The sequence below is a fragment of the Kitasatospora sp. NPDC001603 genome (genome assembly GCF_040298365.1).
Taxonomy (GTDB): Bacteria; Actinomycetota; Actinomycetes; order Streptomycetales; family Streptomycetaceae; genus Kitasatospora.
Window position 1 is genome coordinate 7,937 of the sequence record NZ_JBEPAA010000042.1, and the last position, 56,776, is coordinate 64,712.

52 protein-coding genes and 6 tRNA genes (1 of these 58 only partly in view) are annotated in these 56,776 nt (G+C 72.7%); 43 read left to right on the forward strand and 15 right to left on the reverse strand.

What is annotated here, in order from left to right; genetic code table 11:
* Positions 1–25: 25 nt before the first annotated feature.
* The 4 genes from ABT263_RS24565 to ABT263_RS24580 form a co-directional block, all read right to left on the reverse strand.
* A tRNA-Val gene (locus ABT263_RS24565) sits at positions 26–97 on the reverse strand.
* A 41-nt stretch (positions 98–138) separates the two neighbouring features.
* Positions 139–210: transfer RNA gene (locus ABT263_RS24570), tRNA-Val, on the reverse strand.
* 34 nt (positions 211–244) lie between these two features.
* Positions 245–318: transfer RNA gene (locus tag ABT263_RS24575), tRNA-Cys, on the reverse strand.
* Positions 319–358: 40 nt separating this feature from the next.
* A tRNA-Gly gene (locus ABT263_RS24580) sits at positions 359–431 on the reverse strand.
* 317 nt (positions 432–748) lie between these two features.
* Between ABT263_RS24580 and ABT263_RS24585 the strand changes: the two genes are divergently transcribed.
* The 3 genes from ABT263_RS24585 to ABT263_RS24595 all read left to right on the forward strand — a co-directional run bounded on the left by ABT263_RS24585 (position 749) and on the right by ABT263_RS24595 (position 3,623).
* Positions 749–1,798 (forward strand): chorismate-binding protein, encoded by a 1,050-nt coding sequence (locus ABT263_RS24585; RefSeq protein ID WP_352293252.1) that lies wholly within the window; start codon positions 749–751, stop codon positions 1,796–1,798.
* Positions 1,799–1,874: 76 nt separating this feature from the next.
* Positions 1,875–2,705: an aminotransferase class IV gene (locus ABT263_RS24590; RefSeq protein WP_352293254.1), complete on the forward strand. Its 831-nt coding sequence runs from the start codon at positions 1,875–1,877 to the stop codon at positions 2,703–2,705.
* Between the two features lie 78 nt (positions 2,706–2,783).
* A complete protein-coding gene (locus tag ABT263_RS24595; protein ID WP_329486843.1) occupies positions 2,784–3,623 on the forward strand; it encodes a GNAT family N-acetyltransferase in 840 nt (279 codons plus the stop codon).
* A 7-nt stretch (positions 3,624–3,630) separates the two neighbouring features.
* Here the strand turns inward: ABT263_RS24595 and ABT263_RS24600 are convergent, their stop codons facing one another.
* Complete coding sequence (locus ABT263_RS24600; protein ID WP_329486842.1) at positions 3,631–4,131, reverse strand: DsbA family protein; 501 nt, start codon at positions 4,129–4,131, stop codon at positions 3,631–3,633.
* Between the two features lie 119 nt (positions 4,132–4,250).
* Between ABT263_RS24600 and ABT263_RS24605 the strand changes: the two genes are divergently transcribed.
* Positions 4,251–4,742, forward strand: coding sequence for a hypothetical protein (locus tag ABT263_RS24605; RefSeq protein ID WP_352293256.1), 492 nt, complete (start codon positions 4,251–4,253; stop codon positions 4,740–4,742).
* Between the two features lie 36 nt (positions 4,743–4,778).
* On the opposite strand, the gene ABT263_RS24610 is transcribed toward ABT263_RS24605, so the two are convergent.
* Together ABT263_RS24610 and ABT263_RS24615 are read right to left on the reverse strand one after the other, a co-directional pair.
* The gene (locus ABT263_RS24610) at positions 4,779–5,348 is read right to left on the reverse strand and encodes a CGNR zinc finger domain-containing protein (RefSeq protein ID WP_352293258.1); all 570 of its coding nucleotides are present in this window, start codon (positions 5,346–5,348) and stop codon (positions 4,779–4,781) included.
* A gap of 406 nt (positions 5,349–5,754) precedes the next feature.
* Positions 5,755–6,168 carry an SsgA family sporulation/cell division regulator gene (locus ABT263_RS24615; protein ID WP_030056266.1) on the reverse strand — a complete coding sequence of 138 codons (414 nt, stop codon included), beginning with the start codon at positions 6,166–6,168 and terminating at the stop codon, positions 5,755–5,757.
* Between the two features lie 194 nt (positions 6,169–6,362).
* On the opposite strand from ABT263_RS24615, the gene ABT263_RS24620 reads away from it, so the two are divergent.
* The 3 genes from ABT263_RS24620 (at position 6,363) to ABT263_RS24630 (ending at position 7,351) form a co-directional block, all read left to right on the forward strand.
* A complete protein-coding gene (locus tag ABT263_RS24620) occupies positions 6,363–6,887 on the forward strand; it encodes a TIGR02611 family protein (protein ID WP_352293260.1) in 525 nt (174 codons plus the stop codon).
* A 111-nt stretch (positions 6,888–6,998) separates the two neighbouring features.
* Positions 6,999–7,070 (forward strand) — tRNA-Val (locus tag ABT263_RS24625).
* 209 nt (positions 7,071–7,279) lie between these two features.
* Positions 7,280–7,351, forward strand: a tRNA-Val gene (locus tag ABT263_RS24630).
* 109 nt (positions 7,352–7,460) lie between these two features.
* On the opposite strand, the gene ABT263_RS24635 is transcribed toward ABT263_RS24630, so the two are convergent.
* On the reverse strand, positions 7,461–8,228 hold the full coding sequence (locus tag ABT263_RS24635; RefSeq protein ID WP_352293261.1) for a 3'-5' exonuclease: 768 nt from the start codon (positions 8,226–8,228) through the stop codon (positions 7,461–7,463).
* Positions 8,229–8,379: 151 nt separating this feature from the next.
* Between ABT263_RS24635 and ABT263_RS24640 the strand changes: the two genes are divergently transcribed.
* The 4 genes from ABT263_RS24640 to ABT263_RS24655 all read left to right on the forward strand — a co-directional run bounded on the left by ABT263_RS24640 (position 8,380) and on the right by ABT263_RS24655 (position 12,852).
* The gene (locus tag ABT263_RS24640; RefSeq protein ID WP_352293264.1) at positions 8,380–8,934 is read left to right on the forward strand and encodes a DUF4365 domain-containing protein; all 555 of its coding nucleotides are present in this window, start codon (positions 8,380–8,382) and stop codon (positions 8,932–8,934) included.
* Between the two features lie 31 nt (positions 8,935–8,965).
* On the forward strand, positions 8,966–10,138 hold the full coding sequence (locus ABT263_RS24645; protein WP_352293266.1) for a hypothetical protein: 1,173 nt from the start codon (positions 8,966–8,968) through the stop codon (positions 10,136–10,138).
* Positions 10,139–10,225: 87 nt separating this feature from the next.
* Positions 10,226–12,205, forward strand: coding sequence for a threonine--tRNA ligase (gene thrS / locus ABT263_RS24650; RefSeq protein WP_352293269.1), 1,980 nt, complete (start codon positions 10,226–10,228; stop codon positions 12,203–12,205).
* A gap of 86 nt (positions 12,206–12,291) precedes the next feature.
* The gene (locus ABT263_RS24655; protein WP_329486834.1) at positions 12,292–12,852 is read left to right on the forward strand and encodes an HIT family protein; all 561 of its coding nucleotides are present in this window, start codon (positions 12,292–12,294) and stop codon (positions 12,850–12,852) included.
* 92 nt (positions 12,853–12,944) lie between these two features.
* Here the strand turns inward: ABT263_RS24655 and ABT263_RS24660 are convergent, their stop codons facing one another.
* Positions 12,945–14,591, reverse strand: coding sequence for an AbeC-like domain-containing protein (locus tag ABT263_RS24660; RefSeq protein WP_352293271.1), 1,647 nt, complete (start codon positions 14,589–14,591; stop codon positions 12,945–12,947).
* A gap of 184 nt (positions 14,592–14,775) precedes the next feature.
* On the opposite strand from ABT263_RS24660, the gene ABT263_RS24665 reads away from it, so the two are divergent.
* A complete protein-coding gene (locus ABT263_RS24665) occupies positions 14,776–15,210 on the forward strand; it encodes a thiol-disulfide oxidoreductase DCC family protein (protein ID WP_329486831.1) in 435 nt (144 codons plus the stop codon).
* A 13-nt stretch (positions 15,211–15,223) separates the two neighbouring features.
* Here the strand turns inward: ABT263_RS24665 and ABT263_RS24670 are convergent, their stop codons facing one another.
* A complete protein-coding gene (locus ABT263_RS24670) occupies positions 15,224–17,272 on the reverse strand; it encodes an elongation factor G-like protein EF-G2 (protein WP_352293273.1) in 2,049 nt (682 codons plus the stop codon).
* Between the two features lie 278 nt (positions 17,273–17,550).
* On the opposite strand from ABT263_RS24670, the gene pgsA reads away from it, so the two are divergent.
* From pgsA to ABT263_RS24750, 16 genes are all read left to right on the forward strand, one after another.
* Positions 17,551–18,198 (forward strand): phosphatidylinositol phosphate synthase, encoded by a 648-nt coding sequence (pgsA, locus tag ABT263_RS24675; RefSeq protein WP_352293275.1) that lies wholly within the window; start codon positions 17,551–17,553, stop codon positions 18,196–18,198.
* Positions 18,198–19,193, forward strand: a complete 996-nt coding sequence (locus ABT263_RS24680; RefSeq protein ID WP_352293277.1) for a phosphatidylinositol mannoside acyltransferase — start codon at positions 18,198–18,200, stop codon at positions 19,191–19,193. The genes pgsA and ABT263_RS24680 overlap by 1 nt, the downstream gene beginning before the upstream one ends.
* Positions 19,194–19,233: 40 nt before the next feature.
* Positions 19,234–20,418, forward strand: a complete 1,185-nt coding sequence (locus ABT263_RS24685) for a glycosyltransferase family 4 protein (protein WP_329486826.1) — start codon at positions 19,234–19,236, stop codon at positions 20,416–20,418.
* 96 nt (positions 20,419–20,514) lie between these two features.
* The gene (locus ABT263_RS24690) at positions 20,515–20,889 is read left to right on the forward strand and encodes a 5-carboxymethyl-2-hydroxymuconate Delta-isomerase (RefSeq protein WP_352293279.1); all 375 of its coding nucleotides are present in this window, start codon (positions 20,515–20,517) and stop codon (positions 20,887–20,889) included.
* Between the two features lie 28 nt (positions 20,890–20,917).
* Positions 20,918–21,463 (forward strand): LemA family protein, encoded by a 546-nt coding sequence (locus ABT263_RS24695; RefSeq protein WP_329486823.1) that lies wholly within the window; start codon positions 20,918–20,920, stop codon positions 21,461–21,463.
* A gap of 155 nt (positions 21,464–21,618) precedes the next feature.
* The gene (gene pdxS / locus ABT263_RS24700) at positions 21,619–22,530 is read left to right on the forward strand and encodes a pyridoxal 5'-phosphate synthase lyase subunit PdxS (RefSeq protein WP_329486822.1); all 912 of its coding nucleotides are present in this window, start codon (positions 21,619–21,621) and stop codon (positions 22,528–22,530) included.
* A 96-nt stretch (positions 22,531–22,626) separates the two neighbouring features.
* Positions 22,627–23,250 (forward strand): pyridoxal 5'-phosphate synthase glutaminase subunit PdxT, encoded by a 624-nt coding sequence (gene pdxT, locus ABT263_RS24705; protein ID WP_329486821.1) that lies wholly within the window; start codon positions 22,627–22,629, stop codon positions 23,248–23,250.
* A 99-nt stretch (positions 23,251–23,349) separates the two neighbouring features.
* Positions 23,350–24,108 (forward strand): YebC/PmpR family DNA-binding transcriptional regulator, encoded by a 759-nt coding sequence (locus ABT263_RS24710; RefSeq protein WP_329486820.1) that lies wholly within the window; start codon positions 23,350–23,352, stop codon positions 24,106–24,108.
* A gap of 130 nt (positions 24,109–24,238) precedes the next feature.
* Positions 24,239–24,832 carry a crossover junction endodeoxyribonuclease RuvC gene (gene ruvC, locus ABT263_RS24715; protein ID WP_329486819.1) on the forward strand — a complete coding sequence of 198 codons (594 nt, stop codon included), beginning with the start codon at positions 24,239–24,241 and terminating at the stop codon, positions 24,830–24,832.
* Positions 24,829–25,440: a Holliday junction branch migration protein RuvA gene (ruvA, locus tag ABT263_RS24720; protein ID WP_329486818.1), complete on the forward strand. Its 612-nt coding sequence runs from the start codon at positions 24,829–24,831 to the stop codon at positions 25,438–25,440. The genes ruvC and ruvA overlap by 4 nt, the downstream gene beginning before the upstream one ends.
* Positions 25,441–25,509: 69 nt before the next feature.
* Positions 25,510–26,586: a Holliday junction branch migration DNA helicase RuvB gene (gene ruvB, locus ABT263_RS24725; protein WP_329486817.1), complete on the forward strand. Its 1,077-nt coding sequence runs from the start codon at positions 25,510–25,512 to the stop codon at positions 26,584–26,586.
* Positions 26,587–26,832: 246 nt separating this feature from the next.
* On the forward strand, positions 26,833–27,240 hold the full coding sequence (yajC, locus tag ABT263_RS24730) for a preprotein translocase subunit YajC (RefSeq protein ID WP_329486816.1): 408 nt from the start codon (positions 26,833–26,835) through the stop codon (positions 27,238–27,240).
* A 152-nt stretch (positions 27,241–27,392) separates the two neighbouring features.
* Positions 27,393–29,195: a protein translocase subunit SecD gene (gene secD / locus ABT263_RS24735; protein ID WP_502885854.1), complete on the forward strand. Its 1,803-nt coding sequence runs from the start codon at positions 27,393–27,395 to the stop codon at positions 29,193–29,195.
* Positions 29,196–29,199: 4 nt separating this feature from the next.
* Entirely contained in the window at positions 29,200–30,312 is a 1,113-nt protein-coding gene (secF, locus tag ABT263_RS24740; RefSeq protein WP_352293281.1) for a protein translocase subunit SecF, read from the forward strand.
* Positions 30,313–30,339: 27 nt separating this feature from the next.
* Positions 30,340–30,891, forward strand: a complete 552-nt coding sequence (locus ABT263_RS24745) for an adenine phosphoribosyltransferase (RefSeq protein WP_352293283.1) — start codon at positions 30,340–30,342, stop codon at positions 30,889–30,891.
* 139 nt (positions 30,892–31,030) lie between these two features.
* Positions 31,031–33,511 (forward strand): RelA/SpoT family protein, encoded by a 2,481-nt coding sequence (locus ABT263_RS24750; protein ID WP_380386243.1) that lies wholly within the window; start codon positions 31,031–31,033, stop codon positions 33,509–33,511.
* Positions 33,512–33,577: 66 nt separating this feature from the next.
* Here the strand turns inward: ABT263_RS24750 and ABT263_RS24755 are convergent, their stop codons facing one another.
* Together ABT263_RS24755 and ABT263_RS24760 are read right to left on the reverse strand one after the other, a co-directional pair.
* A complete protein-coding gene (locus ABT263_RS24755) occupies positions 33,578–34,807 on the reverse strand; it encodes a DUF349 domain-containing protein (protein WP_352293285.1) in 1,230 nt (409 codons plus the stop codon).
* A gap of 262 nt (positions 34,808–35,069) precedes the next feature.
* Positions 35,070–35,906, reverse strand: coding sequence for a peptidylprolyl isomerase (locus tag ABT263_RS24760; RefSeq protein ID WP_352293287.1), 837 nt, complete (start codon positions 35,904–35,906; stop codon positions 35,070–35,072).
* 290 nt (positions 35,907–36,196) lie between these two features.
* Between ABT263_RS24760 and ABT263_RS24765 the strand changes: the two genes are divergently transcribed.
* From ABT263_RS24765 to ABT263_RS24780, 4 genes are all read left to right on the forward strand, one after another.
* On the forward strand, positions 36,197–36,904 hold the full coding sequence (locus ABT263_RS24765; RefSeq protein WP_329486810.1) for an MBL fold metallo-hydrolase: 708 nt from the start codon (positions 36,197–36,199) through the stop codon (positions 36,902–36,904).
* A gap of 11 nt (positions 36,905–36,915) precedes the next feature.
* Positions 36,916–38,178 carry a histidine--tRNA ligase gene (gene hisS / locus ABT263_RS24770; RefSeq protein ID WP_329486809.1) on the forward strand — a complete coding sequence of 421 codons (1,263 nt, stop codon included), beginning with the start codon at positions 36,916–36,918 and terminating at the stop codon, positions 38,176–38,178.
* The gene (aspS, locus tag ABT263_RS24775) at positions 38,175–39,980 is read left to right on the forward strand and encodes an aspartate--tRNA ligase (protein ID WP_352293289.1); all 1,806 of its coding nucleotides are present in this window, start codon (positions 38,175–38,177) and stop codon (positions 39,978–39,980) included. The genes hisS and aspS overlap by 4 nt, the downstream gene beginning before the upstream one ends.
* Before the next feature lie 91 nt (positions 39,981–40,071).
* The gene (locus ABT263_RS24780; RefSeq protein WP_329486807.1) at positions 40,072–40,578 is read left to right on the forward strand and encodes a GNAT family N-acetyltransferase; all 507 of its coding nucleotides are present in this window, start codon (positions 40,072–40,074) and stop codon (positions 40,576–40,578) included.
* A 46-nt stretch (positions 40,579–40,624) separates the two neighbouring features.
* Here ABT263_RS24780 and ABT263_RS24785 read toward each other — a convergent pair whose 3' ends face one another.
* Entirely contained in the window at positions 40,625–41,551 is a 927-nt protein-coding gene (locus tag ABT263_RS24785) for a LysR family transcriptional regulator (RefSeq protein WP_352293291.1), read from the reverse strand.
* Between the two features lie 290 nt (positions 41,552–41,841).
* Between ABT263_RS24785 and ppk2 the strand changes: the two genes are divergently transcribed.
* The 3 genes from ppk2 (at position 41,842) to rpsD (ending at position 44,948) form a co-directional block, all read left to right on the forward strand.
* Positions 41,842–42,597, forward strand: coding sequence for a polyphosphate kinase 2 (ppk2, locus tag ABT263_RS24790; RefSeq protein WP_380386276.1), 756 nt, complete (start codon positions 41,842–41,844; stop codon positions 42,595–42,597).
* 69 nt (positions 42,598–42,666) lie between these two features.
* Entirely contained in the window at positions 42,667–44,016 is a 1,350-nt protein-coding gene (locus ABT263_RS24795) for a replication-associated recombination protein A (RefSeq protein WP_329486804.1), read from the forward strand.
* 317 nt (positions 44,017–44,333) lie between these two features.
* Positions 44,334–44,948, forward strand: coding sequence for a 30S ribosomal protein S4 (rpsD, locus tag ABT263_RS24800; protein WP_063346792.1), 615 nt, complete (start codon positions 44,334–44,336; stop codon positions 44,946–44,948).
* Between the two features lie 94 nt (positions 44,949–45,042).
* Here rpsD and ABT263_RS24805 read toward each other — a convergent pair whose 3' ends face one another.
* Positions 45,043–45,366, reverse strand: a complete 324-nt coding sequence (locus tag ABT263_RS24805; protein ID WP_329486803.1) for a tetratricopeptide repeat protein — start codon at positions 45,364–45,366, stop codon at positions 45,043–45,045.
* Between the two features lie 71 nt (positions 45,367–45,437).
* Complete coding sequence (locus ABT263_RS24810; protein ID WP_352293296.1) at positions 45,438–47,591, reverse strand: ATP-binding protein; 2,154 nt, start codon at positions 47,589–47,591, stop codon at positions 45,438–45,440.
* Positions 47,592–47,909: 318 nt separating this feature from the next.
* Between ABT263_RS24810 and ABT263_RS24815 the strand changes: the two genes are divergently transcribed.
* The 8 genes from ABT263_RS24815 to aroC all read left to right on the forward strand — a co-directional run.
* Positions 47,910–48,386, forward strand: coding sequence for a DUF948 domain-containing protein (locus ABT263_RS24815; RefSeq protein WP_329486801.1), 477 nt, complete (start codon positions 47,910–47,912; stop codon positions 48,384–48,386).
* A 4-nt stretch (positions 48,387–48,390) separates the two neighbouring features.
* Positions 48,391–48,828, forward strand: coding sequence for a DUF6167 family protein (locus ABT263_RS24820; RefSeq protein WP_352293298.1), 438 nt, complete (start codon positions 48,391–48,393; stop codon positions 48,826–48,828).
* Complete coding sequence (gene alaS, locus ABT263_RS24825; protein WP_352293300.1) at positions 48,828–51,497, forward strand: alanine--tRNA ligase; 2,670 nt, start codon at positions 48,828–48,830, stop codon at positions 51,495–51,497. The genes ABT263_RS24820 and alaS overlap by 1 nt, the downstream gene beginning before the upstream one ends.
* Entirely contained in the window at positions 51,497–51,979 is a 483-nt protein-coding gene (gene ruvX, locus ABT263_RS24830; RefSeq protein WP_329486798.1) for a Holliday junction resolvase RuvX, read from the forward strand. Before alaS ends, ruvX begins: the two co-directional genes overlap by 1 nt.
* Positions 51,980–52,070: 91 nt before the next feature.
* Entirely contained in the window at positions 52,071–53,327 is a 1,257-nt protein-coding gene (mltG, locus tag ABT263_RS24835) for an endolytic transglycosylase MltG (protein WP_352293302.1), read from the forward strand.
* A 151-nt stretch (positions 53,328–53,478) separates the two neighbouring features.
* Complete coding sequence (mltG, locus tag ABT263_RS24840; RefSeq protein WP_352293304.1) at positions 53,479–55,491, forward strand: endolytic transglycosylase MltG; 2,013 nt, start codon at positions 53,479–53,481, stop codon at positions 55,489–55,491.
* Between the two features lie 34 nt (positions 55,492–55,525).
* On the forward strand, positions 55,526–56,356 hold the full coding sequence (locus ABT263_RS24845) for a shikimate dehydrogenase (protein WP_352293306.1): 831 nt from the start codon (positions 55,526–55,528) through the stop codon (positions 56,354–56,356).
* Positions 56,357–56,749: 393 nt separating this feature from the next.
* Positions 56,750–56,776 carry the start of a chorismate synthase gene (gene aroC / locus ABT263_RS24850; protein WP_329486794.1) on the forward strand. 1,158 nt of this gene lie beyond the right edge of the window, so only the first 27 of its 1,185 coding nucleotides appear in the window; the start codon lies at positions 56,750–56,752; its stop codon lies off the right edge, out of view.

The window sequence follows — 56,776 nt, forward strand, 5'->3', positions numbered from 1 at the left end:
GCAGCAGACCCCGAAGGATCCGACGTGCGCGATACTGGGATTGAACCAGTGACCCCTACCGTGTCAAGGTAGTGCTCTCCCGCTGAGCTAATCGCGCCTGGTGTGGCGGTCCTGCAGCAGACCCCGAAGGATCCGACGTGCGCGATACTGGGATTGAACCAGTGACCCCTACCGTGTCAAGGTAGTGCTCTCCCGCTGAGCTAATCGCGCGGGGAGGTCGCCCGGTCGAACCGGTCGTACCTCTTGGAGGTGGAGACGGGATTTGAACCCGTGTAGACGGCTTTGCAGGCCGTTGCCTCGCCTCTCGGCCACTCCACCAGGCAACACTCGAAGAACGATCTTACACTGTTCTCCATCGAGCGGACGACGAGATTCGAACTCGCGACCCTCACCTTGGCAAGGTGATGCTCTACCAACTGAGCCACGTCCGCCTGTCTCCCGGGGGCCTCACCGCTTTTGTGCGGCTGCGCTCCCTGGCGACGTGTTGAACTCTAGCGGATTCCCGGGCCAGCTAAAAATCCGTTCCCGCAGCGTGCCGCGGGGGTGCCCCCGGGGTGCCGCCCCGTCAGCCGTTCCGGGTGGCCACCGCCCCCACCTGCGGCGCACCCGACGGTCAGCCGCCGGCCACCCGGCGCACACCCGCGCGACGCCCGCACCTGCTCACGCCCCCTGCGGCGGCCCGACCCCCGCCCGCGCCCCCGACCTACACTTCAGGCACCGCAGCCCCACCAGCCCGCGCAGGAGAACCGTGTCCGGCCAGCCCGTCCCCCACAGCCCGCTCGCCCGCTTCGGCGGCCGCCTCGCCACCGGGCTGCGCGACGTCACCTCGGACCCGGCCGCCCTCGACTCCGCCGGCTTCTGGGCCGTCGTCCACGACTTCGAGGGCCGCCTCACCTGCGCCCGCTTCGACGACGTCCGCCCCGCCCCCGCGCCCCCGTCCGGCGCGGGCTGGCTCGGCCCGGCCGCCGACAGCTGGCACAGCTCCCTGGACCGCGCCGCCTACGAGGCCGGCGTCCGCCGCATCCGCGACCACATCGCGGCCGGCGAGGTCTACCAGGCCAACCTCTGCCGCGTCCTCTCCGCGCCGCTGCCGGACCGGGACCGCAGCGACGTCGACGCCCTCACCGGTCTGCTCGCACGCGGGAACCCCGCCCCCTACGCGGGCACCGTCCGGTTGCCCGGACACGGCGTCGAGATCGCGACCGCCTCGCCCGAGCTCTACCTGCGCCGCGACGGCCGCACCGTCTCCTCCGGCCCGATCAAGGGCACCGGCCGCACCGAGGCCGACCTGCTGGAGAAGGACCACGCCGAGAACGTGATGATCGTCGACCTGGTCCGCAACGACCTCGGCCGGGTGTGCGAGACCGGCACCGTCACCGTCCCCGACCTCTGCGTCGTCGAGAAGCACCCCGGCCTCGTCCACCTGGTCTCCACCGTCCAGGGCACCCTGCGCCCGGAGGCCGGCTGGCCCGAACTCCTCGGCGCGACCTTCCCGCCCGGCTCCGTCACCGGCGCCCCCAAGTCCAGCGCGCTGCGGATCATCGACGCCCTGGAGACCGCCCCGCGCGGCCCCTACTGCGGAGCCGTCGGCTGGGTCGACGCCGACCGCGGCGAGAGCGAACTCGCCGTCGGCATCCGCACGTTCTGGATCGACCGGACCGACCCCGGCGCACCCGTGCTGCGCTTCGGCACCGGCGCGGGCATCACCTGGGGCTCCGACCCGGCGCGCGAGTGGGCGGAAACCGAACTGAAGGCCGCCCGCCTGGTCGCGATAGCGTCGGGCACCGCAACCGACTGAAGCGGGACGCACACCCCCGGGCCACCACCGACCCAGGCTCACCGCACCGCGCAACCGCCTTGAGGAGCAGCCCTCGATGCAGCACCCCACCAAGAGCTGGGTCAACGGGTCACTCGTCGACTCCGCCGACGCAGCCCTGTCCGTCCTCGACCACGGCCTCACCACCGGCGACGGCGTCTTCGAGACGATGAAGGCCGTCGACGGCCGGGCCTTCGCCGTCACCCGCCACCTCGACCGGCTCACCCGCTCCGCCCGCGGCCTCGGCCTGCCCGACCCCGACCACGACCTGGTCCGCGAAGCCTGCGCCCAGGTGCTGGCCGCCAACCCGATGCCCCTGGGCCGCCTGCGCCTCACCTACACCGGCGGCATCGCCCCGCTCGGCTCGGAGCGCGGCCAGGACGCCCCCACCCTGGTCGTCTCCCTCGGCACCGCCGCCCGCCGCCCCGACACCACCGCCGCCGCCACCGTCCCGTGGCGCCGCAACGAGCACAGCGCCGTCGCCGGCCTCAAGACCACCTCCTACGCCGAGAACGTCGTCGCGCTCGCCGCCGCCCACCGCGTCCAGGCCTCCGAAGCCCTGTTCGCCAACACCGCCGGGCAGCTCTGCGAGGGCACCGGCTCCAACGTCTTCGTCGTCCTCGGCGGCCGCCTGCTCACCCCCACCCTCGCCTCCGGCTGCCTGGCCGGCATCACCCGGCAGCTCGTCGTCGACTGGTGCGGCGCCGAGGAGACGGACCTGCCGCTGGACGTGCTCCGGGAGGCCGACGAGATCTTCCTGACCTCCACCCTGCGCGACGTCCAGGCCGTCACCCGGATCGACGACCGTGAACTCGCCGGACCGGGCCCCGTCACCACCAAGGCCCTGGCCGTCTTCACCGAGCGCAGCGGCGACGACCTCGACCCCTGAGCCCCACCACACCGGCCCCGGACTCCTCGCGGCCCCCCGGCGGATAGAACACCCGGGCGGCGGGGAAGGGACCACGACATGACCACCACGCTGCGCCCCGAGGGGCCGGAGTCACCCGCCGCCGGCGGCCGCACCAGACGCTGGCAGATCTGCGCCAACGGCCGCCCGGTCGGCGCGCTGCGCACCACCGCCATTCGCCGCGGCAATCAACTCTGGGGTGAGATATCGGAGTTGGAGGTGCACGAGGGGCGCGGCCGGGGGCGCGGCACCTTCGGTGCGCTCGCGGCCGAGGAGGTGCTCCGCGGCTGGGGCTGCACCCGGGTCGACGCCGACGTCCCGGAGGCGGCGCCGGCCGCGCGCGGCCTCGCCGTCGCCCTCGGCTACACCGAGCGGATGCGGAACATGGCCAAGCGGCTCGCCGCCCCGCCCGCGCTCCCGGCCGGCGTCGCCGCGCGCCGGATCGACGCCGAGGCCTTCCCCGGGTGGCTGGCCGACGCCAAGGAGGGGTATCTGTCCGACCTGGTCTCCTCCGGCCTCGGCGCCGAGCAGGCCCGCGCCAAGTCGGACGCCGACCACCAGTCCCTGCTGCCGCAGGGCGCCGACAGCCCCGGCGTGGCCCTGCGCCGGCTCTACGGGGACGCGCCGGACCCGCTGGGCTCGCTCTGGCTTGCCCTGCGGGTCCGGGACCTGCCCGACGGCGCCCCGCTCGCCTGGGTGATGGTCGTCGAGGTGGCCGAGGCCCACCGGGGCGCCGGCCACGGCCGCTCGCTGATGCTGCTCGCCGAACGCGAGTGCCTGGCCGCCGGTGTGAGGGACCTCGGGCTCAACGTGTTCACCGGGAACGCGGTCGCGATCCGGCTCTACGAGTCGCTCGGCTACCGGGTCACCAACCGGGTCTACGGCAAGCCGCTGACCTGACTTGGCGTCAGGACGCCTTCGCCGCCTCGATGACGGCGACGATCCGGTCCCGCAGGCCGTCCTGGCTCTGCCCGCCGTCCAGCCGCTTCCCGCCGATCACATACGTCGGGGTGCCCCGCACCCCGATCGCCTTCCCCTCGGCCTGGTCGGCGTCCACGATCAGCGTGTGCCGGCCGTCGACCAGCGCCGTGTCGACCTCCTCGGCATCCACTCCCACGGCGCGGGCCACCTCCAGCAGCACCTCCTCGCCGCGAGCCGCCAGGTCGTCGACCCGCTCCAGCAGGGCCTCCACGTACGGCCACCCCAGGCCCTGGGCGAACGCCTCCTCGGCGGCCTGCGCCGCGGCGTACGCGTGCTTGTGCTTCTCCAGCGGGAAGTGGCGCAACTCGACGACGAGCGCGTCACCGTACTGCTCGCGCAGCGCCCGGACGTCGTCCAGGGCGGTGCGGCAGTCCGGGCACTGGAGCTCGCACCAGAACTCGAGACGGGGGAGGGAACCTTCGATCATGCCCCCAGTGTTCCACTAGTGGGCACCGCGCCGTCCCGGCGGTGTGCCCGGGCGCCGGCCGGAAGCGACGGGAGGTCCGACCCGATGACGAGGACAACTGGACGTGACGGAGTGCCGCCGTGCTGACGGCGGCGGTCTCCTTCGTGCTCACCGCCGCGGGCGTGGCCGTCGCGGGCCTGCGCGCCTACCGCCGGCGCTACCTCTCCGCGACCCGCTGGTTCGCCGTGGCGCTGCTGCCGGCCGGCCTCTACCTGACCGGCCTCTTCCCGGTGGCGCGCACGATCGGCAGCGAGCTCGCCGACTGGGCGACCAAGCTGGTGTTCGACCCCCGGGTCTGGACGGGCATCGCGCTGCTCGCGGTGTCGGCCGCCCTGCTGGTCACCACCCGCTGGGCGGGCCGCCGCCGCGCGGTGGACGCCACCGGCTCCGCGCCGCCCGCCGCCGGGCCCGCCCCGGGACGGGCCGCCGTCACCGGTGCACCGGCCGGCCGGGCCTCCGCCGCCCCGAAGGCCGCCGCTCCCAGGAGCACCGCGCCGAAGGCAGGCAAGCGGGACGACGGCCTCGGCGACTTCGCCGACATCGAGGAGATCCTGCGCCGCCGCGGCATCTGAACGCGGCGGTCACGGCGAGCGGGGGCCGGTGAGCGCTCAGGCGGAGGGCACGGCCTCCGCCGAGCGCTGGCGCGCCCGGTAGGCGGCGACGTGCAGCCGGTTCCCGCAGGTCCGGCTGTCGCAGTAGCGCCGGGACCGGTTACGGGAGAGGTCGACGAAGACGCGGGCGCAGTCCGGCGCCTCGCAGCGGCGCAGCCGCTCGCGCTCGCCCGCCGTGAGGATGAACGCCAGGGCCATGCCCAGCTCGGCCGCCAGGTGGTCGTGCAGCGCGGCGTGCGGGGCGAAGTAGTGGATGTGCCAGCCGTGGTGGTCGTGGTTGGTGAGCCGGGGCGTGGTGCCGGCGGCCGCGACCAGCGCGTTGACCAGCTCGGCGGCCTCCGCCGTGGACTCGGTGCCGAACACCTCCCGCAGCCGGGTGCGCAGCTCCTGCACCTTGCGCAGGTCGTCCTCGGTCAGCGAGTCGATCTCGCTGATCTCCTGGCGGACCACGAAGGCGTCCAGCGCGGCCACGTCGGGCAGCAGCTCGCTGCCGCACACCTCGGGCGCCGTGTTGAGCAGCTCGACGAGGATGCTCAGCGCGCACTCGGTGTCATGGGTGATCAGCACGTGGGGGCTCCTCGCGCGGAGGGGGCCGTCGGCACCCCGCGTCTACGGTCAGTCTCAGACCTTACCGGGCCCCGCAGCGGCGGGCCGCCGCTTCGGTCGAAGGCGTGTACGGATTGCGACGGGGCGTGCGGGCGGCCGTGTCGCGGACCCGCGAAGTCCGATCGCCCACCGCCGGGAAACAGCGGCGCCCGGCAGCGAGGCCGGCCACCCGTACGGATGGCCGGCTCCAGTGCCGGGCGCCTGCGGTGCTGCAGTCCGCCCCGGTGGGGGCGGACCGTTTCACCGGCCCCGAGTCCGCGTCGTGCGCGGCTGAGTCGTGCTGCCGTGCCCCCGAGTAGGACGGCAGCGGTGACAGCAGGGGGTTACGGCCCCGCCGACGGCGGGGCGTGACCGCCTCCGGTCGGGGTCAGCTTTCGGCGAGGATGTGGGACAGCTCCCGGTCGAGGTCGAAGTGACGGTGTTCGGTGCCGGGCGGCACGGCGGCGTCCGTGCGCTTGAGAAACGACTCAAGCGCTCGGGCCGGGGCCTCCAGCAGGGCTTCTCCTTCCGGAGAGCTCAGCGCGATGCAGACCACCCCTTGCCCGTGACTGCGCGAGGGCCAGACCCGGACGTCGCCGGTGCCGGTGGGTCGATGCAGCCCCTCCGCAAGGAGATCTCGGGCGAACACCCACTCCACCGTCTCGTCGGCGCCGGTGTGGAACGTGGCGTGCACGGCATAGGGGTCGGCGGTGTCGTAGCGCAGGCCCGCGGGGACGGGCAGTGAGGACTCGCTGGACACGATGAGGCGCAGGTGCAGCTCGCAGCTGACCGTGGTGTTCATAAGCGCCATGGCCTTTCGCTCAGTGTGCGCTCGGGGAATCGCACGTCGGCGAACGGACCATCCCACCTCCACGACCGATGTAAACCCCTCTGTCCCGATTCGGGGCCGAGTCGTACCCCTTACGGCGCATTGCGGAATCGGCACGGAGTGCCCGCCGGGGCATTACCGGGCCACTTCTCGGTTAGTTTCCTGGCATGACTGTGCGAAGCGACAAGGCGCGCGGGAACGCGGGCGGGAACACGAGAACGGGTGATGCGGTCGTGCCGGACGACTCGGGGGTACCCACGCCGGACGGGGACGGGGACGGGGACGGGGCGCAGGACGCGGCGGGCGCCGACGGCGGCCGGCCGCTGGGCTCGCGCGCGCCGCACTTCATCCGGCGGTCCAGGCCGCTGCACCTGAGCTGGCAGGTGGCCGTCTTCCTGGTCGGCCTGGCGGTGGTGGTGGCCGGGGTGATCATGCTGCCGCTGCCCGGCCCCGGCTGGGTGGTCATCTTCCTGGGGATGGGCGTCTGGGCCACCGAGTTCGTCTGGGCCCAGCTGGCCCTGCGCTGGACCCGCCGCAAGGTGGCCGAGGCGGCGCAGAAGGCGATGGACCCGAGGGTCCGCCGCCGCAACATCACACTCACCGCGATCGGCCTGGCGGTGATCGCCGGGATCGGCGCCTGGTACCTCTGGAAGTACGGGCTCACCATGCCCTGGAAGATCAACCGGCACTGACCCGGCCGCGGCGACCGGTGGCGGCCCGTTCGGGTGACGGGTCGGGGCGGGGGCCCGGGGCGGGCGTGTTCGGAGCACCCCGGGGGATGCGGTAATGTTTTCCCTGCACCCGGGCGATTAGCTCAGCGGGAGAGCACTTCGTTCACACCGAAGGGGTCACTGGTTCGATCCCAGTATCGCCCACCGGAATGCATTGTGATATGTGAGGCCCAGTCGATTATCGGCTGGGCCTCACATGTATTTCCGCAATCCCGTGAACTGCCGCCGGAGAATCGGACTGAGGCGCAGTCACCTTCCGCGCGGAGCGCGAGTTCTGCCGATGCGCCGGCCGCCCGGGCTGGTGCGAGTTGTACGACACCCCCCGAATGGTGCTACTGTTCTTCTCGTTGCCCGGGCGATTAGCTCAGCGGGAGAGCACTTCGTTCACACCGAAGGGGTCACTGGTTCGATCCCAGTATCGCCCACCGGACAGCACGCAGGCCCCGATCGGATACCGATCGGGGCCTGTTGCGTTCGTGGACCGAGCGACCGGGCGACCGATCCGGCGGGCGCCGGCCGTCGCATCCGGTCCGGCTACGCCGCGACCTCGCAGCTGTGCTCCGCCGACAGCCGCCGTCCGCACCCGCAGCGGGCCGGGCGCAACGGCCAGGAGAAGTCCACCCGCTCCGGCGTCCCCGAGCGGTCGAACCAGTTCTGCAGCCCCCGGGCCTGCGCGGCGTGCCAGACCGCCTGCCGCAGGTGCAGCTCGGCCGCCGACAGCCCGCCCAGTGCCGCCGGGTAGCGCGCGCCGATCGTCCGGACCAGCCCCAGGGCCGCCGTCGCGTCGGCCGCCGCGTCGTGCGCCCCGGTCAGCTCCACCCCGTAGTGCGCGCACAGGTCGGTCAGCGTGCGCCGGCCCTTGCGGTAGCGGTCCACGTGCTTGTCCAGCACCCGGGGATCGAGCACCAGCAGCCCGTCCGGGCCGAGGGCGTCCGCCAGCGCGGTGGCCCGGTGGCGGCGCAACTCCCGGTCCAGCAGCGTCAGATCGTACGGCGCGTTCATCACCACCACGGGGTGCCCCGCGCGGCTCTGCTCGGCGAGGGCACGGGCGATCTCCGCCACCACCGTCTGCGCCGGGCGGCCGTGCGCGCGCACCCGCTCGTCGCCGATGCCGTGGATCGCCCGGGCGCCGTCGGGTATCGGCACGCCCGGATCGGCCAGCCAGGAAGTGGTCCGCGGTGCCGCGCCCGGGCTGAGTTGGACGACCAGGGCGGCCGAGACGATCCGGTCGGTCTCGACGTCCACGCCGGTGGTCTCGGTGTCGAAGGAGGCGAGCGGACCGGTGTACCAGTGCTGCTGCATGACTGCCCCTCAGGTACTGCGATTCCCGCCCGGGTGATACCCGCTCCTGACGCCCCTTCAACCGTTTGGCCCTGTCCGGGCCGGGCACCCTGCGATCAGACGACCCGTTCGAATCCGGACGGGCCACCGGGCCGGGGGAGGCTACGGGGCGATGACGCTGACAGAGCCGCAGCCCGGCGGGGCGGCGGCCGTCCTGCGGGGCGATCTGGCCGTGACGGCCTGCATGGAGACACTGCAGGTCGGCTATCTGCACGCGGTGGCGGCGGCGGCCGGCTGCTCGCTGTCCCAGCCCTTCCCCGACAACGGCATCGACTGGCAGGTCAGCCACGGCTCGCGCGCCCACGCGGTGGACGACGAGGTCACCGTCAAGATCCAGCTGAAGGCCACCGCACAGACCGCACCCGATCCGCGCGGACCCTTCTTCAGCTTCACCCTGGACAACGACCACCTGCGCAAGCTCGCGCGGGAGCGGGTCGCGGTGCCCCGGATCCTGGTCGTGATGCTGCTGCCGCGCCGGGTCGACCGCTGGCTCTCGGCCGGCCCGGACGCGCTGGAGCTGCGGCACTGCTGCTACTGGGTCAACCTGGCCGGACACCCGGTCACCGGGCAGCGGCGGACCAACGTCCGGGTGCCCACCGCGAAGGTGTTCGACGACCGGGCACTGTGCGACATCATGGCGCGGGTCGGCGCGGGCGGCAGCCCGTGACGGCCCGGCCCCGGCGGGGAGGAGCAGGACCATGACGCTGCCACACGGGCCGCAGGAGGTCTCCCGGGCGCTGCCCGACCCGGCGGCCGTCGACCCGGCGGTGCTCACCACGCTGCTCGCCCGGCACGGCTGGGTCCGGCGCGGCGGCCCCTCGGCCCGGTACGGCCGCTGGACGCCCCCGGGCGACTCCGACCCGGGCACCAGCCTGCTGGTCCCGGCCGGGGAGGGCTTCGACGACGCCGTCGAGCTGCTCGCCGACGCCGTCACCGCGCTGTCGCGCTCCCGCAGCCCGTCCGCCCGCTCGATCCTGCTCGCCCTGGCGGTGCCGGGGGACGAGCTGCAGTGGCGGCGCGAACTCCCCGGGCCGGCCGGCACCGCGCCCTGGGACGGCGCCGAGCGGCTCCAGCGGGCGGCCCGGGCGATGCTGGCGGCCGGCGCCAAGGCCGGGCGGACCAGGGCCGCCTACTTCGGCGCCCGGCTGGACACCTGGGCCGGGGACTTCCTGGAGCAGGTCCTGGTGGTCGGCGGCGGTCCGGCGGCGGACGGCGCCGCCGGACTCACCGCGTACACCCCGGCGCCCGAGGGGCGGGCGGTGGTCACCACCCTGGTCCGCGCCCTGGAGGCGCTGCGGGACGCCGTGGACTACCGGCGGGTCAGCGGCGGCCCGGAGGCCTTCGAGAACGCGGTGCAGGCGGGCGTCAGCCGGGAGCTGGTGCAGTCCGTCGAGGACCTGGTGCGCGGCGCCACGGCGGCCCAGCTGTCCGTCGCCTGGTCGGCCGCCGCCGGCCCGCCCGGCGGTTTCGGCGACCGGCGGATCGCCCTGGAGTTCTCCCCCGGGGACCTGCCCGCGCTGGAGGAGGCGGCCGCCCTGCTGGAGCGGATCGAACCGGCGGTCGCCGTCACCGTGGTCGGCCTGGTCGTCCGGCTCAAGCGCGCCGACCCCGCCGGACCGGGCACCGTCCGGCTGAAGGTGCTCGGCGGCGCGGAGGTCAGCGAGGTCCGGGTGCGGCTCGCCGACCCCGCCTACCGGGTGGCCGTCGAGGCCCACCTGGCCGGGGCTCCGGTGCGGGTCAGCGGCCGGCTGGAGCGCCGCGGCGGGTTCCGGCGGCTCACCCACCCGGGAGCGCTGGAGCCGTGCGGTCTGGAGGAGGCCGAGCGGGAGCGGCTGCTGAAGACCCTGGGAGAAGGGGGAGCGGGGGCGTAGGTGCACGGCGGGGGTGGTGCTCTCGGTACCATCGTCACGCGCAGCGCCGTGTTGCGTCCTATGAATCCAGCACGTCAGGAGAGACCGGTGACGGACGTCCGGGTAATCATCAACCGCGAACCCGATCGGGAAGAGCGCGTGGTGACCACGGGCACTACGGCCGCCGAGCTCTTCGCCGACGACCGCTCGATCATCGCCGCCCGCATCGCCGGCCAGCTCAAGGACCTCGCGTACGCCGTGCAGGACGGCGACGAGGTCGAGCCGGTCGAGATCGGCAGCAAGGACGGCCTGGACATCCTGCGCCATTCCACCGCGCACGTCATGGCCCAGGCCGTGCAGCAGCTCTTCCCGGAGGCGAAGCTCGGCATCGGCCCGCCGGTCAAGGACGGCTTCTACTACGACTTCGACGTCGAGAAGCCGTTCCACCCCGATGACCTCAAGGCCATCGAGAAGAAGATGCAGGAGATCATCAAGAAGGGCCAGAAGTTCTCCCGCCGGGTGGTCACCGACGAGGCCGCCGCCGAGGAGCTGGCCGCCGAGCCGTACAAGCTGGAGCTGATCGGCCTCAAGGGCTCCGCCGCCACCGCCGGCGAGGGCGCCGACGTCGAGGTCGGCGCGGGCGAGCTGACCATCTACGACAACCTGGACGCCAAGAGCGGCGACCTCTGCTGGGGCGACCTCTGCCGCGGTCCGCACCTGCCGTCCACCCGGCACATCCCGGCCTTCAAGCTGATGCGCAACGCCGCCGCCTACTGGCGCGGCAGCGAGAAGAACCCGATGCTGCAGCGCATCTACGGCACCGCCTGGCCGACCAAGGACGAGCTGAAGGCGCACCTCGACTTCCTGGTCGAGGCCGAGAAGCGCGACCACCGCAAGCTCGGCAACGAGCTCGACCTCTTCTCCATCCCCGAGGAGATCGGCTCCGGCCTCGCCGTCTTCCACCCCAGGGGCGGCATCATCCGCCGCGCCATGGAGGACTACTCGCGCCGCCGGCACGAGGAGGAGGGCTACGAGTTCGTCTACACCCCGCACGCCACCAAGGGGAAGCTCTTCGAGAAGAGCGGCCACCTGGACTGGTACGCGGACGGTATGTACCCGCCCATGCAGCTCGACGAGGGCGTGGACTACTACCTGAAGCCCATGAACTGCCCGATGCACAACCTGATCTTCGACGCGCGCGGCCGCTCGTACCGTGAACTGCCGCTGCGCCTCTTCGAGTTCGGCACGGTATACCGGTACGAGAAGTCCGGCGTGGTGCACGGCCTGACCCGCGCCCGCGGCTTCACCCAGGACGACGCGCACATCTACTGCACCCGTGAGCAGATGGCGGAGGAGCTCGACTCCACGCTGACCTTCGTGCTCAACCTGCTGCGGGACTACGGTCTGACCGACTTCTACCTGGAGCTCTCCACCAAGGACCCGGTCAAGTTCGTCGGTTCGGACGAGGCCTGGGAGGAGGCCACCGCCGTGCTCGCGAACGTGGCCGAGAAGCAGGGCCTGCCGCTGGTCCCGGACCCGGGCGGCGCGGCCTTCTACGGCCCGAAGATCTCCGTCCAGGCGAAGGACGCGATCGGCCGGACCTGGCAGATGTCGACCATCCAGCTCGACTTCAACCTGCCCGAGCGCTTCGACCTGGAGTACACGGCGGCGGACGGCTCGCGTCAGCGGCCGGTCATGATCCACCGTGCGCTGTTCGGCTCGATCGAGCGGTTCTTCGCGGTGCTGCTGGAGCACTACGCCGGCGCCATGCCGCCGTGGCTGGCCCCGGTCACCGTGACCGGCATCCCGATCACCGACGAGCACGTGCCGTACCTGCTGGAGGTCGCGGCCGAGCTGAAGAAGCGCGGCATCCGGGTCGAGGTCGACACCTCGGACGACCGGATGCAGAAGAAGATCCGGAACGCGCAGAAGAGCAAGGTGCCGTTCATGCTGATCGCGGGCAACGACGACGTCGAGGCGGGCGCGGTGTCGTTCCGCTACCGCAACGGCGAGCAGAAGAACGGCGTGCCGCTCGCCGAGGCGGTCGCCGAGATCGTCGACGCGGTGGAGCGTCGCGTCCAGGTGTGACCTCCCGCCCCGCGTCAGCGGGGTTCGCGGGGCAGTCTCCACACGGAGTCTGCCCCGCACTGCTTTGCAAGCCACGCCGGGCGAATATGCTGATCAGCATGACGACTGAGCCGGAACTGCAGCGGGGCGTCGGCGAGCCGGACGGCTTCCGCCGCCTGTGGACCCCCCATCGGATGGCCTACATCCAGGGCGAGAACAAGCCCACCGGTCCGGCTCCGGACGACGGTTGTCCGTTCTGCTCGATCCCGTCGCTGAGCGACGAGGAAGGGCTGGTCGTCGCGCGCGGGAACTCCGTGTTCGCGGTGCTCAACCTGTACCCGTACAACGGCGGGCACCTGATGGTGGTCCCGTACCGGCACGTCGCGGACTACACCGAGCTGGACGACGCGGAGACGGCCGAGCTGGCCGTGTTCACCAAGAAGGCGATGGCGGCGCTGCGGGCGGCCTCGGGCGCGCACGGGTTCAACATCGGGATGAACCAGGGCGCGGCGGCGGGCGCCGGGATCGCGGCGCACCTGCACCAGCACGTGGTGCCGCGCTGGGGCGGGGACACCAACTTCATGCCGGTGGTCGGCCACACCAAGGTGCTGCCGCAGCTGCTGGCGGACACCCGCAAGATGCTGGCCGAGGCCTGGCCGCAGGGCTGAACCGCGGGGCTGAACCGCGGGGCCGGACCACAGGGGAAAGGGGCCCACCGGAGAACCGGTGGGCCCCTTTCCCCTGCTCTGCGTCGGGCCGCTCAGCCCGCGTCGTACTGGTCGACCTTGTAGGGCCGGGTGCCCTGCGCCTCGGACTTGATGATCGAGGCGCGGTTCTTGAAGAAGCGCTCGGTGTCGAGGTCGTGCTCCTCCAGGAACTCCAGCACGGCCGCGTGGACGGCGGTGAGCACCGGGGTGGCGGCGTTGAGCGCGTTGTCGGTCATCGACCGGGTGTTCCAGGGCGGTGCGGCCCAGACGTGGCGCAGGCCGAACGGCTCGGGCAGGCCGAGGCCGCCGCCGAGCCAGGCGAGCAGGCCGGGGCTGCGGTGGAGGGGGGCGCGGACGGCCTGCCGGACCACTTCGTCGTTGTCGATCAGCGGGAGCTTGACCGTCCGCTCCTCCCAGAACTTCAGGCTCTTCGGGACGGACTTCTCCTTGTCCTTGGGCTTGTCGGAGAAGACGCCGTTGACCGGGCCGAGCGCGTAACCGGCCACGCTGACGTTCATGGTGTGCGCGAGCAGGACGACGGTGACGGTGAAGGTGAGCACCAGCTTGCCGTCGTGGGTGACGAACTGGGTGGCGAGGTAGTGCCGGGGGCCGCCGGGGAAGGTCTGCTTGTCCGCTATGGCCTGGACGGCGAAGTCGCGCATCCGGTCGCCGTCCATGTCGGCGTTGCCGGGGCGGCCGATCTCGTCGGCGCCCTCGCCGACCTCGAAGACAACCCACTGCTTGACGGCGACGTTGGGAATGCCGCTGTTGGCGACCTCGCTGATGCCGAGGCCCTTGAGGTGCCCGGCGATCTTGCGGACGAGGTCCCAGGGGTGGAACGCGCGGAAGTCGGCGTGGCCCTCGGCCGGGCGCAGGGCGTCGACCATCTTCCACTCGCCCCAGCGCCGGCCGGCGCCGAGGATCCCCTTGGGACCGGCGTAGTGCTGGATGTTGGTGTCCTGCTCGGCTTCGAGCCGGCCGAGCTTGGCGCGCAGGTCGGCGGCCTTCTTGTCCAGGTCGTCGCGCGGGACGGCCATGGGGACGGTCGCGGCCACGGCGTTGCCCTCGACGAGGTCGCGCCAGCGGTTGCGCAGGTCGACGGCGGTGCCGACGACGATGCGCTTGGCGAGGTACCAGCCGACGACCGGTGCGAGCATCACGATGCGCAGGTAGACGCCCAACAGGCCGCCGGCGGGCGGCTTGAGGGCGAGCAGCACGCCGACGGCGGCCGCCACGAGGAGGACCACCGCGCCGACGACGCCGGCGTTCCTGGGGCTGTCCCGCTTGAGCCAGGCGCGGAGCTGGAAGGCGCCGAGCCAGACCAGGGCGCCGGGCAGGAAGAGCAGACCGGTGACGAGGGTGACGGTGGTGAGCCGGCGGTCCCGGGCGGCGCGCAGGTCCTCGGCGGCCAGGCAGTGCTCGACGATCTGCCGGGTGTCGATGCCGAAGGACGGGACCAGGGGCTTGCGGTCGCCGCCGAGGGTGCGTCCGATCACGGCGCGGCTGAAGGCCTCGCCGAGGTTGGGGCGGAAGAGGGCGAAGCGGCCCTTCTTCTCGGTGGCGTTGGCGACGGTCTCGACGAAGCCGCGGACCTCGCCGTCGCGGTAGGCGGCCGAGGAGAGCGCCTGGGTGACGGCGGTCTGCGGGCCGGTGTCGGTCCGGGGTATCTGCGCACCCGGGGTCATGTCGAGTGTCGTCACGGTGGCTTCCCCTCCTCCCCTTGTCAGCGGCAGGGTACCGCGCCGCGGTACCGGCGCGCGGATGATCGTCTGAAGTGCCGTCACGTTCGGGCCAGTACGCGCTCGTGGGGCATGATGCCCACCTTTGCGCCGGGCGATACCCGTGTGCGGGGGGTGGACGGGCGCAATGGTGCACGATGGGCGCATGGGCCGTACGGAGGGAGCCGTGATGAAGGATCCGGTGCTGGTTTTCGACGGGGACTGCGCGTTCTGCACGACGTGTGCCGGCTGGGCGGAGCGGTACCTGCGCCAGACCCTGGCGTCGGGCGGCTGGGAGGCGGAGCCGTTCCAGTTCGCGGATCTCGCCGGGCTGGACGCGCTGGCCGGAGGGCGCGGCGAGGTGTCCTGGGAGCGGGCCGGGCGCGAGGTGCTCTGGGTGACGCCGGCCGGCCGGGTGTACGGCGGTGCGCAGGCGGTGGCGCGGCTGCTGATGCGGTCGGGCGGGGTCTGGGCGTACCTGGGCGGGGTGCTGGCGCTGGCGCCGGTGCGGCCGCTCGCGGACGTGCTGTACCGCTGGGTGGCGAAGAACCGGCACCGGATGCCGGGCGGGACGCCCGCCTGCGCGCTGCCGAAGCGCTGACGCTCCGGGACCGTCAGGCGGTGTGCTTGGCCGCGAGGGCGGCGGGCATGGGTTCGTGGCGCAGGTGGGCGCGGGAGAACTCGGCGGTGCCGTGGGTGAGGGAGCGCAGGTCGACGGGGTAGCGGGCGAGTTCGAGCTCGGGGACCTCGGCGCGGAGCAGGGTGAGGCCCGGGCCGCCGGTCTCGGTGCCGAGGACCCGGCCGCGGCGGGCGGAGAGGTCGCCGAGGACGGCGCCGAGGTAGTCGTCGGGCAGCAGGACGCTGACCGCGGAGACCGGTTCGAGCAGTCGGATGACGGCGTGTTCCGCGGCGTCGCGCAGGGCGAGGGCGGCGGCGTTCTGGAAGGCGGAGTCGGAGGAGTCGACGGAGTGGGCCTTGCCGTCGGTGAGGGTGACCCGGATGTCGACGAGCGGGTACCCGGCGCCGACGCCCTTGGCGAGCTGGGCGCGGACGCCCTTCTCCACCGAGGGGATGAAGTGCTTGGGCACGGCGCCGCCGACGACGTGTTCCCGGAACTCGAAGCCGGCGCCGGCCGGCAGCGGTTCGACCTCCAGCGCGCAGATCGCGTACTGGCCGTGCCCGCCGGACTGCTTGACCAGTCGGCCGTGGCCGGCGGCGGCGGTGCCGAAGGTCTCGCGCAGGGCGACCTTGGGTTCGACGGTGTCGACGTGGACGCCGTGCCGGCCGCGGAGCCGGTCGAGGACGACCTCGGCGTGGGCCTCGCCGGTGCACCAGAGGACCAGCTGGTGGGTGTCGGGGTTCTGTTCCAGGCGCAGCGCCGGGTCTTCGGCGGTGAGCCGGGCGAGGGCCTGGGAGAGCCGGTCGTCGTCGCCCTTGCTGTGCGCCTCGATGGCGATCGGCAGGAGTGGTTCGGGCAGCGGCCAGCCGTCGAGCTTCACGGGGTGGCCGGGTTCGTGGACGGTGTCGCCGGGGCGGGCGGTGCTGACCTTGGCGGCGCAGACGAGGTCTCCGGCGACGGCGTGCGGGACGGGCCGCTGGAGCTTGCCGAACGGGCTGGTGAGGCCGGTGACGCGTTCGTCGCCGGTCTGGTCCTCGGGGTGGTCGGGGCCGGTGAGGTGGATGTGGGTGTCGGGGCGCAGGGTGCCGGCGTAGATCCGCAGCAGGCTGATCCGGCCGACGTAGGCGTCGGCGGTGACGCGGACGACCTGGGCGGCGAGGGGGGCGTCGGGGTCGCAGTCCGGGCCGGGGCGGGTGCGTTCGGTGGGGTCGGGGAACGCGGTGGTGATGAGGTCGAGGAGTTCGGCCGAGCCGAGGCCGCGGTCGGTGGTGGGCAGGGCGGGGTGCAGGGCGCAGGCGAGGACTTCGCGGCGCAGACCGGCTTCGAGGGCGTCGGTGTCGAGCGGTTCGCCGGCGAGGTAGCGCTCCATGAGGGTGTCGTCCTGGCCGGAGATGGCTTCGACGAGGCTCTCGCGGGCGGGGCCGGTGTCGGGCAGCGGTTCGGCCTCGCCGTAGGTGCGGCCGGTGAGCAGGTCGACGGTGCCGGCGGGGTGGCCGTCGTGGTGGACGGGGAGGAAGAGCGGGCGAAGGGTGTCCGGGCCGAGCCCGAAGGCGTCGTGGCAGGCGGTGAGGATGTCGTCGAAGTCGCTGCGGGCGATGTCGAACTTGGCGACGGCGATGGCGCGGGGGATGCCTTCGGCGGCGCACTCGCGCCAGAGGGCGCGGGTGGGGGTGGTGACCGGGTCGGTGGCCGAGACGACGAAGACGGCGCCGTCGGCGGCGTGCAGGGCGGCCCGCAGGTCGGCGGTGAAGTCGGGGTGGCCCGGCGGGTCGATCAGGTTGACCTTGACGCCGTTCCATTCGAGGGGGAGCAGCGAGAGCTGGACGGAGCGCTGCTGCTGGTGCTCGATGTCCTCGTGGTCGGAGACGGTGTTGCCGTCGGTGACGCGGCCGGCCCGGCCGAGGGCGCCGGCGGTGAGGGCGAGGGATTCGGCGAGGGTGGTCTTGCCCACGCCGCTGCAGCCGATGAGGACGACGTTGCGCAGCAGTCCGGGGTCGGTGACGCTGGGCGCCTGGCCGGATCGTGCGGTGCTGCGGTCGGGCATCGGGGTCTCCTCCCGTCGCGCCGAGGCTGACGTGAAAAGTCTAGGGGCGGTGTTCGCGGGGGCGCGTGTTCTGGGGGTCCGCGGTGACCGGGTGTGTGCGGCCGTGCGCCGGGGGTCGCGGGTGGGCGGGCGGTGGGGGCGGGCGGGCGGTGCGGTGCGCGGAGGGGCGTCGTGGGCGTGACTACGATGGGTGCGCCGGGTGGGCTGATCCGTCCGGCCGTCTGCCGCGTACTCCGCCGCAGGCGGGTACCAGGGAGATCGGAGCGGTTCGGAAGGCCATGCTCAACAAATACGCGCGTGCCTTCTTCACACGTGTCCTGACCCCGTTCGCCGCGTTCCTGATCCGGCTGGGGGTGAGCCCGGACGCCGTGACGCTGATCGGTACCGCCGGTTCGGTCGCCGGGGCGCTGGTGTTCTTCCCGCGTGGGGAGTTCTTCTGGGGCACCATCACGATCACGCTGTTCATCTTCTCGGACCTGGTGGACGGGAACATGGCGCGGCAGCTGGGCCGGTCGACCAAGTGGGGTGCCTTCCTGGACTCCACGCTGGACCGGGTCGCGGACGCCGCGATCTTCGGCGGGCTGGCGATGTGGTACGCGGGCGGGGGCGACAACGATCTGCTCTGTGCCGTGGCGATCTTCTGCCTGGCCAGCGGCCTGGTGGTGTCGTACACCAAGGCGCGGGCGGAGAGCCAGGGGCTGCCGTGTGATGTGTCGGGGCTGGTGGAGCGGGCCGAGCGGCTGGTGATCAGTCTGGTCGCGGCCGGCGTCGCGGGTCTGCACACCTTCGGGGTGCCCTATGTGGAGTGGCTGTTGCCGGTGGCGCTGTGGCTGGTGGCCGCGGGCAGCCTGGTCACGGTGTTCCAGCGGATGCTGACGGTGCGCCGCGAGGCGTTCGAGGCCGACCGAGCGGCGGCCGGGAGCTGATGGGGGGCGGGCCTTCGGTGAAGGACCGACTGGTGTACTCGGCCTACGCGTCGGGCTGGGCGGTGCTGCGGCACCTGCCGGAGCCGGTGGCGCGGGGCCTGTTCGACCGGATCGCCGACTTCGCCTGGCGCAGGCGCGGCAAGCGGGTGCTCCAGCTGGAGGCGAACCTGCGGCGGGTCCGGCCGGGGCTGGACGAGGCCGGGCTGCGGGAGTTGTCGCGGGCCGGGATGCGGTCGTACATGCGGTACTGGATGGAGTCCTTCCGGCTGCCGGTGTGGAGCCGGCAGCGGGTGGCCCGCGATGTGCAGGTGGCCGGCTTCGAGCAGCTGCGGGAGGCGATGGAGTCCGGCCGCGGCGCGGTGGTCGCGCTGCCGCACATGGGGAACTGGGACCTCGCGGGCGCCTGGGTGGCGCTGGAGGGGTACCCGTTCACCACGGTCGCGGAGCGGCTGAAGCCCGAGAAGCTGTTCGACCGCTTTGTGGCGTTCCGGGAGAGCCTGGGCATGGAGGTGCTCGCGTTGACCGGCGGCGGGGTGAACGTCGTCGGTACGCTGGCCCGCCGGCTGCGGGAGGGGAAGCTGGTCTGCCTGGTCGGCGACCGGGACCTCTCGGAGGCCGGGATCGAGGTGTCCTTCTTCGGGGAGGCGACCAGGATGCCGGCCGGTCCGGCGGCGCTCTGCCAGCGGACCGGGGCGGCGCTGCTGCCGGTCTCGCTCTGGTACGACGGCCCGCTGCTGCGGGCGCGGATCCACCCCGAGATCGTTCCGCCGCCGGAGGGGGACCGCAAGGAGAAGACCCAGGCGATGGTGCAGGCCATGGCCGACGTCTGGGAGCAGGGGATCCGCGAGCACCCCGAGGACTGGCACATGCTGCAGCGGTTCTGGCTGGCGGACCTGCCGGTCCGCGCGGCGGTGGAGGAGCCGGCGCGGCCGGCCGGCGCCGCCCGCCCCGCTCCGGCCGCCGGCGAGCCCGCCGCCGAGGCCTCCGGGCCCTGACCCGCCGCACCCGCCGCACCTACAGGATCACGAGGAACCAGTGAAGATCGGCATCGTCTGCCCGTACGACTGGGACGTTCCCGGCGGGGTGCAGTTCCACATCCGGGACCTGGCCGAGCACCTGATCGGCCTCGGCCACGAGGTGTCGGTGCTGGCGCCCGCGGAGGACGACGAGGCGCTGCCGCCGTACGTGGTCTCGGCGGGGCGGGCGGTGGCGGTGCCGTACAACGGCTCGGTCGCGCGGCTGAGCTTCGGCATCCTCTCGGCGGCCAGGGTCCGGCGGTGGCTGAACGAGGGCCGGTTCGACATCCTGCACGTGCACGAGCCGGCCTCGCCGAGCCTATCGATGCTGGCCGCGTGGTCGGCGTCGGGGCCGATGGTCGGCACCTTCCACACGTCCAATCCGCGGTCGCGGGCGATGATCGCGGCCTCGCCGATCCTGCAGCCCGGCCTGGAGAAGATGCGGGCGCGGATCGCGGTGAGCGAGTACGCCCGGCGGACCCTGGTGGAGCACCTGGGCGGGGACGCGGTGGTGATCCCCAACGGGGTGGACGTCGGCTTCTTCGCGGAGGCGGAGCCGGACGCGCGCTGGACGGGTGGGGCGGCGTCCGGCGAGCCCGGCACGATCGGTTTCATCGGCCGGATCAACGAGCCGCGCAAGGGCCTGCCGACGCTGCTGGCGGCCCTGCCGCGGATCCTGGCCGAGCGGCCGGGGGTGCGGCTGCTGGTGGCCGGCAAGGGCGACGAGGAGGAGGCGGTCGCCGGCCTGGCGCCGGAGGTCCGCGCGCAGGTGGAGTTCCTCGGCATGGTGAGCGACCGGGACAAGGCCCGGCTGCTGCGCAGCGTCGACCTGTACGTGGCGCCGAACACCGGTGGCGAGAGCTTCGGGATCATCCTGGTGGAGGCGATGTCGGCGGGCGCCCCGGTGCTGGCGAGCGACCTGGACGCGTTCAAGCAGGTGCTGGACGGCGGAGACGCGGGGGAGCTGTTCCCGGTGGAGGACGCGGACGCGCTGGCCGCGGCGGCACTGCGGCTGCTGGGGGACCCGGGCCGGCTGGAGGAGCTGCGCAAGGCGGCGTCCCGGCACGTGCGGCGGTTCGACTGGTCGACGGTCGGTGCGGACATCCTGGCGGTGTACGAGACGGTGACGGCCGGCGCGGTGGCGGTGGTCGGCGAGGACGAGCGCGGCGGCCGGCGCGGGCGGTTCGGGCTGGCCCGGGACTGACCCGGGCGTCCGGGGGCCGGTCGGCCGGGAATCGGCGGGGGCCGTCCGGGGTTGGGCTGCCTGAACCACCGATCATCGTGACCCTGGAGGCACCGGATGCCGCAGATCTCCGTCGACTACTCCCCGAGCCTGTCCGGCGCCTTCGACCGGCGTGCGCTGGGCCTGGCGATCAACCGGCTGGTGGTGAAGACCATCGACGCGAGCCCGGAGGCGTGCAAGACGGTCTTCCGCGAGGTGCGGGACTTCGTGGTGGGCGTCGAGGACGGCGAGGGCGCGGGCGACGCCCAGGTGTACGTCGAGTTCCAGATCTTCCCGGGCCGTACCCCGGAGGCGAAGGCGGCGCTCAGCGACGCCGTGCTGGCGCTGCTGGCGGAGCGGATCGCGCCGGCGCCGGGCACCCGGCTGTTCACCGCGGTGAACGTCGAGGACATCGACCGCGCCAGCTACCGGAGTGCCACCGCCGGGGGCTGACGCCGGGCACCCGGTAGCGTAGCGCCCCGTGACTACCTGGATCTGGGCCGCCGTGGCCGTGGTGCTGTTCGGCATGTACCTGAGTTGGACGGCCGGCCGACTGGACCGGCTGCACGCCCGGATCGACGCCGCGCGGGCGGCGCTGGACGCGCAGCTGGTCCGGCGGGCCTCGGTCGCGATCGAGCTGGCGGCCTCCTCGCTGCTGGACCCGGCGGCCTCGCTGCTGCTGCTGGACGCGGCGCACGCGGCCCGGCAGGCCGACGACGAGCAGCGCGAGGTGGCGGAGAGCCAGTTGAGCATGGCGCTGCGGGCGGTGTTCGCCGAGCCGGAGCAGGTCGCGGTGCTGGTGGCCGAGCCGGGCGGCGAGGAGGCGGTCAAGGAGCTGACGGCCGCGGTGCGCCGGGTGCCGATGGCGCGGCGGTTCCACAACGACGCGGTGCGTGCGGCCCGGGCGGTGCGCGAACACCGGCTGGTGCGCTACTTCCGGCTGGCGGGCAAGGCACCGTTCCCGATGGCCTTCGAGATGGACGACGCCCCGCCGTCGGCGCTGACCCCGGAGGGTGCTCCGGCCTGAGGAGCGGGCGTCTCACAGGCCGGACCGGGTGTGCCCGGATCCGGCCTGTTTGTCGTATCCCGTCGGCCAGCCTGGACTTGATGGCGCATGGAAAGACCATTTCTTCCGCCTACCATAGGGCGATAGCACTGGTTCATCTTCGAGTGAGGTCTCACGTGTCCACCACCCCCACCACCGCAGACCAGCCGCAGATCGGTACCGCCCGGGTCAAGCGCGGCATGGCCGAGCAGCTCAAGGGCGGTGTGATCATGGACGTGGTCAACGCCGAGCAGGCCAAGATCGCCGAGGACGCCGGCGCTGTCGCCGTCATGGCGCTGGAGCGGGTGCCCGCCGACATCCGCAAGGACGGCGGCGTCGCGCGCATGTCGGACCCGAACATGATCGAGGAGATCATCGCCGCGGTCTCGATCCCGGTCATGGCGAAGTCCCGGATCGGCCACTTCGTCGAGGCCCAGGTCCTGCAGTCGCTCGGCGTGGACTACATCGACGAGTCCGAGGTGCTGACCCCGGCCGACGAGGTGAACCACTCGGACAAGTGGGCGTTCACCACGCCGTTCGTCTGCGGTGCCACCAACCTGGGCGAGGCCCTGCGCCGGATCGCCGAGGGTGCGGCCATGATCCGCTCCAAGGGCGAGGCCGGCACCGGCAACGTCGTCGAGGCGGTCCGCCACCTGCGCCAGATCAAGAACGAGATCGCCCGGCTGCGCGGCTACGACAACAACGAGCTGTTCGCCGCCGCCAAGGAGCTGCGCGCTCCGTACGAGCTGGTCAAGGAGGTCGCCGAGCTCGGCAAGCTGCCGGTCGTGCTGTTCTCCGCCGGTGGTGTGGCCACCCCGGCCGACGCCGCGCTGATGCGCCAGCTCGGTGCCGAGGGCGTCTTCGTCGGCTCCGGCATCTTCAAGTCGGGCGACCCGGCCAAGCGTGCCGCCGCGATCGTCAAGGCCACCACCTTCTTCGACGACCCGAAGATCATCGCGGACGCCTCCCGCAACCTGGGCGAGGCCATGGTCGGCATCAACTGCGACACCCTGCCCGAGAGCGAGCGCTACGCCAACCGCGGCTGGTAGTCGGCCCCGCGCCCAGCGCCGGCCCGCCGCAGCGCCTCGGCGCGCGGCGGGCCGCGCCACGTACACACGACGTAACGATCGAAGAGGTTTGAGACCGTGAGCACTCCAGTCATCGGCGTCCTCGCCCTGCAGGGCGATGTCCGCGAGCACCTGGTCGCGCTGGCCGAGGCCGACGCGCTCGCCCGCCCGGTGCGCCGTGCCGAGGAGCTGGCCGAGGTCGACGCGCTGGTGATCCCCGGCGGGGAGTCCACCACCATGTCCAAGCTGGCCCTGCTGTTCGGCGTGATGGACCCGCTGCGCGAGCGGGTCGCCGGGGGCATGCCGGTCTACGGCACCTGCGCGGGCATGATCATGCTGGCCGACAAGATCCTGGACGGCCGCGACGACCAGGAGACCGTGGGCGGCATCGACATGACCGTGCGCCGCAACGCCTTCGGCCGCCAGAACGAGTCCTTCGAGTCCGGCATCGCCTTCCGCGGCCTGGACGACGCCCCGGTGCACGGCGTGTTCATCCGCGCCCCCTGGGTCGAGGCCGTCGGCGCGGGCGTCGAGGTGCTGGCCGAGCTGCCGGCCGCCGACGGTCCGGAGAGCCGCGTCGTCGCCGTCCGCCAGGGCAACCTGCTGGCGACCTCCTTCCACCCCGAGCTCACCGGGGACCACCGGGTGCACGGCTACTTCGTGCGGATGGTCGAGGAGCACCTGGCGGCGGCCGCCCGGTAACGCTTCGCCGCCGCACGCGGACCGTGTGCACCCCACCGGTGGCGGCACCGGTAAGATCCCTCCTGTTCATTTCCCTTTGGCGACGTAAAGGAGCTGGCGATGTCCGGCCACTCTAAGTGGGCTACCACCAAGCACAAGAAGGCCGTGATCGACGCCAAGCGCGGCAAGCTCTTCGCCAAGATGATCAAGAACATCGAGGTGGCGGCGCGCACCGGCGGCGGCGACCCGGCCGGCAACCCCACGCTGTACGACGCCATCCAGAAGGCGAAGAAGAGCTCCGTCCCGATCGACAACATCAACCGCGCCGTCAAGCGCGGCTCGGGCGCGGAGGCCGGCGGGGCCGACTACTCGACGATCATGTACGAGGGCTACGGCCCGAACGGTGTCGCCGTCCTCATCGAGTGCCTCACCGACAACCGCAACCGCGCCGCCTCCGACGTGCGCGTGGCGATGACCCGCAACGGCGGTTCGATGGCCGACCCGGGCTCGGTCTCGTACCTGTTCAACCGCAAGGGCGTCGTGATCGTCCCCAAGGCCGACGGCGTCGACGAGGACAAGCTGTTCGAGGTCGTCCTCGACCAGGAGCCCGAGGAGATCAACGACCTCGGCGAGTCCTTCGAGATCGTCTCCGAGGCCTCGAAGATGGTCGCCGTCCGGACCGCGCTGGTGGACGCCGGCGTCGACTACGACTCGGCCGAGGCCAACTTCCTCCCGAGCATGCAGGTCGAGCTGGACGTCGACGGCGCCCGCAAGATCCTGAAGCTGATCGACGCCCTGGAGGACAGCGACGACGTGCAGAACGTCTTCGCCAACTTCGACATCAGCGACGAGGTCGGTGCGCAGCTCGACGCCGAGTGATCGTTCCCACTCCCCGGCCCGGTGGTCCCACGACCACCGGGCCGGTGTCGTCGGTGGGACTGTCCGACCCTGGCGGTAGCCTTCGCAGGTCGCCACGGCGAGCGGCGCGTTTCGGAGAGGCGGGGTCGAGGTGCGGGTACTGGGCGTGGACCCGGGGCTGACCAGGTGCGGGATCGGGGTGGTCGACGGCGCGCCGGGCCGGCCGCTGAGGATGGTCGGCGTCGGGGTGGTGCGCACGCCCGCCGAGGCGGACATCGGGCCCCGGCTGCTGCTGGTCGAGCAGGGCATCGAGAGCTGGCTCGACGAGCACCGGCCCGACCTGGTCGCGGTCGAGCGGGTCTTCGCCCAGCACAACGTCCGCACCGTGATGGGCACCGCGCAGGCCAGCGCGGTCGCGATGCTCTGCGCCACCCGGCGCGGCATCCCCGTCACCCTGCACACCCCCAGCGAGGTGAAGGCCGCCGTCACCGGCTCCGGCCGGGCCGACAAGGCCCAGGTCACCGCCATGGTGCAGCGGCTGCTGCGGCTGGACGCCCCGCCCAAGCCGGCCGACGCCGCCGACGCGCTGGCGCTGGCCATCTGCCACATCTGGCGCGGCGGCGCGAGCGACCGGATCGCCGCGGCGCTCGCCAAGGCGGCGCCCGCCAGGACCGCACCCGGGGCGGCCGCGCCCGCCGCCCGGGCCCCGTACTCCGCACGATCCCCCCGAGGAGCCGCTCGATGATCGCCTTCGTCCAAGGGCCGGTGGCCGCCGTCAGCGGCGGCACCGTCGTCGTCGAGGTCGGCGGCGTCGGCATGGCCGTCCAGTGCACCCCGGCGACCGCGGCCGGCCTGCGTCTCGGGGAGCCGGCCCGGCTCGCCACCTCGCTGGTCGTCCGGGAGGACTCGCTCACGCTGTACGGCTTCGCCGACGACGACGAGCGGGCCGTCTTCGAGATCCTCCAGGCCGCGCCCGGTGTCGGGCCGCGCCTGGCCCAGGCCATGCTCGGCGTGCACAGCCCGGACGAGCTGCGCGCCGCCGTCGCCGCCGGGAACGAGAAGGCGCTGATCGCCGTCCCCGGTATCGGCAAGGCGAAGGCCGCCAAGCTGCTCTTGGAGTACAAGGACAAGCTGGGCGCCCCGCACGGCAGCGTCCCGGCCCAGAAGCCGATCGCCGCGGGGCCCGCGCCGTGGAGCGAGCAGCTGCACGCCGCCCTGGTAGGCCTCGGCTACGCGCCGCGCGAGGCGGACGAGGCGGTCACCGCCGTCGCCCCCGAGGCCGAGGCGCAGGCCGTCACCGATGTGGGCGCGCTGCTCAGGGCCGCGCTGCGGACCCTCAACCGGACGCGCTGACGCCGCGTCGGCCGCCACCCTCCACCAAACCGACCATCTGTCACCTTGTCGACATTGGAGCCCGCACCGATGAGCCCGTACGACTCCGACCCGGCCGACCGGCTGGTGACGGCCGCCGCCGACGGCGAGGACCAGGCGGTCGAGGCGGCGCTGCGCCCCAAGCAGCTGGACGAGTTCATCGGCCAGGAGCGGGTGCGCGAGCAGCTGTCCCTGGTGCTGCAGGCCGCCCGGCAGCGCGGTACCGCGCCGGACCACGTGCTGCTCAGCGGTCCGCCCGGGCTCGGCAAGACCACCCTTTCCATGATCATCGCGGCCGAGCTGGGCGCCCCGATCCGGATCACCTCCGGCCCGGCCATCCAGCACGCCGGCGACCTGGCCGCGATCCTCTCCTCGCTCTCCGAGGGCGAGGTGCTCTTCCTGGACGAGATCCACCGGATGTCCCGGCCGGCGGAGGAGATGCTCTACATGGCGATGGAGGACTTCCGGGTCGACGTGATCGTCGGCAAGGGCCCGGGCGCCACCGCCATCCCGCTGGAGCTGCCGCCGTTCACGCTGGTCGGCGCGACCACCCGGGCCGGGCTGCTGCCGCCGCCGCTGCGCGACCGGTTCGGCTTCACCGGCCACATGGAGTTCTACGCGCCCGCCGAGCTGGAGCGGGTGGTGCACCGCTCGGCCGCCCTGCTGGACGTCGAGATCGACCCGGCCGGCGCCGCCGAGATCGCCGGCCGCTCCCGGGGCACCCCGCGGATCGCCAACCGGCTGCTGCGCCGGGTCCGCGACTTCGCGCAGGTCCGGCACGACGGGGTGGTCACCCCGGAGATCGCCGCCCGGGCGCTGGACGTCTACGAGGTGGACGCCCGCGGTCTGGACCGGCTGGACCGCGCGGTGCTGGACGCGCTGCTGCGGCTGTTCGGCGGCGGACCGGTCGGCCTGTCGACCCTGGCGGTCGCGGTGGGTGAGGAGTCCGAGACGGTCGAGGAGGTCGCCGAGCCGTTCCTGGTCCGCGAGGGCCTGCTGGCCCGGACCCCGCGCGGCCGGATCGCCACCGCCGCCGCCTGGCAGCACCTCGGCCTGACCCCGCCGGTTCAGACCACCAGGGGCGCGGTACCGGCCCAGTCGGAACTTTTCCCGGCGGACGAGGGCTGAACGGGTGACACCGGGGCGATCGGGGCGCGCGGACGCCTGAGCAGGTCCGCGCGGAGAAGCCGGGGGAGAAGTCCGGGGAATCTGTGCAGGCGCAGGCTCGCCACTTTCGGCGGCAGGATGCGATGCTTGGCGTTGTCCGATCAGTTCGGGGTCGCCTAGACTCCGCCGGACCGCCCCTCTCACCTGACGGGCCGACCATTACCACACAGGCCGCCGGCCGGCGGCCCGTAAAGGACCCTGGCTGCAGTGAACCTCATCATCCTTCTCCTCCCGATCATCGCGATCGTGCTCATGTTCCGGTCGCAGAAGAAGCGCCAGCAGCAGCAGGCGAGCATGCAGACCGCGCTGGAGCCCGGGGCGGGAGTGCGCACCATCGGCGGCCTGTACGCCCAGGTGAAGGCGGTCAACGAGGAGACCGTCGAGCTGGAGATCGCGCCCGGCGTGGTCACCCACTTCACCAAGAGCGCGGTGGCGGCGGTCCTGGACCCGCAGGAGTACGACGCGATCATCAACGGTCGCCCCGCCGTGGACGAGCTGTCCGAGCCGGAGGCCGAGGACGCCGACGTCGAGCCGGTCGAGGACAAGCCGCTGACGCTCACCAAGGACAGCGCCGACAAGGGCGACGTCGAGGGCGCTGGTCCCGCGACCAAGTAGTACGGCCGGGCACCCGCCCGGCCGCGCGGCGCAGTCAGTAGTGCCGCGAGCCCACAGGATCTCAGGGCCGCAGATCCGCCATGCCCCCGTCCGCCACGAGCCGGACGGGGGTCCGGTAGGGGAGGTGGCATGGACAGGGAGAAACGAGCAAGGTGGCAACACCCAAGTCGCGCCCGCGCGACGGTTACCCGGGGCGGGCTCTGGCCCTCATCCTGGTGGTCACCGTCGGACTGGTCGCCCTCATGTTCGGGACGGGCCACACCAAGCCCCGCCTGGGTATCGACCTCGCCGGCGGTACCAGCATCACCTTGAGCGCGAAGTCGACCGACCCCAAGGCGATCAACAAGTCCAACATGGACATCGCCACCGGGATCATCGAGCAGCGGGTCAACGGGATGGGCGTCTCCGAGGCGGAGGTCCAGACCCAGGGCGACCGGAACATCATCGTCAACATCCCCAAGGGTGGTGACAAGCAGAGCGCGGTCGACCAGGTCGGCACCACCGCGCAGCTCTACTTCCGCCCCGTCCTCGCCCTCGCCCCGAGCGGTGTCCAGGCCCCGGCCCCGAGCGCGTCCCCCTCGGCGAGCGGCAGCGCCGCCCCGAGCGCGACCCCCTCGGCCACCGGCACGCCCGCCGCGTCCGCCGGCGCCCCCAGCGCCAGTGCGACCAAGCAGGGCCGCGCCGTCGGTGAGGCGCTCGCCGCGGACGCCACCCCGACCCCGGCCGCCACCGGCAGCGCGAGCACCGCTCCGAGCGCGCCCGCCGCCGCGACCCCGAGCGCTCCCGCGCCCACCGCGCCGGTCAACCCGGACCTCTCCGCCGCGATGACCACGGGCACCGTGCCGCCGGAGCTGGCCGCCGAGTTCGCCGCCGTCGACTGCTCCAAGCCCGAGCAGCGCAAGAACCTGCAGAAGTCCGAGGGTCAGCCGACCGTCGCCTGCACCCAGAAGGACGAGCGCGGGATCTTCTACAAGCTCGCCCTCGGCCCGGTCGCGGTGAAGGGCGCCGACGTCTCCAAGGCGCAGGCCACCATCGACACCCAGCAGGGTGCCGGCTGGCAGGTCGCGCTGCAGTTCAACGGCCGGGGCACCGACGCCTTCACCGACGTCACCGGCAAGCTCGCCGCCCAGCCGGACCCGACCAACCAGTTCGCCATCGTGCTGGACGGGCAGGTCGTCTCCCACCCGTACGTGCGCAACGCCATCCCCGGCGGCTCGGCCGTGATCTCCGGCAGCTTCAGCCAGGCGGAGGCGCAGAACCTCGCCAACGTGCTGAGCTTCGGCGCGCTGCCGCTGGAGTTCACCACGGACGACGTCACCACCGTCTCGCCGCAGCTCGGCGGCGACCAGCTGAAGGCGGGCCTGGTCGCCGGCCTCATCGGCATGGTGCTGGTGGTCCTCTACTCGCTGGTCTACTACCGCGGCCTCGGCCTGGTTTCGATCGCGGGTCTGATCGTCTCGGCGATCCTGACCTACTCGATCATGAGCCTGCTCGGCGCGGGGATCGGCTTCGCGCTGAACCTGCCGGCCGTCTGCGGCGCGATCGTCGCGATCGGTATCACCGCCGACTCCTTCATCGTCTACTTCGAGCGCATCCGCGACGAGGTCCGCGAGGGCGCCCCGCTGCGCCCGGCGGTCCAGCGGGCCTGGCCGCGCGCCCGGCGCACCATCCTGGTGTCGGACTTCGTGTCCTTCCTCTGCGCCGCGGTGCTCTACCTGGTCTCGGTCGGCAAGGTGCAGGGCTTCGCGTTCACGCTGGGCCTGACCACCGCGCTCGACGTCGTGGTGATCTTCCTGTTCACCAAGCCGCTGATCACCCTGCTGGCCCGCCGGAAGTTCTTCTCCGACGGTCACCCGTGGTCGGGCCTGGACCCGAAGCGCCTGGGCGCCCGCCCGCCGCTGCGCAGCACCCGTCGTCGCAGCTCCTCCTCCTCTGCCGCCGTGAAGGAGGCCTGACACCGTGTCGCGCTTCTCCAATCTGGGTCACCGGCTCTACCAGGGCGAGGTCAGCTTCGACTTCGTCGGCCGCCGCAAGCTCTGGTACAGCATCTCCGGCGTGATCGTGCTGGTCGCCGCAGTCGGCCTGGCCATGGGCCTGAAACTCGGCATCGAGTTCAAGGGCGGCTCGGTCTACACCGTCGCCAAGCCGGGGCTGACCATCTCGCAGACGCAGGACGTGGTGGACAAGATCGTCCACTCGCACCCGCTGGTGCAGTCCGTGGACGACGGCAAGAAGATCCGCATCCAGGTCAGCTCCGAGGACCAGATCTCCTCGGCGGTCTTCACCGACAAGCTGTCCAAGGAGCTCAGCGTCCCGATCGCGGAGATCGACACCCAGGTGATCGGCCCCAGCTGGGGTGAGCAGATCTCCAGCAAGGCCCTCACCGGCCTGATCATCTTCATGGTCCTGGTGACGGTCTACCTGGCGATCGCCTTCGAGTGGCGGATGGCGGTGGCCGCCCTGGTCGCCCTCATCCACGACCTCCTGATCACCATCGGGGTGTACGCCCTGGTGGGCTTCGAGGTCACCCCCGGTACGGTGATCGGCTTCCTGACGATCCTCGGGTACTCGCTCTACGACACGGTCGTCGTCTTCGACACCGTGAAGGAGAACGCGAAGGGGCTCACCAAGCAGAACAAGATCACCTACAGCGAGGCGGCCAACGCGGGCCTCAACCAGACCCTGGTCCGCTCGCTGAACACCACGGTGGTCGCCCTGCTCCCGGTGGCGGCGCTGCTGTTCATCGGTGGCGGCCTCCTGGGCGCCGGCACGCTGAACGACATCTCGCTGGCCCTGTTCATCGGTCTCGCCGCCGGTGCCTACTCCTCGATCTGCGTCGCCACCCCGCTACTCGCGCAGCTCAAGGAGGAGCAGCCGGAGATGAAGGCGCTGGCCAAGCGGGTCGCCCAGCGGCGGGCCGCGGAGGCCAGGAACGCCGCCGCGGAGGCGCGCGGCGAGGCCCCGGAGGGCGAGGAGATCGCCGACGGCGACCTGCCGGCGGGTATGGTCGGTCAGCGCGGCCGGGCGGCCGGCACCTCGCGTGCCAAGGGCCGTCCGTCCACCAAGCGCTGACGCCCGACCGACCGTGAGGACTCTTCCGTGACCACCGCCGACACCGCCCTGGCCGAGCTGCTGAACAGCCGGATCCGGGACGTTCCGGACTACCCGAAGCCCGGTGTGCTGTTCAAGGACATCGCACCGCTGCTCGCCGACGCCGAGGCCTTCGCGGCCCTCACCCGGGCGCTGGCGGAGCGGGCGGCGGCCCTCGGTGCGACCAAGGTGGTGGGCCTGGAGGCGCGCGGCTTCGTGCTGGCGGCCCCGGCGGCCTTCGCGGCCGGCCTCGGCTTCGTGCCGATCCGCAAGGAGGGCAAGCTGCCCGGCGAGGTGTTCCGGCGCTCGTACGAGCTGGAGTACGGCTCGGCGACGCTGGAGGTGCAGTGCGACGCCTTCGCACCCGGTGAGCGGGTGCTGGTGGTGGACGACGTGCTGGCCACCGGCGGGACGATCGGTGCCTCGCTGGACCTGGTCAAGGAGGCCGGCGCCGAGCTGGTGGGCGTCGTGGTGCTGATGGAGCTGGGCTTCCTGGACGGCCGGGAGCGGCTGGCCGGGCACCTGGCCGGCGCGCCGCTGGAGACGCTGGTCACGGTCTGAGGGAAGCGTCCGACGAACGGACGGAGGGCGGCGGTCGGATCATCCGACCGCCGCCCTCCGCGTGTCCGGGGCCGACCGGCTGAACACGGGAGCGCCGGGCTCGGTACCATGAAGGTTCATCCCCTCCCGGTTGTGCGTGATGGTGCGAGCCGCACGAGGGGCCGGCCCGGTGCCCCGAGGAGTGTCCTTGCCCGACGAGGTTGTGCCCACGGCCGAAGCGGCCGCCCCCGAAAACCGTCCCACGCCCTCGGGGGCCACCCCGGCACGCCCGGCGCCGACCTCCTCCCGCCCGGTGGCTCCCGCGAGCCGTCCGTCCTCCTCCGGGGGCATGCGCGCCCGGCTGGCCCGCCTCGGCGGCCAGCGCTCCAGCGTGCTCAACCCCGTCCTGGAGCCGCTGTTCCGCTCGATCCGGGCCAACGACCCCAAGGCCGACCCGGTCCTGCTGCGGGACATCGAGAAGGCGTACGCCGTCGCGGAGAAGTGGCACCGCGGGCAGAAGCGCAAGAGCGGCGACCCGTACATCACCCACCCGCTGGCGGTGGCGACCATCCTGGCCGAGCTGGGCATGGACGCGGCGACCCTGATGGCCGGCCTGCTGCACGACACCGTCGAGGACACCGACTACGGCCTGGAGACCCTGCGCAAGGACTTCGGCGACTCGGTGGCCCTGCTGGTCGACGGCGTCACCAAGCTGGACCGGGTGAAGTTCGGCGAGGCCGCGCAGGCCGAGACCGTCCGCAAGATGGTCGTCGCGATGGCCAAGGACCCGCGCGTCCTGGTGATCAAGCTCGCCGACCGGCTGCACAACATGCGCACCATGCGCTACCTCAAGCGGGAGAAGCAGGAGAAGAAGGCCCGCGAGACGCTGGAGATCTACGCCCCGCTGGCGCACCGGCTGGGCATGAACACCATCAAGTGGGAGCTGGAGGACCTCGCCTTCGCGATCCTCTACCCCAAGATGTACGACGAGATCGTGCGCCTGGTCGCCGAACGCGCCCCCAAGCGGGACGAGTACCTCGCCACCGTCATCGACCAGGTCCAGGGCGACCTGCGCGGTGCCCGGATCACCGCGTCCGTCACCGGCCGGCCGAAGCACTACTACTCGGTCTACCAGAAGATGATCGTCCGGGGCCGGGACTTCGCCGAGATCTACGACCTGGTGGGCATCCGGGTCCTGGTCGACACCGTCCGCGACTGCTACGCGGCGCTGGGCACCATCCACGCGCGGTGGAACCCGGTGCCGGGGCGGTTCAAGGACTACATCGCGATGCCCAAGTTCAACATGTACCAGTCGCTGCACACCACGGTGATCGGTCCCGGGGGCAAGCCGGTCGAGCTGCAGATCCGCACCTTCGACATGCACCGCCGGGCCGAGTACGGCATCGCCGCGCACTGGAAGTACAAGCAGCGCGCGGTGGCCGGCGCCTCCAAGGTCCGCACCGACACCCCCACCCAGACCCGCAAGGACGACAAGGCCGGCGCCGTCAACGAGATGGCCTGGCTGCGGCAGCTGCTGGACTGGCAGAAGGAGACCGAGGACCCGAGCGAGTTCCTGGAGTCGCTGCGCTTCGACCTCTCCAACAACGAGGTCTTCGTCTTCACGCCCAAGGGCGACGTGATAGCGCTGCCGGCCGGCGCGACCCCGGTGGACTTCGCCTTCGCCGTCCACACCGAGGTCGGGTACCGCTGCATAGGGGCGCGGGTCAACGGGCGGCTGGTGCCGCTGGAGTCGACCCTGGAGAACGGCGACAGCGTCGAGGTCTTCACCTCCAAGGCGGAGAACGCCGGCCCCTCCCGGGACTGGCTGGGCTTCGTCAAGTCCCCGCGCGCCCGCAACAAGATCCGCGCCTGGTTCTCCAAGGAGCGCCGCGAGGAGGCGATCGAGCACGGCAAGGAGGCCATCGCCCGGGCGATGCGCAAGCAGGGCCTGCCGATCCAGCGGATCCTGACCGGCGACTCGCTGGTCACCCTGGCCCACGAGATGCGCTACCCGGACATCTCCTCGCTGTACGCGGCGATCGGCGAGGGCCACGTCGCCGCGCAGAACATCGTGCAGAAGCTGGTGCAGGCGCTCGGCGGCGAGGAGGGTGCCACCGAGGACCTGGCCGAGACGGCCACGCCGACGCACGACAACCGCCGGGCGGTGCGCCGCCGGGCCAAGGGCGATCCGGGCGTCATCGTCAAGGGCGTCGAGGACGTCTGGGTCAAGCTGTCGCGCTGCTGCACCCCGGTGCCGGGCGACCCGATCGTCGGCTTCGTCACCCGCGGCAACGGCGTCTCGGTGCACCGCGCCGACTGCGTCAACGTGGAGGCGCTCAGCCAGCAGCCCGAGCGGATGATCGAGGTCGAGTGGGCGGCCACCCAGTCGTCCGTCTTCCTGGTGGCCATCCAGGTCGAGGCGCTGGACCGCTCCCGGCTGCTCTCGGACGTCACCCGGGTCCTCTCCGACCAGCACGTCAACATCCTGTCGGCGGCGGTGCAGACCTCCCGCGACCGGGTGGCGATGAGCCGCTTCACCTTCGAGATGGGCGACCCGAAGCACCTCGGCCACGTCCTGAAGGCGGTCCGCGGCGTGGAGGGCGTCTACGACGTCTACCGGGTCACCTCGGCCCGCAAGTAGCGGGTACGGCGAAGGGCCCCACCGCCTCGGCGGTGGGGCCCTTCGTCAGGTCCGGAGGGCGGCGGATCAGCCGCTGAACTCCTCCTGGCTGCGGTGCGCCTGCTCCAGCAGGGTCCGCACACCCGCCAGCTCGGACTCCAGCTTGGCGACCTTGCTCGCGTTGCCGGCGGCACGGGCCTTGTCCAGGTCGGCCTGGATCTTCTCGGCCTTGGCCTCGAAGAGGCCGACCATGCCGGCGGCGCGGGCCTTGGCCTCCGGGTTCGAGCGCTTCCACTCGCTGTCCTCGGCCTCGCGGATCGCCCGCTCGACGGTGTTCAGCCGGGCGTCCAGCTTCGGGCGGGCGTCGCGCGGCACGTGCCCGATCGCCTCCCAGCGCTCGTTGACGTCCCGCAGGGCGGCCTTGGCGGCCTTCAGGTCGGTGATCGGCAGGATCGCCTCGGCCTCGGCCGCCAGCGCCTCCTTGAGCTTCTGGTTGCCGACCTGCTCGGCGTCGCGCTCGCTGAACACCGCGGACCGGGCCTGGAAGAAGACGTCCTGGGCGCCGCGGAAGCGCGCCCACAGCTCGTCCTCGATGTCCCGCTGGGCGCGCCCGGCGGCCTTCCAGCGCGCCATCAGGTCGCGGTAGCTGGCCGCGGTCTCGCCCCACTCGGTGGAGGAGGAGAGCGCCTCGGCCTCGCTGACCAGCCGCTCCTTGGTGGCCCGGGCCTGGTCGCGCTCGGCGTCCAGGGTCGCGAAGTGGGCCTTGCGGTGCTTCGAGAAGACCGAGCGGGCGTGCGAGAACCGGTGCCACAGCTCGTCGTCGCTCTTGCGGTCCAGCCGGGGCAGGCCCTTCCAGGTGTCCACCAGCGCGCGCAGCCGGTCCCCGGCCTCCCGCCACTGGGTGGACTCGGCGAGCCGCTCGGCCTCGGCGACCAGCTCCTCCTTGGCCGTACGGGTCTCGTCCTGGGCCTTGGCGCGGGCCGCCTTGCGCTCCTCGCGGCGGCTCTCGATATCACCGGCGAGCGCGTCCAGCCGCTTGGCCAGCGCGTCCAGGTCGCCGACCGCGTGCCCCTCGGTCACCTGCGCGCGCAGGTGGTCCAGCGCGGTCTGGGCGTCCTTGGCGGCCAGGTCGGTGGTGCGCACCCGCTTCTCCAGCAGGCCGATCTCCACCTCGATGCCCTGGTACTTGCGCTCGAAGTAGGCGAGAGCCTCCTCGGGCGAGCCGGCCTGCCAGGAACCCACGACGCGTTCGCCGTCGGCCGTCCTGACGTAGACCGTGCCCTGCTCGTCGACACGGCCCCACGGGTCGCTGCTCATAGCGCGTCCTCCACATGACGTCGCGCCCGCGCCGGAGCGGGACGCGTACGTCGTCCACAGTTGATGTGCGGCGGACCGATGGGCCCGCCGTCCCGTCCGCCGTGCTTTGCTGCCGAGGGTGACGGCCGGCGGGTCTGGGCACCCTACACAACGCCAACATAGGCGACCAGGACCGGTGCTGTCCGCATCCGGGCCGGGCGATTTCGGGCCGGGACCGCGCCGGGGCGCCGCGCGGGCGTCCGCGGGGCGGCCCCGGTGCCGGTCAACCCTTCGCGGCGGTCACCGAGTTGAGGGTGACGTCGGCCATCGGGTGACCGTCCGTCCCGCCCTCCAGGGTGCCCGCGGCGGCGATCTTCTGGAGCACGTCCAGACCGCCGGTGATCTTGCCGAACGGGGTGTAGTTCGGGCCGAGCTGGGTGTCCTTGTAGACCAGGAAGAACTGGCTCCCGTTGGTGCCCGGGCCGGAGTTGGCCATCGCCAGGGTGCCCGCCGGGTACGTCGCGCCGGTCAGGTTCTCGTCGGCGAACTTGTAGCCGGGACCGCCGGTGCCGCCCGGGTTGGTCGCGCTGGCGGTCGGGTCGCCGCACTGCAGCACGAAGATGCCGCCGGTGGTCAGCCGGTGGCACTTGGTGTGGTCGAAGTACTGCTCGCCGGCCAGGAAGGCGAAGGAGTTCACCGTGTGCGGCGCCTTGGCCGCGTCCAGCGAGAGCGTCACCTTGCCGCAGTTGGTGTCCAGCGTCGCCGTGTACGTGCCGGCGGCGTCGACGCTCATGGCAGGCTCGGCCTTCCACTGCTTGCCGTTCGGCGCGCCCGGCGCCGGGTCGGCGCAGCCCTCGACCGGCGTGCGGGTCGGGGTGGTGGGCTCGTCGGTGGCGGTCGGCGCGGTCGGCGGCGCCGCCGCGGTGTCCTTCTTGTCGTCCGAGGTGAAGGCACCCGTGCCCACCAGGACACCGCCGCCCGCCAGCACCACCACGGCGAGCGCGCTGCCGAGGATCGTGTTGCGACGCCGGCGCGCGGCGTGCATCTCGGCCCGGCGCCGCGCCTGGCGCTCGTACTTCTCGCGGGCGAGCTGCCGCCGCCGCTGTTCGCTGCTGACCACCGGCCGTGTCTCCTACATGGGTGCTGTCGTACTGGGGGCTGTCCGGCCCCTCCGGCCCGGGGGCGAGGAGGGATCGTGTGCGGATGCTGGAGCGGATCATCGCATCCATCGGCGGCCAAGTGTAGGGACCGCGGCTGTAAGAACCCGGTGAACCCGTCGGGACGGAGCGAGCCTGTCCCGCCTATCTGGTTCGCAACCGGACCCGGAGCGCCGGTAGGCTTCCGTTACATCTCATCGTGTAGCCGCATCCCGCAGCCGCCACGGCCGACCCGAATCACGAAGGACGCGCGTTGTTCATCGCCGGATTCCCCGCTGGAGCCTGGGGCACCAACTGCTACCTGGTCGCACCGGCCGCCGGCGAGGAATGCGTCATCGTGGACCCGGGCCACCAGGCCGCCCGCGGCGTGGAGGAGCTGGTCCGCGAGCACCGGCTGAAGCCGGTCGCGGTGGTCCTCACCCACGGCCACATCGACCACGTCGCCTCGGTGGTCCCGGTCTGCGGCGCGCGCGGCGTCCCGGCCTGGATCCACCCCGAGGACCGCTACATGATGGCCGACCCGGAGAAGGCGCTCGGCCGCTCGCTCGGCACCCAGCTGATGGGCGAGCTCACCGTCGGCGAGCCCGACGACGTGCGCGAGCTCACCGACGGCAGCGTGCTGGAGCTGGCCGGCCTGAAGCTCACCGTCGACCACGCGCCCGGCCATACCAAGGGGTCGGTGACGTTCCGGACGCCCGGCGCCGAGGACCTCCCCCCGGTGCTGTTCTCGGGCGACCTGCTCTTCGCCGGCTCCATCGGGCGCACGGACCTCCCGGGCGGGGACGGCGACGCGATCCTGCGGTCGCTGGCCCGGGTGTGCCTGCCCCTCGACGACGCGACCGTGGTCCTCTCCGGCCACGGCGGACAGACCACCATCGGCCGCGAGCGCGCCACCAACCCCTACCTCCGACAGGCGGCGGGAGCGCTCGGCGCTCCGGCCTTCCCGCGACGAGGAATGTGACGGAAGAGAAGTTGAGCACCTTCACCGCCCCCAAGGGCACCTACGACCTGCTGCCCCCCAGCTCCGCGACCTTCCTGGCGATCCGCGAGCGGATCGCCGCGCCGGCCCGCCGGGCCGGCTACGGCTACATCGAGACCCCGGTCTTCGAGGACGTGAAGCTCTTCTCCCGCGGCGTCGGCGAGTCCACCGACATCGTCAGCAAGGAGATGTACAACCTCACCACCAAGGGCGGCGACGAGCTCGCGCTGCGCCCCGAGGGCACCGCCTCGGTGCTGCGCGCCGCGCTCCAGGCCAACCTGCACAAGCAGGGCAACCTGCCGGTCAAGCTCTGGTACTCCGGCTCCTACTACCGCTACGAGCGGGCGCAGAAGGGCCGCTACCGCCAGTTCTCGCAGGTCGGCGCCGAGGCGATCGGCGCCGAGGACCCGGCGCTGGACGCCGAGCTGATCATCCTGGCCGACGACGCCTTCCGCTCGCTGGGCCTGCGCGACTACTCGCTGCTGCTCAACAGCCTCGGCGACAAGCAGTGCCGCCCGGTCTACCGGGCCGCGCTGGTGGAGTTCCTGGCCGGCCTCGACCTGGACGACGACACCCGCCGCCGGGCCGAGATCAACCCGCTGCGCGTGCTGGACGACAAGCGCGAGTCGGTGCAGGCCCAGCTCGGCGGCGCGCCGATGCTGCGCGACTTCCTCTGCGAGGAGTGCAAGGCCTACGACGAGAAGGTCCGCGAGCTGCTGACCGCCAACGGGGTGGCCTTCACCGACGACCCCAAGCTGGTCCGCGGCCTGGACTACTACACCCGTACCACCTTCGAGTTCGTCCACAACGGCCTCGGCGCGCAGTCCGCGATCGGCGGCGGCGGCCGCTACGACGGGCTCTCCGAGATGATCGGCGGCCCCGCGCTGCCGTCCGTCGGCTGGGCCCTCGGGGTGGACCGCAGCTACCTGGCGATGGAGGCCGAGGGCGTCGTCCTCGACCTGCCGGCCGCCACCTCCGTCTACGCCGTCGCGCTCAGCGACCAGGCCAAGAACGTCCTCTTCGCCAAGGTGGTCGAACTGCGCCGCGCGGGCGTCGCCACCGACCTCGCCTTCGGCGTCAAGGGCATCAAGAACGCGATGAAGTCCGCGGACCGTTCCGGCGCCCGCTTCGCCGTGCTCGCAGGTGACCGGGACCTCGCCGACGGCGTCGTCCAGCTCAAGGACATGACCACCGGCGAGCAGAACCCCGTCGCCCTCGACGCTCTCGTCACCACCCTGAAGGAGAAGCAGCTGTGATCCGCACGCACGACGCGGGCACGCTCCGCCCGGAGCACGCAGGCACCACCGTCACCCTGGCCGGCTGGGTCGCCCGCCGCCGAGACCACGGCGGCGTGGCCTTCATCGACCTGCGGGACGCCTCCGGCACCGTGCAGATCGTGGTCCGCGACCTCGACTCGGTGCACGGCCTGCGTGCCGAGTACTGCGTCAAGGTCGTCGGCGACGTCCGCGTGCGGCCCGAGGGCAACGAGAACCCGGACATCCCGACCGGCGCCGTCGAGGTCGTGGTCAGCGAGATCGAGGTGCTCTCCGAGGCCGCCCCGCTGCCCTTCCCGGTCGCCGAGTACGAGCCCGGTACGGTCAACGAGGAGGTCCGCCTCCGCTACCGCTACCTGGACCTGCGCCGCGAGGGCCCGGCCAAGGGCCTGCGCCTGCGCTCCAAGGTGAGCAACATCATCCGCCGGGTGATGGAGGAGAACGACTACCTCGACATCGAGACGCCGTACCTCACCCGCTCCACCCCCGAGGGCGCCCGCGACTTCCTCGTCCCGGTCCGCCTGCAGCCCGGCCACTGGTACGCGCTGCCGCAGTCGCCCCAGCTGTTCAAGCAGCTGCTGATGGTGGCCGGCATGGAGCGGTACTACCAGATCGCGCGCTGCTTCCGCGACGAGGACTTCCGCGCCGACCGCCAGCCGGAGTTCACCCAGCTGGACATCGAGGCCTCCTTCGTCGACCAGGAGGACATCCTGGCCCTCGGCGAGAAGATCATCGGTGCGATCTGGCGCGACGTGCACGGGTACGAGATCCCCAACCCGCTGCCCCGGATGAGCTACGCGGACGCGATGGGCCGCTACGGCTCGGACAAGCCGGACGTCCGCTTCGGCCAGGAGCTCACGGACCTCACCGAGTACTTCAAGGGCACCTCGTTCCGCGTGTTCCAGGCCCCGTACGTCGGCGCCGTGGTCATGCCCGGCGGTGCCTCGCAGCCGCGCAAGCAGCTCGACGCCTGGCAGGACTGGGCCAAGGCGCGCGGCGCCCGGGGCCTCGCCTACGTGCTGATCGACGCCGAGACCGGCGAGCTGCGCGGCCCGGTCGCCAAGAACCTCTCCGAGGAGCACCTGGCCGGCCTGGCCGCCGCCGCCGGGGCCAAGAACGGTGACGCGATCTTCTTCGCGGCCGGCAAGGAGCGCCCCTCGCAGGAGCTGCTCGGCGCCGCCCGTCTGGAGATCGGCCGCCGCTGCGAGCTGATCGACGAGTCCCGCTGGGCCTTCCTCTGGGTCGTCGACTTCCCGATGTTCGAGCCGATCGAGGACGACAAGGGCGAGTTCCAGGGCTGGCACGCGGTGCACCACCCGTTCACCGCCCCGACCGCCGAGTCGCTCGCCACCTTCGACACCGACCCGGGTTCGGCGCTCTCCAACGCCTACGACCTGGTCCTCAACGGCTCGGAGCTGGGCGGCGGTTCGATCCGTATCCACCAGCGGGACGTGCAGAAGCGGGCGTTCGACGCGATCGGCCTCTCCGAGGAGGAGGCGGCCTCGCAGTTCGGCTTCCTGCTGGACGCCTTCAACTACGGCCCGCCGCCGCACGGCGGTGTCGCCTTCGGCCTGGACCGCGTCGTCACGCTGCTGGGCGGGTACGACACCATCCGCGACGTCATCGCGTTCCCGAAGACGTCCACCGGTGGTGACCCGCTGACCGGTGCCCCGACCCCGATCACCCCGGCGCAGCGTCGCGAGGCCGGCGTCGACGCCCAGCCGAAGGTCCGCGAGGACGCCAAGTCCTCCGAGGTCAAGCCCGAGGCCCAGCCCCAGGCCTGACGCCCAATCGGCTAATCTTTCACGGCCCCGGACGGCGCACCCGCCGTCCGGGGCCGGTCCACAACGGTGTGCGACGGAGAGAGGCTCCCCCATGAAGGTCACCACCAGAATCGAGTGTCCCGAGGACGCACCCGCCACCAGACGGGTCCACATGGCGGCCTTCCCCGGCCCCGACGAGGCCGATCTGGTGGACGCGCTGCGCCGCGACCCCGCCTGGCTGCCCGAGCTGTCCGTGGTGGCGGTGGACGAGGCCGGGCTGGTGGTCGGCCACGCGCTGCTCACCCGGCTGGCGGTCGGCGACGGCCGGGGCCTGGCGCTCGCGCCCGTCGCGGTCGCCCCGGAGTGGCAGCGCAAGGGCGTCGGCGAGCTGGTCGTCCGGGCCGCGCTGACGGCCGCGGAGGAGGCGGCGGAGAAGCTCGTCGTCGTCCTCGGCGATCCGGACTACTACGGCAGGTTCGGCTTCGCGCCGGCGGGCCGGCACGAGGTCACCGGCCCGTTCGAGGTGCCGGAGGCCTACTTCCAGACCCTCGCCCTGCCGGCCTACGACGGCGGTCCGCGCGGGCTCTGCCGCTACCCGGAGCCCTTCGAGGCGGTCTGACCCGACCCGGTCCGCCCCCGTACGCGCCGGACCGGCTCCGTCCGGCTCACTCCGCCTGGCCCGGGACCGCCGGGCCGGCCGAGAACCCGACCGTGGCCCGGCAGCTGCGCACGAACGCGGCCATGGCGGGCGTCAGTTCGCGGCCCATCGGCCAGTAGAGCCCGACCAGGCTCGGGCTGAGCCCCCGCACCGGCCGGTACGCGACATCCTCCCGCGCCGCCAGCCTGCTCATCGCCTCCGGGGCGAAGCCGACGCCCTGACCGCACACCACCGCGGCCAGCCACTCGTCGGAGTTGTGCGCCACCGCGCCGATCCGCACCGGTCGCCCGCGCCGTTCCGGGACCGCCAGCCAGTAGTCGCGCCAGTGCCCGGCCTCCAGCGGGATCGCGACGAAGGGCTCGTCCAGCAGGTCCTCGAACCGGATCACCTGGTGGCCCGCCAACCGGTGCCCGGCCGGCAGCGCCACGCAGCGCGGCTCCTCGCCCAGCACCGCGACGTTGTACTGCTCGGAGAGCGACGGCGGGGCGTGCCAGAGCGTCAGGTCGATCTCCCCGGTGGCGAGCCCCGAGGTCGGGTCGAACCAGTTGTTCTGCCGCAGCTCCACCTGCCAGCCGGGCATCCGCCGGGTGAAGTCCGTCACCGTGCTGCGGGTCATCAGGTTGATGCTGCCGCCCTCGAAGCCCACCCGCAGCGTCGAGCCCTGCTCGGCCGCCGCCGCCCGGGTGGCGCGCAGCGCGTCGTCCCAGCCGGCCAGCACCGGCCCGGTGCGCTCGGCCAGGGCCCGGCCGGCGTGGGTGGGCGCCATGCCCCGGCGCGAGCGCTCGAACAGCTCCACCCCGAGCAGGGCCTCCAGCTGGCGGATCTGCTTGGTGAGGGTCGGCTGCGAGACGAACAGCCGGGCCGCGGCGGCCGTCAGCTGGCCCTCCTCGCAGACCGCGGCGAAGCTCCGCAGCAGTCGGGTGTCCACATCCATGCCCCAAGGTTATGGAACGGGATATTGGACCGGCCCGGCAGGTCTACGACAGGGTTGATCACTCGGCCCTCGCGGGCCGGCCACGGGGGAGTCCGGCAGCGGCGGTTCAGGGGGCCGCCGCTGCCGGGCCGGCGCCCGGCCTGCGGGAACCCGGGGTTGCGCCTACGGTGAGTGCTCATCAGCCTTTGCCGAACGGAGGCACCCAGGTGGCAGCCAAGGCCGAGCGCGATCCCGGTACCGGGCCGGAGCACCGGCGGGAGCGGCTCGCGAAGAAGCCGTACGAGCGGGAGCTGTTGAGGCTCCAGAACGAGCTGGTGAAGCTCCAGGAGTGGGTGCGGGCCGAGGGCGCCCGGCTGGTGGTCGTCTTCGAGGGGCGCGACGCGGCCGGCAAGGGCGGCGCGATCAAGCGGGTGACGGAGTACCTGAACCCGCGCATCGCCCGGGTGGCGGCGCTGCCCACGCCCACCGAGCGCCAGCGGACCCAGTGGTACTTCCAGCGCTACGTCGAGCAGTTGCCGGCCGCGGGGGAGATCGTGCTGTTCGACCGCAGCTGGTACAACCGGGCCGGGGTCGAGCGGGTGATGGGCTTCTGCACGGACGAGCAGTACTGGCAGTTCCTGCACCAGTGCCCGATGTTCGAGCGGATGCTGATCGAGTCGGGCATCCTGCTGCGCAAGTACTGGTTCTCGGTCAGCGACACCGAGCAGCAGCGGCGGTTCCGGGACCGGCTGGAGGACCCGATGCGGCGGTGGAAGCTGTCGCCGATGGACGTCGAGTCGGTCAGCCGCTGGGAGGACTACTCGCGGGCCAAGGACGAGATGTTCGTCTACACCGACATCCCGGACTCGCCGTGGAACGTGGTGGAGAGCGACGACAAGCGGCGGGCCCGGCTCAACATGATCGCCCACCTGCTCTCGACCGTCCCGTACCACGAGGTGGCGCCGCGGCGGATCGAGCTGCCGGCCCGCCCGGAGTCGCGCGGCTACCAGCGGCCGCCGCGGGACCTGCAGAAGTACGTACCGGACCACTCGGCGCGGATCGGGTAGGCCCGGCCGCCCGACAGTTCCCCGCGGCGGCCGGGCCGGGGTGTCGGTCGGCTCGCATAGGCTTCCGGTGTGGACGAACCGGACCTCTTCACCGCCGCCGCCGAGGAACGCCAGGCCAAGGAGCCCGGCCGGGCCCCGCTGGCCGTGCGGATGCGCCCGCGCACCCTGGACGAGGTCGCCGGGCAGCGGCAGCTGCTGAAGGCGGGCTCGCCGCTGCGCCGGCTGGTGTCGGGCTCGCGCGGCCCGGCGGCGACCAGTTCGGTGATCCTCTGGGGGCCGCCCGGTACCGGCAAGACCACCCTGGCGCACGTGATCAGCCAGTCCGTCGAGGGCCGCTTCGTGGAGCTGTCCGCGATCACCGCGGGCGTCAAGGAGGTCCGCGCGGTGATCGACGGCGCCCGCCGGGCGGTCGGCATGAACGGCAGGGAGACGGTGCTCTTCCTGGACGAGATCCACCGCTTCTCCAAGGCCCAGCAGGACTCGCTGCTGCCCGCCGTGGAGAACCGCTGGGTCACCCTGATCGCGGCCACCACCGAGAACCCGTACTTCTCGGTGATCTCCCCGCTGCTGTCGCGCTCGCTGCTGCTCACGCTGGAGTCGCTGACGGACGAGGACATCCGCGCCCTGCTGCACCGCGCGGTGGCCGACGAGCGCGGTCTGGAGGGCGCGCTGGAGCTCACCCCGGAGGCCGAGGACCACCTGGTCCGGCTGGCCGGCGGGGACGCCCGGCGGGCGCTCACCACGCTGGAGGCGGCCGCCGGGGCGGCGCTGGAGAAGGGCGAGGCGAGCATCACGCTGGCCACCACCGAGACGGCCGTGAACCAGGCCGCGGTGCGCTACGACAAGGACGGCGACCAGCACTACGACGTGGCCAGCGCGCTGATCAAGTCGATCCGGGGCAGTGACGTGGACGCCACCCTGCACTACCTGGCCCGGATGATCGAGGCGGGGGAGGACCCGCGGTTCATCGCCCGGCGGCTGATGATCTCGGCCAGCGAGGACGTCGGCCTGGCCGACCCGACGGCGCTGGCCACGGCGGTCGCGGCGGCCCAGGCGGTGGCGCTGATCGGCTTCCCGGAGGCACGGATCATCCTCTCCCAGGCGGCGATCGCACTGGCGCTGGCGCCCAAGTCCAACGCCGCCTACCTGGCGATCGACGCGGCGCTGGCGGACGTCCGGCAGGGCCTGGCGGGCGCGGTGCCGCCGCACCTGCGGGACGCGCACTACGGCGGCGCGGGCAAGCTCGGGCACGGCCAGGGCTACCAGTACCCGCACGATCTGCCGGAGGGCATCGCGGCGCAGCAGTACGCGCCGGACGCCGTGCACGGCAAGGCGTACTACCGGCCGACCCGGCACGGCGGGGAGGCCCGGTACGCGGACATCGTGGAGTGGACCAGGGGCCGGCTCAAGGGCGAGTGATCGGCGGGTATACTCGTCCGGAGTGCCGTGTCCCGGGCGCGGCGGCAGGGGAGACCCTGACCGACCGGCCGCACCAGCGGGGCAAGGGCCGTGGTCTCCTCCGGGAGGCCCCAGGAGCGTCGCGCACCGTTTCGGTGTCGCGTGCAGCCCACCAACCCAGGTTCGGTGGGCCACTCGTGTGCTTGCACATCCGTGCCCGGTCGTGGAGAGCGGCTGATCGCACTGCCCCCGGGCGGTGCGGTTGTCTCCGGACCGCGAGGAGCGACCTCCGTCAACACCTGGTGAAGCCGTATTCGTAAGCAAGGAAGGTTTGGTTCATGGCGAACCAGAAGCGTCCCAAGGTCAAGATCGCGCGTGCGCTCGGCGTGCCGCTGACCCCGAAGTCCGTCAAGTACTTCGAGGCCCGCCCGTACCCGCCCGGCCAGCACGGCCGTGGCCGCAAGCAGAACTCGGACTACAAGGTCCGTCTGCTCGAGAAGCAGCGTCTGCGCGCCCAGTACGACCTGAGCGAGAAGCAGATGGCGCGCGCGTTCGACCGCGCGAAGAAGGCCGAGGGCAAGACCGGTGAGGCGCTCGTCGCCGAGCTGGAGACCCGTCTGGACTCCCTGGTGCTGCGTTCGGGCATTGCCCGCACCATCTACCAGGCCCGTCAGATGGTCGTCCACGGTCACATCGAGGTCAACGGCGGCAAGGTCAACAAGCCGTCGTACCAGATGAAGCCGGGCTTCGTCGTGACCGTTCGCGAGCGCAGCAAGGAGAAGGTCCCGTTCCAGGTCGCCCGTGAGGGTGGCTACGCGGGCGAGGGCCAGACCCCGAAGTACCTCGAGGTCAACCTGAAGGCCCTGGCCTTCCGCCTGGACCGCGCGCCGCAGCGCAAGGAGGTCCCGGTGATCTGCGACGAGCAGCTCGTCGTCGAGTACTACTCGCGCTGACCCGCGAGCGGTACGCCTGCCGTACCCAGCGAGCCCCCGTCGCCTTTCGAGGCGGCGGGGGCTCGTCCCGTTCCCGGGTGCTCCCGGGTTGTGCTCAGTCGTCCTCGCCGGTCATCGCGGCGGCCAGCCGCAGGTGCGGGCGGGCCTCCTCGGCGCGGCCCTGGCGCTCCAGGGTCCGGCCCAGCATCAGCCGGGCGTAGTCCTCGGCCGGGTGGGCGTCCAGGATCCGGCGCAGCTCGGCCTCGGCGCGGGAGAGCTGGGCCGAGTGGAAGTAGCTGCGGGCCAGCAGCAGCCGGACCGACAGGTTGGCCGGCTCCTCGGCGAGGACGCCCTCCAGCATGCGGGCGGCGTCGGTGTACGCCTTGGAGTCGAAGTAGAACGTCGCGAGGCGGTACTCGTCGGCGGTGTTGGTGGCCACGATTGCTCCTTCCGGGCGTCCGCCCGGCGGGGGTGCCGGGAGGTGCCGACCGGTGTAGCAATGGACAAGATTCAACTATTCCTGGCCGGTGAGGGGTGCGGCGCCGGCGGCACCGGGAAGGGGCCCGGCAGCCGGCCCGGACCGCCCGCGCGGCCGTCGCCGCCGAGCGCCCGGTGGACGGCGGCGTCGAGGTCCAGCCGGGCGCCGTGGTCGAAGCACTCGGTGAACTCCTGCTCGGTCAGCCCGGCCCTGGCCCGCTCCTCGCAGTGCCGGTGGGGGCCGTTGAAGGTGCGCGAGCCGAAGAACGGCTTGCCCACCGCCTGCCAGATCCGGTGCGCGGCGCCCTGCAGCACCCGGGCCTCGCGCAGGTCGCCCGGCCGGCCGGGCCCGGTGGGCTCGGTCTCCAGCAGCGCCAGCAGGTCGATCGCCAGCACGATGCCCAGCAGGTCGTGGAAGAGGTGGTTGAGCCGGACGCTCTCGCGGGCCCGCGCCCGGGCCAGCCGGACCTCGCCGTCCAGCCAGTGCGAGTACCCGAGCGCGTAGAGCCCGTAGGCGTACGCCCACTGCTCGCCGTGCTCCTCGCAGAGCTCGCGGACCTCGCCGAGCCAGAACTCGCCGCTGTCCTGGTCGCCCTGGAACAGGTAGGCGATGCCCAGCTCGAACATGGCCATCAGGACGTTGCTGTTGAGCTCGCCGATCGTCCGGTAGTGCCAGAGCGCCTCCTCGAAGAGCTCGGCGGCACGGGCCGGCTCGTCCCCGATCAGCGCGGCGCAGCCCTGCCGGTGGACGGCGTAGGCGAGCGCCCGGTCGTCGCCGGTGTCCAGCGCCTGGCGGCGGCACTCCTCCAGGGCCGGGCGCGCGGTGAGCAGGTCGCCCTGGAGGGTCGCCATGTACCCGGTGACCCAGAGCGCCTTGGCGCGGGCCTCGGTCGGCTCGGGGTCGAGGGCGAGCGCGCGGTCCAGCCAGTGCCGGCCCTCGCCGAGGTGGCCGCAGCCGACCCAGTAGAACCAGAGCGTGCTCGCCAGCAGCAGGGCGAGCTGCTCCTCGCCCGGTTCGGCCAGGCAGAACTCCAGCGCCGCCCGCAGGTTGGGGTGGGCGAGCTCGGTGCGCTCGGCGGTCTCCGCCTGCCGGGGGCCGAACCATTCGACCTCGCCCCAGGTGGCCACGCCCAGGTACCAGTCCCGGTGGCGGCGCCGCAGCCGCCGCTCCTCACCGGTCGAGCGCAGCCACCGCAGGCCGTACTCGCGCAGGGTGTCCAGCAGCCCGAACCTTACGCCGCCCCCCTCCTCGGCCGGCCGGCCGGGGGTCGACACCCGGAGCAGCACCGACTTGTTGATCAGCTCGGACACCAGGTCGAGCAGGTCCTCCGGTTCTATGCCGTCGCCGGCGCAGACGTACTCGGCGGCCTCCAGGTCGAAGCTCCCCGTGAAGACCGAGAGCCGGGCCCAGAGCAAACGTTCCTGCGGCGTGCAGAGTTCGTGACTCCACCCGATGGTCGTGCGAAGCGTCTGGTGGCGCGGCAGCGCCGTCCGGGCGCCGCCGGTGAGCAGGCGGAACCGGTCGCCCAGCCGGGCGTCGATCTGCGCGACCGAGAGCGACCGCAGCCGGCCGGCCGCCAGCTCGACGGCCAGCGGGATGCCGTCCAGCCGGCGGCAGAGCTGGGCGATCCCCTCGGCGGAGGCCGCGGTGATCTCGAAGGAGGGCAGCACCGCCCGGGCCCGGTCGGCGAACAGCCGCACCGCGTCCGGCAGTACGCCGGGGCCGACCGGGCCCACCGGCAGCGGCGCCAGGACGAGCAGGTGCTCGCCCGGGGCGCGCAGCGCCGCCCGGCTGGTGGCCAGCACCCGCAGGCCGGGCAGCGCCCGCAGCAGGGCGTCGACCAGCTCCGCGCAGGCGTCCACCAGGTGCTCGCAGCCGTCCAGCACGATCAGCGTGCGGCGCCCGGCGAGCTGCTCGGTCAGCACGTCCAGCGGCGGCCGGGGGGTGCCGTCGGTCAGCCGAAGCGCCTCCAGCACGGCGTGGCCGAGCAGCAGCGGGTCCTGCACGGGGGCGACCTCGACCAGCCAGGTGCCGTCCGGGAAGGCGCCGGCCGCCCGGGCCGCCGCGCGCAGGGCAAGCCGGCTCTTGCCCACGCCGCCCGGGCCGGTCACCGTGACCAGCCGCGCGGCGGCCAGCAGCCGGGCCAGCTCGGTCAGCTCCCGCTGCCGGCCGACGAAGCTGGTCACCTCGGCCGGGAGCCGGCCGGGCGCCGGCTCCCGCCGCGCCGCCCCCGCTCCGGGCCGTGCTGTCGGGTCCGCGGCCAAGCGCTGCTCCCGTCTCCGGGCCCGGACCGTCGCGGTTCGGGCGTGCCCGCGGGCCGCCCCGGCGACGGCCCGTCCGGCAGAACGAGGTGACCGGCCGGTAGGTTACGCGCGCGGCTCGTACACCGGACCGGATCCGCGGGGGCGGGCCCGGGGACGCCCCGGCCGATATCCGGTCCGGAAACCGGCCGTGGTCGCGATAGGGTCTCCTTCGGAGAACAGCAAGGCGAGGGAGCGCACAAGGTGTCCGTGGGAGAGCTGGCCGGCTTGCTCGTCGCCGTGTTCTGGGCGGTCCTGGTCACCCTGCTCGCCGTCGTGCTGGTGCACCTCTCGCGGGTGCTCAAGGAGGCCGCCGTCCTGGTCTCCGCCGTGACCGAGCAGGCCGTGCCGCTGCTGACCGAGGCCGGAGCCGCCGTGCGCAGCGCCAACGAGCAGCTGGAGCGGGTGGACGAGATCACCGCCAACGTCCAGGACGCCGCCGCCAACGCCCAGGCGCTCTCCTCCACCGTCGCGGCCACCCTGGGCGGGCCGCTGGTCAAGGTCGCGGCCTTCAGCTACGGCGTCCGCAAGGCCGTCGCCAAGCAGAACGGCACCGTGACGCTGCCCACCCAGCCGAGCGAGCGCGAGGAGCTGGCCCGGCTGATCCGGGCCGAGGTGCGTGCCGCGACGACGGCCAAGAGCGGCCTGCTCGCCCGGGTCCGGCGCGCGGTGAGGGGCTGACGGCATGGTGCGACGCATCTTCTGGATGGCGGTCGGCGCCGGTGCCACCGTCTGGGCCATGAACAAGGCCAACGAGGCCGTGCACCGGCTCACCCCGGACAGCCTCTCCGGCACCGCCGCGCGCGGCGCGCTGCACCTGGGCGACGCGGCCAAGCGGTTCGCCCAGGACGTGAAGGCGGGCATGGCCGAGCGCGAGGAGCAGCTGCGCGAGGACCTCGGACTGGACGGCACCGCCGTCGTCGAGCCCCGGCGCCGGGTCCTGCGCGGCGAGCCGCAGTACCGAGCTATCTCGGCGGCGCCCGGCAGCCCGGCCGCCGCCCTGCCTTCGTCCAGCAGTGCCCGCGCATCGTCCGACGGTGCGCGCACCACCCCAGCCATCGAAAAGACGCCCGGCCGCGCACTGCCGCAGCCGGGCGGTACCCCGAACCGGAAGGACCACTAATGGAGTCGGCAGAGATCCGCCGCCGCTGGCTGCGCTTCTTCGAGGAGCGCGGCCACACCGTCGTTCCGTCGGCGTCCCTGGTCGCCGACGACCCCACCCTGCTGCTGGTCAACGCCGGCATGGTGCCCTTCAAGCCGTACTTCCTCGGCGAGGTCAAGCCGCAGTTCTCCCGGGCCACCAGCGTCCAGAAGTGCGTGCGCACCCTGGACATCGAGGAGGTCGGGAAGACCACCCGGCACGGCTCCTTCTTCCAGATGTGCGGCAACTTCTCCTTCGGCGACTACTTCAAGGAAGGGGCCATCAAGTTCGCGTGGGAGCTGCTCACCACTCCCGTCGCGGACGGCGGCTACGGCCTGGAGAAGGAGAAGCTCTGGATCACCGTCTACAAGGACGACGACGAGGCCGAGCAGATCTGGCGCGACGTCATCGGCGTGCCCTCCGAGCGCATCCAGCGCCTCGGCATGAAGGACAACTTCTGGTCGATGGGCGTCCCCGGCCCGTGCGGCCCGTGCTCGGAGATCAACTACGACCGCGGCCCCGCGTACGGCGAGGAGGGCGGCCCGGCCGTCAACGGCGAGCGCTACCTGGAGATCTGGAACCTGGTCTTCATGCAGTACGAGCGCGGCCACGGTGACGGCAAGGACGGTTTCGAGATCCTCGGCGACCTGCCGAGCAAGAACATCGACACCGGCCTCGGCCTGGAGCGCCTCGCCGCCATCCTGCAGGGCGTCGACAACCTCTTCGAGATCGACACCAGCCGGATGATCCTCGACCGCGCCGCCGAGCTGACCGGTCACAGCTACGGCGCCGACCACAAGTCGGACGTCTCGCTGCGCGTGGTCACCGACCACATCCGCACCGCGCTGATGCTGATCGGCGACGGTGTCACCCCCGGCAACGAGGGCCGCGGCTACGTGCTGCGCCGCATCCTGCGCCGCGCCATCCGCAACATGCGCCTGCTGGGCGCCACCGGCCAGGTCGCCAAGGACCTGACCGAGGTCGCGATCAAGGCGATGGCCCCGCAGTACCCGGAGCTGGAGGCCGACCGCAAGCGCATCGAGACGGTCGTCACCGGCGAGGAGGCGGCCTTCCTGCAGACCCTGAAGGCCGGCACCACCCTGCTGGACACCGCGGTCACCGAGACCAAGCAGTCCGGCGGCGCGGTGCTCTCCGGCGAGCAGGCGTTCAAGCTGCACGACACCTACGGGTTCCCGATCGACCTGACCCTGGAGATGGCCGAGGAGCAGGGCCTCCAGGTCGACGAGGCCGGCTTCCGCCGCCTCATGCAGGAGCAGCGGGACCGTGCCAAGGCCGACGCCAAGGCCAAGAAGATGGGCCACGCCGACGTCGCCGCGTACCGCGAGGTCGCCGACAAGTCCGGCGCCAGCGTCTTCACCGGCTACAACCTCACCGAGGGCGAGGCCACCGTGGTCGGCCTGCTGGTGGACGGCGTCCCGGCGCCGGCCGCGAGCGAGGGCGACGAGGTCGAGATCATCCTCGACCGCACCCCGTTCTACGCCGAGGGCGGCGGCCAGCTCGCCGACCACGGCCGGATCCGGCTGGACTCCGGCGCCGTGGTGGAGATCCGCGACGTGCAGCAGCCCGTCCCGGGCGTGACGGTGCACTCCGGCGGCGTGCTGTTCGGCGAGGTCGTGCTCGGTGCCTCGGCGTACGCCACCATCGACATCGAGCGCCGCCGGGCCATCGCCCGCGCCCACTCGGCCACCCACCTGACCCACCAGGCGCTGCGCGACGCGCTCGGCCCGACGGCCGCCCAGGCCGGCTCCGAGAACGCCCCCGGCCGCTTCCGCTTCGACTTCGGTTCGCCCGCCGCCGTGCCCGGCAGCGTGCTGGTCGACGTCGAGCAGAAGATCAACGACGTGCTGACCCGCGAGCTGGACGTCACCGCCGAGGTCATGACGATGGACCAGGCCCGCAAGGCCGGCGCCATCGCGATGTTCGGGGAGAAGTACGGCGACTCGGTCCGCGTCGTCACCATCGGGGACTTCTCCAAGGAGCTCTGCGGCGGCACGCACGTCGGCAACACCGCCCAGCTGGGCCTGGTGAAGCTGCTCGGCGAGTCCTCGATCGGCTCCGGCGTGCGCCGGGTCGAGGCGCTGGTCGGCGTGGACGCCTACAAGTTCCTCGCCCGTGAGCACACCGTGGTCGCCCAGCTGACCGAGCTGGTCAAGGGCCGCCCGGAGGAGCTGCCGGAGAAGATCTCGGGGATGCTCGCCAAGCTCAAGGACGCCGAGAAGGAGATCGAGCGCTTCCGCGCCGAGAAGGTGCTGGCCGCCGCCGCGGGTCTGGCCGACTCCGCCGAGGACGTCCAGGGCATCGCCGTGGTGGCCGCCCGGGTCGCCGACGGCACCGGCGCCGACGAGCTGCGCAAGCTCGTCCTGGACGTGCGCGGCCGGCTCGGCTCGCGGCCGGCCGTGGTCGCCGCCTTCACGGTGGCCAACGACCGCCCGCTGACCGTGATCGCCACCAACGAGGACGCGCGCGGGCGCGGCATCAAGGCCGGCGAGCTGGTCCGGGTCGCCGCCAAGACCCTCGGCGGCGGCGGTGGCGGCAAGGACGACGTCGCCCAGGGCGGCGGCTCCGACGCGGGCGCGGTCGGCGAGGCCATCGCCGCGGTGCGCGGTCTGGTCGCGGAGCGCGCCAGCTGATGGACCAGGAGGAGAGGCCGCCCTTCCGCCGCGGGCGGCGGATCGCCGTCGACGTCGGTGACGCCCGGATCGGGGTCGCGTCCTGCGACCCCGACGGGGTGCTCGCCACGCCGGTGGAGACCGTCCCCGCCGGGGTGAAGTCGCAGGCCAGGATCGCCGCCATCGCCGACGAGTACCAGGCGATCGAGGTGATCGTCGGCCTGCCGCGCTCGCTCAGCGGCAAGGAGGGCCCGGCGGCGGAGAAGGTCCGCGGGTACGCCACCCGGCTGGCCAACCGGCTCTACCCGGTGCCGGTCCGGCTGGTCGACGAGCGGATGTCCACCGTCACGGCCACCCACGGGCTGCGCGCCTCCGGGGTCAAGGCCAAGAAGGGCCGCTCGGTGGTCGACCAGGCCGCCGCGGTGGTGATCCTGCAGACCGCCCTTGAGTCCGAACGGGTGAGCGGACGCCCGCCCGGTGAGAGCGTCGAGGCGGCCGGCTGACCGGCCTGATCTAACGTCCCGGTGAAGGGGCCCGTGCGGACGCGTCCGCACGGGCCCCTTCTGCTCGTTCCGGGACCGCCGAGGGGGCGCAATGACCGACCAGGACTTCACGCCCGGGCTCACACCCGGCCACCTCGGTGCGCCGGTGCTCGAACCCGAGGGCCGTCCGCCGGGTGCGCCCCGTCCTCGCCACGATGCGCCGGATCCGCACCGCCGGCGCAACGGGCTCGCCTGCGGGCTGACCGCGCTCGCCCTGGTGGTCGTCTTCGGCGGGGCCGGTCTGACCGGGTACACCTGGCTGCAGGGACAGCAGAAGCCGCCGGCCGCCGCCGACTACCACGGGGCGGGCACCGGCGACGTCCAGGTCTCGGTGCCCGAGGGCGCCGGGCTCACCCAGATCGCCTCCGCGCTGGTGCGCAACGGCGTGGTGGCCAGCTCGCTGGCCTTCACCCGGGCGGCCAAGGGCAGCGCGGCCGCCGCCGGGCGGATCCAGCCCGGCACCTACACGCTGAAGCAGAAGATGTCGGCGGCCGCCGCGCTGGCGATCCTGGTCGACCCCGCCAACGCCAACGGCCTGACCATCCCCGAGGGCTGGCGCGGCAACCAGATCTACACGGCGATCGACAAGAAGCTGGACCTGCCCGAGGGCACCACGCAGCGGGCCGCCCAGGAGCAGGGCGCCGAGCTGGGGCTGCCGGAGTTCGCCAAGGGCAGCCCGGAGGGGTACCTCTTCCCCGCGACGTACAGCGTGACCGACGGGACCACCGCGGTGGACCTGCTGAAGCAGATGGTGGAGCGGGCCGGCAAGGAGTTCGCCCGGGACGACGCGGAGGTCGTCGCGCAGAACCTCGGGCAGAGCCTGTACGGGCTGGTGACCATCGCCAGCATGGTGCAGGGCGAGGCGGACAACACCGAGGACATGGCCAAGGTGGCCCGGGTGATCTACAACCGGCTGGCCAAGAACATGCCGCTGCAACTGGACTCCACGATCAACTACGCGCTCGGGCGCTCGACGCTGAACACCACCGTCACGGAGACCAAGCTGGACTCCCCGTACAACACGTATCTGCACACCGGACTGCCGCCGACGCCGATCGGCAACCCCGGGCGGCAGGCGATCATGGCGGCGGTGGACCCGGCGCAGGGGGACTGGCTCTACTTCGTCACCGTGAAGCCGGGGGACACCCGGTTCACCGACAGTTTCGAAGTGCAGCAGCGCAACGTGGCCGAGTTCAACGCCGCCCGGGCCGCGCAGCCGAGCCCGTCGGCGAGCGGTTCGGGCGGTGCCTCCGCGGGGGCGAGCGGCAGTCAGCCGACGGGTGCGCCGACCGCTCCGGGCGGGCAGTGAGGGCACATCGCCCCTGCCGGAGGCCAGGCTGCGGTACGGTAACGTCTCCCTCCAGGCGCTGCAGTAGCACGCCGGTTCGAGAATCAGCCGGGACGCCGTCCCGGACGGCCGGTCCGATCCTCCGGCCGTCTCCGTCGGTGTAAGGGGATCAATGACCGATCTGGGTCGGGGCTACGGCCCCCAGGGCTCCGAGCCGTGGCACCCCGGTGACCCCGGGTACGGCGGCCAGCAGCCGGTCCCCGGGCCGACGGACGACCAGTGGCAGCAGCCCCAGCAGTACGGCGGTCAGGCTTTCGTCGACCAGCAGGGCTACCCGCAGCAGATGCAGCAGGCCGCGCAGCAGCAGGGTTACCCCCAGCAGGGCTACCCGCAGCAGGCGTACCCGGGCGGCCAGCCCCAGCAGCCCCAGCAGTACGGGGGACAGCAGTTCGCGCAGGGACAGCAGCAGGCCCAGCAGGCCCAGCAGTACGGCGGTCAGGCCTTCGGCGACCAGCAGGGGTACCCGCAGCAGGGGCACGGCGGGGGCCAGGGCTTCCCGGGTGGGCAGGGGTACCAGGACCAGCAGCAGGGCTACCCGCAGCAGGGGTTCCCCGGGCAGCAGCAGAGCGCCCCCGGGTACCAGGGGCAGCAGCAGGGGTACTCGCAGCAGGGCATGCCGCAGCAGGGCATGCCGCAGGCGGGTATGCCGCAGTCGGGCATGAACCAGCAGGGCGCGTCCCAGGCCGGGATGCCGCAGCAGGGCGCTTCCCAGCCCGGGATGCCGCAGCAGCCCGGTCAGCAGCGGGTGCCGGGCGAGCAGGCTCCGGGCGGGCAGGTGCCGGGCGGGCGGGCCTCGCGACGCCGGCAGCCCGAGCCCGAGCGGCCCGCCGGTCCCGGCCCGGACGGCATCGACTGGGAGGCGGAGGCCGCCGCGCTGGAGGCCGGCGGCCGGCCGGCGGAGGCCGAGCCCGAGCAGGCCGAGGTCGAGTGGGACGAGCACCAGGACGACTACGCCGAGGACGGCGGGGACGACCAGAACGGTTTCCTCGGCGAGGAGGACAACTCCCGCGAGGGCAAGAAGAAGCGCAAGGAGAAGGGCAAGAAGTCCGGCCGCCGCAACGGTGGCGCCTGCCTGCTGGTCGCGCTGGTGATGGTCGGCGGCGTGGCCGGCGCGGGCTGGTGGGGGTACGGCTTCTACCAGGACCACTTCGGGCCGCCCCCGGACTTCACCGGCCAGGGCAGCGGCTCGGTCATGGTGGAGATCAAGAAGGGTGCCGTCGGGGCCGAGATGGGCAAGACGCTCAAGGAGGCCGGCGTGGTCAAGAGCATCGAGGCCTTCACCCAGGCGTGCGGGAAGAACCCGAAGTGCACCACCATCCAGTACGGCACCTACACCATGCCCAAGGAGATGTCGGCCGAGGCCGCCGTCACCAACCTGGTGGAGGCGAACGGCGGTGAGAAGCTGATCGTCCAGGAGGGGCTGACGGCCGCCGCCACCTACGCCAAGATCGACGACAAGCTGCAGCTGGCCAAGGGCACCACGGCCGAGGTGGCCAAGGCGCAGCTGGGCAGCCTCGGTCTGCCCGCGTACGCCAACGGCAACATCGAGGGCTTCCTCTGGCCGGCCCGCTACTCGATCGCCTCGGGCATGAAGCCCGAGGACCTGCTCAAGCAGATGGTGAAGAACGCCGTCGACCGCTACGCGGGGCTGGACGCGGAGGCCGCCAAGATCGGCCTCAAGACCGGCTACGAGGTGGTCATCGAGGCGAGCATCCTCCAGGCCGAGGGCAACAACCCCGACGACTTCGCCAAGATGGCCCGGACGATCCAGAACCGGCTGGCCGACACGGGCAAGATCGACGGCAAGCTCGGCATGGACACCACGCTGCAGTACTCGCTGGGCCGCAAGGTGCTGGACAAGAAGGACATCAACGACGCCTCCAACAAGTACAACACCTACATCAACGCGGGCCTGCCGCCCGGGCCGATCTCCAACCCGGGTGACGCGGCGCTCAAGGCGGTGCTGAACCCGGCGGACGGCAAGTGGCTGTACTTCATCGCGATGGACCCGAAGAACACCCGCTTCTCGGAGACGGACAAGCAGTTCGCGGCCGATGTCGAGGAGTACTGCAAGGCGGCCGGCCAGGGCTTCGACAAGGTGGCCGTCCACTGCACCACCAAGTAGCCCTGACGGGCCAGTAGTTCACGGAGTAGCAGCGTTGACCAGCAAGCACCGGGCCGCCGTCCTCGGCTCGCCGATCGCCCACTCGCTCTCGCCGCACCTGCACCGCGCCGCCTTCGCGGCGCTCGGGCTGGACGGCTGGCGCTACGACGCCTTCGAGGTGGACGAGGCCGGGCTGCCCGGCTTCCTCGCCGGACTGGACGCGGAGCGGTGGGCGGGCCTGTCGCTCACCATGCCGCTGAAGCGGGCGGTCATCCCGCTGCTCGACGAGGTGAGCGCGACCGCGCGCTCGGTCGACGCGGTGAACACGGTGGTCTTCACCGCCGACGGGCGGCGCACCGGGGACAACACCGACATCCCGGGCCTCGTCAACGCCCTGCGCGAGCGCGGCATCACCGAAGTGGCGGGGGCGGCCGTGCTGGGTGCCGGGGCCACCGCCTCGTCGGCGCTGGCGGCGCTGGCCCAGATATGCACCGGCGAGGTGACGGTCTACGTCCGCAGCGCCGAGCGGGCCCGGGAGATGGCCGAGCTGGGTGAGCGCCTGGGGGTGACCGTGCGCACCGCCGACTGGGAGCGGGGCGCGGAGGCGCTCGCGCAGCCGCTCACGGTATCGACCACGCCCGCGGGGGCGACGGACGCGTTCGCCGCCGGGCTGCCCGCCGCGCCCGGCGCGCTGTTCGACGTGCTCTACCACCCGTGGCCGACGGCGCTGGCCGCCGCCTGCGCCGAGCGCGGCGCCGCCGTGCTGGGCGGCCTGGACCTGCTCGTCCACCAGGCGGTCCTGCAGAACGAGCGGTTCACCGGCCGCGCGCCCGGGCCGCTGGCGGCCATCCGGGCCGCGGGTGAGGCGGCGCTCGCCGGCCGCTGACGCGGTGCGCGCGGGGCGGCGGGCGGTGCCGCCCGGGCATGTCGTGCCGGGGTGGCGTGTCGTGCCGGATCGGCGCGCTGTGTCACATCGGCGTGTCGTGCCGGAAGGGCGTGCTGTGCCACCCTGGCGCGTCGTGCCGGCTCGACCTGACGTGCCCGTCCAGCGTGTCGTGCCACCCCGGCGTGCCGTGCCGCGGCGAGGGGTCCGGCCGTGCTCCCGGCGGGGCCCGGGTGCTCCGCCGGCCACCGCGTCCGAGGGTCGACCGGTTGCTGTCCGTCACCCGGACTCTGCTCCCGGGCATGCCGACGGCATGAAAGGATCCAGGGACAGAGGAAGCACGCCCGGGCGGGTCATGGCAAGTGCCGTGACCGGTCCGCTGATGAAGGAGCTCCGTTGGGTACGTTGCGCTGGCTGACGGCG

Coding starts and splice junctions, on each gene's coding strand:
- ABT263_RS24590 (WP_352293254.1), top strand. CDS start 1,875: ATGCAGCACCCCACCAAGAGCTGGGTCAACGGGTCACTCGTCGACTCC.
- ABT263_RS24595 (WP_329486843.1), top strand. CDS start 2,784: ATGACCACCACGCTGCGCCCCGAGGGGCCGGAGTCACCCGCCGCCGGC.
- ABT263_RS24600 (WP_329486842.1), bottom strand. CDS start 4,131: ATGATCGAAGGTTCCCTCCCCCGTCTCGAGTTCTGGTGCGAGCTCCAG.
- ABT263_RS24615 (WP_030056266.1), bottom strand. CDS start 6,168: ATGAACACCACGGTCAGCTGCGAGCTGCACCTGCGCCTCATCGTGTCC.
- ABT263_RS24620 (WP_352293260.1), top strand. CDS start 6,363: ATGACTGTGCGAAGCGACAAGGCGCGCGGGAACGCGGGCGGGAACACG.
- ABT263_RS24635 (WP_352293261.1), bottom strand. CDS start 8,228: ATGCAGCAGCACTGGTACACCGGTCCGCTCGCCTCCTTCGACACCGAG.
- ABT263_RS24640 (WP_352293264.1), top strand. CDS start 8,380: ATGACGCTGACAGAGCCGCAGCCCGGCGGGGCGGCGGCCGTCCTGCGG.
- ABT263_RS24645 (WP_352293266.1), top strand. CDS start 8,966: ATGACGCTGCCACACGGGCCGCAGGAGGTCTCCCGGGCGCTGCCCGAC.
- ABT263_RS24655 (WP_329486834.1), top strand. CDS start 12,292: ATGCTGATCAGCATGACGACTGAGCCGGAACTGCAGCGGGGCGTCGGC.
- ABT263_RS24665 (WP_329486831.1), top strand. CDS start 14,776: ATGGGCCGTACGGAGGGAGCCGTGATGAAGGATCCGGTGCTGGTTTTC.
- ABT263_RS24670 (WP_352293273.1), bottom strand. CDS start 17,272: ATGCCCGACCGCAGCACCGCACGATCCGGCCAGGCGCCCAGCGTCACC.
- pgsA (WP_352293275.1), top strand. CDS start 17,551: ATGCTCAACAAATACGCGCGTGCCTTCTTCACACGTGTCCTGACCCCG.
- ABT263_RS24680 (WP_352293277.1), top strand. CDS start 18,198: ATGGGGGGCGGGCCTTCGGTGAAGGACCGACTGGTGTACTCGGCCTAC.
- ABT263_RS24690 (WP_352293279.1), top strand. CDS start 20,515: ATGCCGCAGATCTCCGTCGACTACTCCCCGAGCCTGTCCGGCGCCTTC.
- ABT263_RS24710 (WP_329486820.1), top strand. CDS start 23,350: ATGTCCGGCCACTCTAAGTGGGCTACCACCAAGCACAAGAAGGCCGTG.
- ruvA (WP_329486818.1), top strand. CDS start 24,829: ATGATCGCCTTCGTCCAAGGGCCGGTGGCCGCCGTCAGCGGCGGCACC.
- ruvB (WP_329486817.1), top strand. CDS start 25,510: ATGAGCCCGTACGACTCCGACCCGGCCGACCGGCTGGTGACGGCCGCC.
- ABT263_RS24750 (WP_380386243.1), top strand. CDS start 31,031: ATGGTGCGAGCCGCACGAGGGGCCGGCCCGGTGCCCCGAGGAGTGTCC.
- ABT263_RS24755 (WP_352293285.1), bottom strand. CDS start 34,807: ATGAGCAGCGACCCGTGGGGCCGTGTCGACGAGCAGGGCACGGTCTAC.
- ABT263_RS24780 (WP_329486807.1), top strand. CDS start 40,072: ATGAAGGTCACCACCAGAATCGAGTGTCCCGAGGACGCACCCGCCACC.
- ABT263_RS24785 (WP_352293291.1), bottom strand. CDS start 41,551: ATGGATGTGGACACCCGACTGCTGCGGAGCTTCGCCGCGGTCTGCGAG.
- rpsD (WP_063346792.1), top strand. CDS start 44,334: ATGGCGAACCAGAAGCGTCCCAAGGTCAAGATCGCGCGTGCGCTCGGC.
- ABT263_RS24820 (WP_352293298.1), top strand. CDS start 48,391: ATGGTGCGACGCATCTTCTGGATGGCGGTCGGCGCCGGTGCCACCGTC.
- alaS (WP_352293300.1), top strand. CDS start 48,828: ATGGAGTCGGCAGAGATCCGCCGCCGCTGGCTGCGCTTCTTCGAGGAG.
- ruvX (WP_329486798.1), top strand. CDS start 51,497: ATGGACCAGGAGGAGAGGCCGCCCTTCCGCCGCGGGCGGCGGATCGCC.
- mltG (WP_352293302.1), top strand. CDS start 52,071: ATGACCGACCAGGACTTCACGCCCGGGCTCACACCCGGCCACCTCGGT.
- mltG (WP_352293304.1), top strand. CDS start 53,479: ATGACCGATCTGGGTCGGGGCTACGGCCCCCAGGGCTCCGAGCCGTGG.